This window comes from Brevundimonas sp. KH_058 (assembly GCF_057838505.1).
In genome coordinates, this window is the sequence record NZ_CM174469.1 from 281,024 (window position 1) to 338,694 (window position 57,671).

General features: G+C 65.7%; 37 protein-coding genes, 3 tRNA genes and 3 rRNA genes (2 of these 43 running past the window's edge). 19 read left to right on the forward strand and 24 right to left on the reverse strand.

The features are described 5' to 3' along the window. Window positions 1–2,417, reverse strand: the 5' portion of a protein-coding gene (locus AC3ISA_RS01375; protein WP_489179001.1) for a glycoside hydrolase family 3 protein. 136 nt of this gene lie to the left of the window's left edge; 2,417 of the gene's 2,553 nt are visible here — the first part of the coding sequence; the start codon lies at window positions 2,415–2,417; its stop codon lies off the left edge, out of view. Window positions 2,418–2,718: 301 nt separating this feature from the next. On the opposite strand from AC3ISA_RS01375, the gene AC3ISA_RS01380 reads away from it, so the two are divergent. Genes AC3ISA_RS01380 through AC3ISA_RS01390 form a run of 3 tightly spaced genes read left to right on the forward strand, consistent with a single transcriptional unit; the run spans window position 2,719 to window position 7,222 of the window. After that, window positions 2,719–4,974: a WD40/YVTN/BNR-like repeat-containing protein gene (locus tag AC3ISA_RS01380; protein WP_489179002.1), complete on the forward strand. Its 2,256-nt coding sequence runs from the start codon at window positions 2,719–2,721 to the stop codon at window positions 4,972–4,974. Next, the gene (locus AC3ISA_RS01385) at window positions 4,971–6,590 is read left to right on the forward strand and encodes an alpha-L-fucosidase (RefSeq protein WP_489179003.1); all 1,620 of its coding nucleotides are present in this window, start codon (window positions 4,971–4,973) and stop codon (window positions 6,588–6,590) included. The genes AC3ISA_RS01380 and AC3ISA_RS01385 overlap by 4 nt, the downstream gene beginning before the upstream one ends. Before the next feature lie 32 nt (window positions 6,591–6,622). Next, window positions 6,623–7,222: a hypothetical protein gene (locus tag AC3ISA_RS01390; protein ID WP_489179004.1), complete on the forward strand. Its 600-nt coding sequence runs from the start codon at window positions 6,623–6,625 to the stop codon at window positions 7,220–7,222. Here AC3ISA_RS01390 and AC3ISA_RS01395 read toward each other — a convergent pair whose 3' ends face one another. The 4 genes from AC3ISA_RS01395 to AC3ISA_RS01410 all read right to left on the reverse strand — a co-directional run bounded on the left by AC3ISA_RS01395 (window position 7,223) and on the right by AC3ISA_RS01410 (window position 17,019). After that, window positions 7,223–9,187, reverse strand: coding sequence for a sialate O-acetylesterase (locus AC3ISA_RS01395; protein WP_489179005.1), 1,965 nt, complete (start codon window positions 9,185–9,187; stop codon window positions 7,223–7,225). A gap of 294 nt (window positions 9,188–9,481) precedes the next feature. After that, entirely contained in the window at window positions 9,482–12,418 is a 2,937-nt protein-coding gene (locus AC3ISA_RS01400) for a TIM-barrel domain-containing protein (RefSeq protein ID WP_489179006.1), read from the reverse strand. A gap of 25 nt (window positions 12,419–12,443) precedes the next feature. Further along, window positions 12,444–14,090 carry a DUF5597 domain-containing protein gene (locus tag AC3ISA_RS01405; RefSeq protein ID WP_489179007.1) on the reverse strand — a complete coding sequence of 549 codons (1,647 nt, stop codon included), beginning with the start codon at window positions 14,088–14,090 and terminating at the stop codon, window positions 12,444–12,446. 76 nt (window positions 14,091–14,166) lie between these two features. Next, complete coding sequence (locus AC3ISA_RS01410; protein ID WP_489179008.1) at window positions 14,167–17,019, reverse strand: TonB-dependent receptor; 2,853 nt, start codon at window positions 17,017–17,019, stop codon at window positions 14,167–14,169. A gap of 322 nt (window positions 17,020–17,341) precedes the next feature. On the opposite strand from AC3ISA_RS01410, the gene AC3ISA_RS01415 reads away from it, so the two are divergent. Continuing rightward, window positions 17,342–18,868, forward strand: coding sequence for a tryptophan halogenase family protein (locus AC3ISA_RS01415; RefSeq protein ID WP_489179009.1), 1,527 nt, complete (start codon window positions 17,342–17,344; stop codon window positions 18,866–18,868). Continuing rightward, complete coding sequence (locus AC3ISA_RS01420) at window positions 18,850–20,361, forward strand: tryptophan halogenase family protein (RefSeq protein WP_489179010.1); 1,512 nt, start codon at window positions 18,850–18,852, stop codon at window positions 20,359–20,361. The genes AC3ISA_RS01415 and AC3ISA_RS01420 overlap by 19 nt, the downstream gene beginning before the upstream one ends. Before the next feature lie 21 nt (window positions 20,362–20,382). On the opposite strand, the gene AC3ISA_RS01425 is transcribed toward AC3ISA_RS01420, so the two are convergent. The 3 genes from AC3ISA_RS01425 to AC3ISA_RS01435 form a co-directional block, all read right to left on the reverse strand. Beyond that, the gene (locus AC3ISA_RS01425; RefSeq protein ID WP_489179011.1) at window positions 20,383–22,167 is read right to left on the reverse strand and encodes an IlvD/Edd family dehydratase; all 1,785 of its coding nucleotides are present in this window, start codon (window positions 22,165–22,167) and stop codon (window positions 20,383–20,385) included. A gap of 75 nt (window positions 22,168–22,242) precedes the next feature. Beyond that, the gene (locus tag AC3ISA_RS01430; protein WP_489179012.1) at window positions 22,243–22,992 is read right to left on the reverse strand and encodes an SDR family NAD(P)-dependent oxidoreductase; all 750 of its coding nucleotides are present in this window, start codon (window positions 22,990–22,992) and stop codon (window positions 22,243–22,245) included. 133 nt (window positions 22,993–23,125) lie between these two features. Beyond that, the gene (locus AC3ISA_RS01435) at window positions 23,126–23,899 is read right to left on the reverse strand and encodes an IclR family transcriptional regulator (RefSeq protein WP_489179013.1); all 774 of its coding nucleotides are present in this window, start codon (window positions 23,897–23,899) and stop codon (window positions 23,126–23,128) included. 187 nt (window positions 23,900–24,086) lie between these two features. On the opposite strand from AC3ISA_RS01435, the gene AC3ISA_RS01440 reads away from it, so the two are divergent. From AC3ISA_RS01440 to AC3ISA_RS01450, 3 genes are read left to right on the forward strand one after another with little or no spacing between them, the layout of a single operon-like run. After that, window positions 24,087–25,661, forward strand: coding sequence for a sodium/sugar symporter (locus tag AC3ISA_RS01440; RefSeq protein ID WP_489179014.1), 1,575 nt, complete (start codon window positions 24,087–24,089; stop codon window positions 25,659–25,661). 1 nt (window position 25,662) lies between these two features. Next, window positions 25,663–26,550: a 2-dehydro-3-deoxygalactonokinase gene (locus tag AC3ISA_RS01445; RefSeq protein WP_489179015.1), complete on the forward strand. Its 888-nt coding sequence runs from the start codon at window positions 25,663–25,665 to the stop codon at window positions 26,548–26,550. After that, entirely contained in the window at window positions 26,547–27,188 is a 642-nt protein-coding gene (locus AC3ISA_RS01450; protein WP_489179016.1) for a 2-dehydro-3-deoxy-6-phosphogalactonate aldolase, read from the forward strand. The genes AC3ISA_RS01445 and AC3ISA_RS01450 overlap by 4 nt, the downstream gene beginning before the upstream one ends. On the opposite strand, the gene AC3ISA_RS01455 is transcribed toward AC3ISA_RS01450, so the two are convergent. Further along, window positions 27,100–27,912 carry a sterol desaturase family protein gene (locus AC3ISA_RS01455; RefSeq protein WP_489179017.1) on the reverse strand — a complete coding sequence of 271 codons (813 nt, stop codon included), beginning with the start codon at window positions 27,910–27,912 and terminating at the stop codon, window positions 27,100–27,102. The two genes, AC3ISA_RS01450 and AC3ISA_RS01455, sit on opposite strands and share 89 nt — an antisense overlap. 80 nt (window positions 27,913–27,992) lie before the next feature. On the opposite strand from AC3ISA_RS01455, the gene AC3ISA_RS01460 reads away from it, so the two are divergent. Then, window positions 27,993–28,478 (forward strand): sterol desaturase family protein, encoded by a 486-nt coding sequence (locus tag AC3ISA_RS01460; RefSeq protein WP_489179018.1) that lies wholly within the window; start codon window positions 27,993–27,995, stop codon window positions 28,476–28,478. On the opposite strand, the gene fni is transcribed toward AC3ISA_RS01460, so the two are convergent. Continuing rightward, window positions 28,445–29,488, reverse strand: coding sequence for a type 2 isopentenyl-diphosphate Delta-isomerase (fni, locus tag AC3ISA_RS01465; protein ID WP_489179019.1), 1,044 nt, complete (start codon window positions 29,486–29,488; stop codon window positions 28,445–28,447). The two genes, AC3ISA_RS01460 and fni, sit on opposite strands and share 34 nt — an antisense overlap. 111 nt (window positions 29,489–29,599) lie before the next feature. On the opposite strand from fni, the gene AC3ISA_RS01470 reads away from it, so the two are divergent. Genes AC3ISA_RS01470 through AC3ISA_RS01480 form a run of 3 tightly spaced genes read left to right on the forward strand, consistent with a single transcriptional unit; the run spans window position 29,600 to window position 32,467 of the window. Then, complete coding sequence (locus AC3ISA_RS01470) at window positions 29,600–30,496, forward strand: polyprenyl synthetase family protein (protein ID WP_489179020.1); 897 nt, start codon at window positions 29,600–29,602, stop codon at window positions 30,494–30,496. Continuing rightward, a complete protein-coding gene (locus AC3ISA_RS01475) occupies window positions 30,486–31,403 on the forward strand; it encodes an ABC transporter ATP-binding protein (RefSeq protein WP_489179021.1) in 918 nt (305 codons plus the stop codon). Before AC3ISA_RS01470 ends, AC3ISA_RS01475 begins: the two co-directional genes overlap by 11 nt. Continuing rightward, the gene (locus AC3ISA_RS01480; RefSeq protein WP_489179022.1) at window positions 31,400–32,467 is read left to right on the forward strand and encodes an ABC transporter permease; all 1,068 of its coding nucleotides are present in this window, start codon (window positions 31,400–31,402) and stop codon (window positions 32,465–32,467) included. The genes AC3ISA_RS01475 and AC3ISA_RS01480 overlap by 4 nt, the downstream gene beginning before the upstream one ends. A 4-nt stretch (window positions 32,468–32,471) precedes the next feature. Here the strand turns inward: AC3ISA_RS01480 and AC3ISA_RS01485 are convergent, their stop codons facing one another. From AC3ISA_RS01485 to crtY, 3 genes are read right to left on the reverse strand one after another with little or no spacing between them, the layout of a single operon-like run. Continuing rightward, window positions 32,472–33,404, reverse strand: coding sequence for a phytoene/squalene synthase family protein (locus AC3ISA_RS01485; RefSeq protein ID WP_489179023.1), 933 nt, complete (start codon window positions 33,402–33,404; stop codon window positions 32,472–32,474). Beyond that, complete coding sequence (locus AC3ISA_RS01490) at window positions 33,401–34,882, reverse strand: phytoene desaturase (RefSeq protein WP_372695037.1); 1,482 nt, start codon at window positions 34,880–34,882, stop codon at window positions 33,401–33,403. The genes AC3ISA_RS01485 and AC3ISA_RS01490 overlap by 4 nt, the downstream gene beginning before the upstream one ends. Further along, window positions 34,882–36,048, reverse strand: a complete 1,167-nt coding sequence (crtY, locus tag AC3ISA_RS01495; RefSeq protein WP_489179024.1) for a lycopene beta-cyclase CrtY — start codon at window positions 36,046–36,048, stop codon at window positions 34,882–34,884. The genes AC3ISA_RS01490 and crtY overlap by 1 nt, the downstream gene beginning before the upstream one ends. Window positions 36,049–36,127: 79 nt before the next feature. On the opposite strand from crtY, the gene AC3ISA_RS01500 reads away from it, so the two are divergent. Further along, a complete protein-coding gene (locus AC3ISA_RS01500; RefSeq protein WP_489179025.1) occupies window positions 36,128–36,865 on the forward strand; it encodes a fatty acid desaturase in 738 nt (245 codons plus the stop codon). Window positions 36,866–36,896: 31 nt separating this feature from the next. Here AC3ISA_RS01500 and AC3ISA_RS01505 read toward each other — a convergent pair whose 3' ends face one another. Both AC3ISA_RS01505 and AC3ISA_RS01510 read right to left on the reverse strand, forming a co-directional pair. Then, the gene (locus AC3ISA_RS01505; protein ID WP_489179026.1) at window positions 36,897–38,234 is read right to left on the reverse strand and encodes a sigma-54-dependent transcriptional regulator; all 1,338 of its coding nucleotides are present in this window, start codon (window positions 38,232–38,234) and stop codon (window positions 36,897–36,899) included. Continuing rightward, window positions 38,231–40,066: a sensor histidine kinase gene (locus AC3ISA_RS01510; protein ID WP_489179027.1), complete on the reverse strand. Its 1,836-nt coding sequence runs from the start codon at window positions 40,064–40,066 to the stop codon at window positions 38,231–38,233. Before AC3ISA_RS01510 ends, AC3ISA_RS01505 begins: the two co-directional genes overlap by 4 nt. A 178-nt stretch (window positions 40,067–40,244) precedes the next feature. Between AC3ISA_RS01510 and AC3ISA_RS01515 the strand changes: the two genes are divergently transcribed. The 4 genes from AC3ISA_RS01515 (at window position 40,245) to ku (ending at window position 46,782) form a co-directional block, all read left to right on the forward strand. Then, window positions 40,245–41,606, forward strand: coding sequence for a dicarboxylate/amino acid:cation symporter (locus AC3ISA_RS01515; protein WP_489179028.1), 1,362 nt, complete (start codon window positions 40,245–40,247; stop codon window positions 41,604–41,606). Window positions 41,607–41,738: 132 nt separating this feature from the next. Next, entirely contained in the window at window positions 41,739–43,133 is a 1,395-nt protein-coding gene (locus tag AC3ISA_RS01520) for an OprO/OprP family phosphate-selective porin (RefSeq protein ID WP_489179029.1), read from the forward strand. A gap of 75 nt (window positions 43,134–43,208) precedes the next feature. Beyond that, entirely contained in the window at window positions 43,209–45,140 is a 1,932-nt protein-coding gene (locus tag AC3ISA_RS01525) for a methyl-accepting chemotaxis protein (protein WP_489179030.1), read from the forward strand. Between the two features lie 775 nt (window positions 45,141–45,915). Beyond that, window positions 45,916–46,782 carry a non-homologous end joining protein Ku gene (gene ku / locus AC3ISA_RS01530; RefSeq protein ID WP_489179031.1) on the forward strand — a complete coding sequence of 289 codons (867 nt, stop codon included), beginning with the start codon at window positions 45,916–45,918 and terminating at the stop codon, window positions 46,780–46,782. Here the strand turns inward: ku and ligD are convergent, their stop codons facing one another. Continuing rightward, window positions 46,783–49,356 (reverse strand): DNA ligase D, encoded by a 2,574-nt coding sequence (ligD, locus tag AC3ISA_RS01535; RefSeq protein ID WP_489179032.1) that lies wholly within the window; start codon window positions 49,354–49,356, stop codon window positions 46,783–46,785. A gap of 84 nt (window positions 49,357–49,440) precedes the next feature. Here ligD and AC3ISA_RS01540 point away from each other — a divergent pair, with 84 nt between their 5' ends. Continuing rightward, entirely contained in the window at window positions 49,441–50,097 is a 657-nt protein-coding gene (locus AC3ISA_RS01540) for a hypothetical protein (RefSeq protein ID WP_489179033.1), read from the forward strand. Here AC3ISA_RS01540 and AC3ISA_RS01545 read toward each other — a convergent pair. From AC3ISA_RS01545 to AC3ISA_RS01580, 8 genes are all read right to left on the reverse strand, one after another. Further along, window positions 50,076–50,152: transfer RNA gene (locus tag AC3ISA_RS01545), tRNA-Met, on the reverse strand. The two genes, AC3ISA_RS01540 and AC3ISA_RS01545, sit on opposite strands and share 22 nt — an antisense overlap. 92 nt (window positions 50,153–50,244) lie before the next feature. Beyond that, window positions 50,245–50,359: ribosomal RNA gene (rrf, locus tag AC3ISA_RS01550) — 5S ribosomal RNA — on the reverse strand. Between the two features lie 215 nt (window positions 50,360–50,574). Beyond that, a 23S ribosomal RNA gene (locus tag AC3ISA_RS01555) occupies window positions 50,575–53,360 on the reverse strand. Window positions 53,361–53,560: 200 nt separating this feature from the next. Beyond that, window positions 53,561–53,636: transfer RNA gene (locus tag AC3ISA_RS01560), tRNA-Ala, on the reverse strand. An 84-nt stretch (window positions 53,637–53,720) separates the two neighbouring features. Beyond that, window positions 53,721–53,797, reverse strand: a tRNA-Ile gene (locus AC3ISA_RS01565). A gap of 206 nt (window positions 53,798–54,003) precedes the next feature. Next, a 16S ribosomal RNA gene (locus AC3ISA_RS01570) occupies window positions 54,004–55,464 on the reverse strand. The 16S, 23S and 5S rRNA genes sit together here with 3 tRNA genes alongside, the layout of an rRNA operon. 630 nt (window positions 55,465–56,094) lie before the next feature. Then, window positions 56,095–56,520, reverse strand: coding sequence for a CBS domain-containing protein (locus tag AC3ISA_RS01575; protein WP_489179034.1), 426 nt, complete (start codon window positions 56,518–56,520; stop codon window positions 56,095–56,097). A gap of 106 nt (window positions 56,521–56,626) precedes the next feature. Then, on the reverse strand, window positions 56,627–57,301 hold the full coding sequence (locus AC3ISA_RS01580) for a rhomboid family intramembrane serine protease (protein WP_489179035.1): 675 nt from the start codon (window positions 57,299–57,301) through the stop codon (window positions 56,627–56,629). 118 nt (window positions 57,302–57,419) lie between these two features. Between AC3ISA_RS01580 and hfaA the strand changes: the two genes are divergently transcribed. After that, window positions 57,420–57,671: the 5' portion of a holdfast anchoring protein HfaA gene (gene hfaA / locus AC3ISA_RS01585; protein WP_489179036.1), read on the forward strand. 189 nt of this gene lie beyond the right edge of the window; 252 of the gene's 441 nt are visible here — the first part of the coding sequence; the start codon lies at window positions 57,420–57,422; the stop codon falls past the right edge of the window.

Sequence of the window (57,671 nt, forward strand, 5' to 3'; positions counted from 1 at the left end):
CACGACAGCCGCACCTTCAGCGTCCGCCATTCGCCGACGGGCGCGGCGTTCACGAGGCTGGAGATATCCACCAATCCGGCGCCCAGCGTCAGGAAGACCGGGCCGCGCGCACGCGCATCGACGCGGTAGCGGAAGGCGATGGCCATCTCGCCGTTCGACTGACGGATCAGGTCGACCGGCTGAGCCGCGATCAGAGCCTGTCCGCCGCCCTGCGAGAAGGTCAGGGCGCGCGCCGATTCCTGGCCCGCGCCGTCGGTGGAGCGCACGGACACGCCGCCGCGCGGGCTGGCGCCGCTCTTCTCGGCCCCCAGGCGGAACTCGCCGCCCGCGTCGCGCAGCATCAGCGACCAGGGGGCGATGAACCGGCCGTCGACGAAGTAGCGGTCCAGGCTGCTGCCCGCGCTCACCACGCCGCTGTCCTCGGACAGGGCGCCGACACGGGCGCCGCGCGCATAGGTCAGGCCATAGCCGTAGGCGAACTGCGGGTCATAGCCGGGCTGGCCGACGTTCAGAGGTTCGCCCTTGGCGTCCTTGGGCCAGCTGAACGACAGCTTGCCGGTGAAGTCGTTGCGCGGCTTGCCGGCCGCATCGCCGATCAGAACGTCGGACACGCCTGCGCCTTCCGTGCCCGGCAGCCAGGCGGCGACGAAGGCGTCGGACTGGTTGATCTCGGGGTTGGTCCACATCGGACGGCCCGAAAGGAAGACCGACACGGTCGGAATGCCCGCGGCCTTCAGACGCTTCAGGGTTTCCAGCGGTTCGGTCGGCAGGAAGTCCAGCGTGTCCACGTCGCCCTGGAACTCGGCATAGGGCGTCTCGCCGAAGACGACGATGGCGACATCGGGCTTTTGCGTGAACGACCCGTCGGCGCTGTGGGTCGCCTGACCACCGCCGGCGGCGACGGCTTCTTGAATGCCGCCCCAGATCGACTGGCCGTTGGGGAAGTCGGCGTTCGAGTTGCCTGTGCCCTGCCACGTCAGGGTCCAGCCGCCCGAGGCCTGGCCGATGTCGTCGGCATGACCGGCGACCAGCACCCGCGCGCCGGCGCGGATCGGGAGGACGCCGTCGTTCTTCAACAGGACCAGCGACTTGCGAACCGCCTCGCGGGCCAAGGCGCGGTGCGCGGGCGAGCCCAGCTCATTGAAATGCCCCTCGACCGGACGAGCGTCGACGAACAGGCCGGTCTTGACCTTGGCCCGCAGGATGCGATGCACGGCCTCGTCCAGGCGCGCCATAGGGATCTCGCCCGACTTGGCCTGGGCCAGGGTGCTCTCATACAGCGGCTTCCAGCTGTCGGGCGCCATGAACATGTCGATGCCGGCGTTGAAGGCCAGGGCGCAGCTTTCATTGGAGCAGCCCGGCAGCTGACCGTGGGCGTTCCAGTCGGACACCACGAAGCCGTCGAAGCCCAGTGGGCCGCGTAGCACGTCCGTCAGAATGGTCTCGTTGCCCGAATGTTTGACGCCGTTCCAGCTGGAGAAGCTGGCCATGATCGACAGGATGCCGGCGTCGATGGCCTGGGGATAACCGGACAGGTGGGTGCGGATCAGCTCCTGCTCCGTCCCGGCGAAGTCCCCCTGATCCTTGCCGCCGGTGGTGCCGCCGTCGGCCAGGAAGTGTTTGGCCGAGCCGGCGATATGGCCGGGGGTCAGCGGATGGTCGGCCGACAGCGCGCCTTGCAGGCCCAGGGTCATCGGACCGGCGTAGCTCTGGGCCACTTCCGGGTTTTCGGCATAGCCTTCGAAGGCGCGGCCCCAGCGGTCGTCCTGCGGCACGGCCAGGGTCGGGCCGAAGGTCCAGTCGGCGCCGGTGACGGCGACTTCCAGCGCGGTCGCCTGGCCGATGCGGCGGATCAGGTCGGGGTCGCGCGCGGCGCCCAAGCCAACGTTGTGCGGGAAGATGGTGGCGCCGACGATGTTGTTGTGACCGTGGACGGCGTCGATGCCGTAGATCAACGGAACCTTGGCGCCCGGACGCTGGGCCGCCGCCGCGCGGAAGGCCTGGGCCAGTTCGACCCATTTCTGGGCCGAGGCGCGCTCGTCGCCGCCGGGCGAGGAGTTGCCGCCCGCCAGGATGGAGCCGAGCGGATAGGTCAGAAGGTCTTGGGGCTTGATGGAGGCGATGTCGGCCTGGATCGTCTGACCGACCTTCTCCTCCAGCGTCATCCGGCTCATCAGCTCCGTGACGAAGGCTTCGGTCGCCGCATCGGTCATGGCCGCCGGCGATGCGGCGCGCGGCCACAGGGCAGGATGGGCGCGCGTGGCGTCGGTGACGATGGAGGCCTGGGCGGTGACGGCCTGAACCGGCGCAGGACGGGTCGAGGCCGTGGCCACGGCGCAGGCGCCGGTCGCGAGCGCGACGCCCAGGGCGAGGGCGGAAACAGCGCTGCGGCGCGAGTTCGGGATACGCAGGGTCATGTCGGGTCCGTCAGGCTGTCGGCGAAAACTATGCGGCGAAAAACCCGGCGCGACCATGCAGGTCGCACCGGAAGTTCGCTCAGGGTCTGCAAAAATCCAGGCGTCGCTCGACGCGCCGACAGCGGCGAAATCCGTTTGAACCCGAGGTTCGCTCCCGACACGTCGTTGACCGACGCCCTGATTTTTACAGACGCAACTTGATGCACCTATGACAATCATGTCAACTGCTCACGTTAGCGCTAACATCAAGGGGCGGGAAAACGTCTCCGATACAGGGAGAGACGGCGAGATGACGACAGGCGTGACACGACGCACGGCCGGTATGCTGGCGTTCGCTGTCGGCGGACTGGCGACCGTCTCCAAGGTCAAGGCGCAGGACGCCGCCCCCTATGTCTGGCGCAACGTCGTGGTCGGCGCGGGCGGCTTCATTCCCGGCATCGTCTTCAGCCCCGTCGAGTGCGGCTTGGCCTATGCACGCTCGGACATGGGCGGCGCCTATCGGTTCGATGCGGCCGCCGGCCGCTGGGCGCCGCTGATGGATTCCAGCCCGCGGTCAGGCGATTTCGGCATCGAGAGCATCGCCGCCGATCCCATCGACGCCGATGTCGTCCACGCAGCGGTCGGTGTTCACAAGGCCGATCCCGGCGCCATGCTGCGCTCCTCCGACCGGGGCGAGACGTGGCAACGGACCGAAGTGCCTTTCCGCATGGGCGGCAACGAGGACGGGCGCGGCCTGGGCGAGCGGCTGGCCATCGATCCCAACGACAACCGCATCCTCTATTTCGGATCACGCCACGATGGGCTGCAGCGTTCGACCGACGGCGGCGCGAGCTGGGGCAAGGTCGAGGCCTTTCCTCTGAAGGGGCTGGGCACGCCCACCGACCGCAGCACCCACGGCGGGCTCAGCTTCGTCATCTTCGATCCCCGCAGCGGTTCGCGGGGCCAGGGGTCCCGGACCCTTTTCGTCGGCGTCGCCGATCCGCATGACTACGCCCTTTATCGCTCGGACGATGCGGGGCGGACCTGGCGGCCGGTCGAGGGCGAGCCGCGCGCCGAACTGTCGGCGGCCAAGGCCGAGCTGGACGACCGGGGCGTCCTCTATGTCACCTGCACCCTCGGCATCGGGCCGAACGGAGTGACTGACGGCGCGGTCTGGCGGCTGGATACTAATACCGGCGCCTGGAGCGACATCAGCCCGCCCCGCCCTTCCGGCGGCTTCATGGGGGTGGCGCTGGATCGCAAGCGGCCGGGCGCGATCATGGTCTCGACCCTGAATCGCTGGCAGCCGGGCGACACCATCTGGCGCAGCATCGACGACGGCCGCAACTGGACCAGCCTGAGGGAAAAGGCGCGCCACGACGTCAGCGCGACCCCCTATCTAAACTGGGGCAACGACAAGCCGGACTTCGGCTGGTGGATCGCGGCCCTGGCGCTGGACCCGTTCGACAGCGACCGGCTGGTCTATGCGACCGGCGCCACCGTCTATGAGACGCGCAACCTGTCCGTCGCCGACGACCACAAGCCGACCGACTGGACCCCTTGGGTCGAGGGGATCGAGCAGACGGCCGTGATCACCCTGGTCAGTCCGCCGAAGGGACCGCAGTTGCTGACCGGGTTCGGCGACATCTCAGGCTTCGCTCACGAGGACCTGAACCGCTCGCCGCAGCGCCAGTTCACCACCCCGGTCTTCGCCAACACCAACCAGATCGACTATGCGGGCGCCGCCCCCGACATCGTGGTGCGCAGCGGCACGCCGCACGAGGGCGTCGCCTCGCAAGGTCACGACGGTTCGACCCTGGCCTGGTCCGACGATGCGGGGCTGAGCTGGAAGCCGCTGGGCCGTCCCCGACCGGCCTCGGGCCAGACGCCGGTGGTCGCCGACAATCCGCGTATGGACCTGTATCGCGACGCGCCGATCATGGTGTCGGCGGACGGATCAACCTTCGTTCTGGCGACGCCGCAGGTCGTCTGGTCGCGGGATCGCGGCGCGACGTGGAAGGCCTGCGCCGGTCTGCCGATGCTGCTGCGCCCCGTGGCGGATCGCAAGGATCCGATGCTGTTCTACGCCTTGGATTTCCGAACCGGCGCCTGGCACGTCAGCGTGGACGGGGCCGAGAGCTTCGCCGCCGTGCCGTCGCGCGGCTTGCCCGCGACCAGCGCCGAGGACCGGCCTATCTGGCGCGAGGTCGCCTTCCCGCTGAAAGCGACGCCCGACCACGAGGGCGATCTGTGGTTCGTGTCGCACAGCGGCCTCTACAACAGCCGCGACGGCGGTCAGCGGTTCGAAAAGATCGACGGGGGGCTGAGCATCGAGATGCTGGACTTCGGCAAGCCGCCCGCCGACTCGACCTATCCCGCCCTTTTCGGCATCGGCACGCGGGGAGACGTCCGAGGCGTCTTCCGGTCCGACGACCGGGGCCGATCCTGGGTCAGGGTCAATGACGACCAGCATGAGTATGGGCGCCGCTATCGCGCCATCGCGGGCGATCCCCGCGTCTTCGGCCGCGTCTATGTGGCCACCGACGGACGCGGCGTCGTCTATGGAGAACCGGCATGAACCTTTCGCGACGCGGACTTCTGGGCGCGGGCGCCTCAGCCTCGATGCTGGGGGCGTGCGCAACGACGCCGGGCGCGACGACGGCGGGGCCGTTCAAGCCGACCTGGGACAGCCTGGCGGCGGGCTACAAGACCCCCGACTGGTTCCGGGACGCCAAGTTCGGCATCTGGTCGCACTGGGGGCCGCAATGCGTGCCGGAGTTCGGCGACTGGTACGGCCGCCAGATGTATATCCAGGGCAACCGCTTCTACGACCACCACGTCGCGACCTACGGCCACCCCAGCCGGTTCGGCTTCATGGAGTTCATCGACCAGTTCAAGGGCGACCAGTGGGATCCGGAGGGTCTGCTGGACCTCTATCAGGCGGCGGGCGCCCGCTACATCATGTCGATGGCCAACCACCACGACAATCTGGACCTGTTCGACAGCGCCCATCACGACTGGAACGTGATGCGGGTCGGGCCGAAACGCGACATCGTCGGCACCTGGGAGAAGGCGGTGCGGGCGCGCGGCCTGAGATTCGCCGTGTCGAACCACGCGGCCCACGCCTGGCACTGGTGGCAGACGGCCTATGGCTATGACGCCGAGGGGCCGCTGAAGGGCGTGCGCTATGACGCGGCGCGGCTGACCAGGGCGGACGGCGCCGGAAAGTGGTGGGACGGGCTGGACCCGCAGGAACTCTACACCGGCCCGACCTTCGCCCCGCCGGACGGGATCAACTCCATCGCCGAGATGAACGCCTGGCACGATGCGCGCGACGGCCAGTGGATCGAGACGCCGCCCGCCAACAACCCGGCCTTCGTGCGGTCCTGGGTGGCGCGTCAGCGGGACCTGATCACCAAATATAAGCCAGACATGGTCTATTTCGACAACTACGGCCTGCCCCTGGGGCGGTATGGGCTGGAGGCGACGGCGGAGTTCTACAACGCCTCGCTGGCCTGGCGCGGCGAGCTGCCGGTGGTGAACGGCAAGCGGCTGGACGACCGGCAGCGCAAGGCGATCACGGAGACGGTCGAGCGCGGCTTCTCCGACAGTCTGAAGCCCGAGCCGTGGCAGACCGACACCTGCATCGGCGACTGGCACTACAACCGCGCCCGCTTCACCGGCCACTCCTATGTCCCGGCCCACAGCGTGGTGCAGCGGCTGGTGGATGTGGTGTCGAAGAACGGCAACCTGATGCTGAACATCCCCCAGCGCGGCGACGGATCGATCGACAGCGACGAGCGCCAGATCCTGACGGACATCGCCGCCTGGATGAAGGTCAACGGCGAGGCCATCTTCGACACCCGGCCCTGGCGTATCTATGGCGAGGGGCCGACGGCGGTCGTTGGCGGCATGCACGGCGAGGGCGCGGCGCGACCGTGGACCGGCCAGGACATCCGCTTCACCACCAAGGGCGACGTCCTCTACGCCTTCGCGCTGGATTGGCCCGAGGACGGACGGATGGTGGTGAAGGCGCTGAACCCGCAGGCGGGCCGCGTCGAGGCGGTCGAGCTGCTGGGCGGCGGCGCCCTGCCCTTCCGCCAGACGGCCGATGGCCTGGTCATCGACCTGCCGGCCGAGCGGCCGGTGGCCACGGCGCCCGCCATGCGGCTGAGGGGCGCGGGTCTGGTCTGAATTTCACAAGGCGAAAAGGGAGGGACAACGCCATGAAGACTGCATCCATCGCTCTGAGCATCGGCCTGATGCTTGGGACGCCCGCGCTGGCTCAGACGGCGCCCGCGCCGCAAGCGCCCCGCGCGAGCATGATCGACAAGCTGATCAACTCGCCCTTCGTGCAGAACTGGAACACCTGGGGCCTGACGCCCAATCCGACGCCGCATGACGCCCAGGGCGTGACGGGGGGCAAGGCCCTGACCATCGACGTCAAACAGGCGGGCGATCCCTGGTCAGTCGGGGCCGTCATGCCCAACAGCGGAGCCATCAAGGCGGGCGACGTGCTGCTGCTGGGCGTCTGGGTCCGCGCGAGCAGCCTGCCCGAGGGCCAGACCGAAACCCGGATGCCCGTCATCCTGCTGGAGGCGCAGGGCGAGCCGAAGGTCGCCCTGGCCCAGGCCAGCAACGTCGCCGTCGGAGAAGCGTGGACGATGCTCTACGCGTCGGGCGTCGCCGCCAAGGATGTCGCGGCGGGCCAGAGCAGCATCATCCTGCAGATGGGTCAGGCGCGACATACGCTGGAGCTGGGTCCGGCGCTGCTGTTCGACTTCGGTCCTGACTACGACCGGACGCGTCTGCCCCAGAACCCCTGATCAGCGGATCTCGGCCTCGAACGGAACCGCCGGGAGACCGGCCGGGCCGTAGAGATTGCAGACCGGGCTGTCGGCCCAGCAGAAGCGGACCTTGAGATCGGTCGCCATGACCGAGGCGAGCACGACTTCGTCGGTCGCCAGCGTCACATCGACGAAGCGGCAGGCGTTGTCGGACCCGCACAGCTCGAACCCGACCGGGCGGTTCGAGCCATGGGCCACGAGCTGAGCCGAGGCGGCGTAGCGGATGTGGACGCCATCGGCGGCGCGGGTCACGGCGATCGGCTGGGGCGATACGGGCTGGACCTGGTCGTCCAGACGACGGGCCTCCAGCGCCAGGCGGCGGCCGACCTCCAGCTTGTTGGTCGGGTGGATGTCGTAGCGGTCGCCGATGTCGATGGCGACCGCTAGGCCCGCCAGGGGATCGGCGTTGACCACCGTCCGTTGGCTCTCGCGCAGGGCGGCCCAATAGGAGTTGGTCGGCTGGCTGGCGGCAGGACCGAAGTTCGCCAGTTGCACCACCAGCATCCGCATCTCGGGGTTCTCGAACTGCGCCCGCCAGTCGGCGAACAGGGCCGGCAGCAGGCGGCGATAGCCGACGTAGTCGCCGACGTTCGACTCGCCCTGATACCAGGCCATGCCCTTCAGGCCGTAGGGGCCAAGGGGCGCGATCATGCCGTTGTAGAGGGTGGTGGTGCCGCTGCCGCCGATCCAGGGGGTGCGCGGCGGATTGGGCAGGTCGGCCAGGGGCGCGGCGACGCGGTGACGCCAGCCCGAAGACAGGGCCACGGCCGTGCCGTCCGCCAGCACCAGCCGCTTGTTCGCCGCCGGTCCCCAGGCGCCGCCGCCGCCGTTGGTGTCCAGCACCCCGACCGCGATCAGGTTGCGGCCGGCCTTCAGCGTGCCTGCGGGAATGGCGTAGGTGCGGGGCGTGTCCCAGCCCTGCTGGCCGCCGACGTATTCGCCGTTGACCCAGGTGACATCGGCGTCGTCCACCGGCCCCAGCTCAAGCGTCGCGGCCTGGCGCGCCTGAGTGGCGGTCAGCTCGACCTCTTTTCTCAGCCAGACGATGCCGTCGAAGGTGGCGAGGCCCGGCACGGTGGATTCCCAGAAGCCCTCTGCCGGGATGGGCGCCCAGTCGGCGTCATTGGTGCGCGGCAGATGCCAGCCCTGTTTGGTGCCGGGATCGTTGGCAGTCCACCAGGCTTGCGTGACCTGACGCCAGATGGCGTCGCCCTGGGACGGATCGCGGGCGTAGGCATCCAGGGCGTTCAGCGCCTCCTGATGGCCGCCCAGCTTTTCGACGGCGTCGCGGCTGAGCCAGTCCTCGATGATCGAACCGCCCCAGGAGGCGGCGATCAGGCCGACGGAGACGTCTTCGGTGCGGCGCAGGTCGCGGCCCATGAAATAGCAGGCGGCCGAGAAGTCGCGCACGCTTTGCGGGCTGGTGGTGCGCCACTGGCCGACCGACTGCGGGGTCGATGACGGGGTCGGCAGGCTGGAGCGGCCGACCAGGAACAGCCGAATTTTGGCGTCGTTGGCGTTGGCGATTTCGGTGTCGGCATTCGTCGCCTGACGAACCGCGAATTCCATGTTCGACTGGCCCGAGCACAGCCAGACGTCGCCGACCATGACGTCCGACAAGGTCTGGGTCGTACCGCCGGACTGGGCCGTCAGGACATAGGGGCCGCCGGCGGTCAGGGTTGGAAGAGCGGCGCGCCAGGCGCCGTCGGGGTCGGCGGTCGCCTGGACCTGGGCCTGGCCGAGGCTGACCGAGACGGCCGCACCGGGGGCCGCCCTGCCCCACACAGTGATCGGGCGACCGCGTTGCAGGACGGCGTGGTCCTGGAACATGGCGTCGAACAGGGCGGCGGGAGCCGTCTGTATCTCCGCCGGGCTCTGGGCCAGGGCGGGGGCGGCTGTGGCGAGGACGCCCATGGCGACAGCGGCGAGCAAGAACGAGCGCATCTGCGCCTCCTGATGTTCCGCCTCAGGCGGAGGGTCCGAAACTGCACTGCACCCCAAAAACGAGTGCAAAGTGCAAGAAGGTGCAGTTTCGCCGCAGACTTGGGCTGTCCAACGAAAAAACAGTCCAACGAGTCCAACTTCGCAAGGTCGGGGCTGGCGATGTCAAAGACCGAGCCGCGATTATAAGGCCGCTCGGCGCCCTGTATGGAAGAAGACCCGATCTTTTCGAAAACGCGTTCGACGACAAGGGGTTGAGCATCGACATCGTGTCAGATGTCGATGCTCGCGTGGTCCCTAGCGGCGGACCTCGACCGCCTGTCCGTCGTACTGGATCGTCTTGGCCGGGGCGGCGTCGAAGTTTCCGACATCGGCGCCCGGTCCGCTGACGAAGCGCACATTGATGGTGCGGTTCGCCGGCATGGTCGGATACGAGCCCGTCCGCGCGCCGATGGTCAGGACGCCGGTCGCATCGTTCCACGTCATGGGGATGTTGGAGAACTCGCCACGCTCATAGGCGTAGGTCGTGCCCTGATCCTCATAGAGGGAGAAGCTGCCGTTCGCGCCGGTGTAGATCACCAGGGTCAGCGGGCCGTCCAGCTTCTCGGCCGTGTACTGGATCGCCGGGCCGGTGGGCAGGATGGAGCCGGCGCGGACGAAGACGGGGATCTTGTCGACCGCGGCCTGAACCATGACCGAACGGCCGCCCGAATATTTCTGGCCCGTCAGCATGTCGTACCAGTCGGCCCCTTGCGGGAAATAGACCGGGCGGCTGCGCGCCTTGTACTCCGTCACCGGCGCGACCAGCAGGGCGCGACCGAACAGATATTGGTCGTTGATGTCGCGCGCCTTCAGGTCGGACGGGAAGTCCATGACCAGGCCGCGCATGATGGTGCCGTCGCGCTGATAGACGTCGCCCGCCACGCTGTAGATGTAGGGCATCAGCCGATAACGGGTGCGCATCTGCTCGGCATAGGCGTCGTACATCGGCGTGCCGGGCTGGGCCAGATTGTAGACCTCGCGCAGCGGGAACTCGCCGTGCGAGCGGAAGACCGGCGAGAAGGCGCCGAACTGGAACCAGCGCAGGTTCAGCTCGTCCCACTCAGCCTTGTCCTCGGGCTTCATGCCGGCGGGGTTGGAGTAGCGGGCCTCGACCGAGAAGCCGCCGATGTCGTGGGTCCAGTTGGCCAGGCCGGACAGGCCGGTATTCACCCCCGCCGAAATCTGATCCTTCAGATTGTCCCAACGCGCCACCACGTCGCCCGACCACAGGGTAGAGCCGGTGCGCTGCAGGCCGCCCCAGGCCGAGCGGGTCAGGATGTAGGTCCGCTCGTCGCCCTTCTCGCGCCGGAAGTTGTTGTAGACGTTCTCGGCGTTGATCAGCGGATAGGAGTTGAAGACATAGGCGCCCGGACCGATGGCGGTCGGCCCCATGCGCAGGGTCCGCTCGGGGATGTCCAGGTTGGAGTGCATGTCCGGCTCGACCGAATCCAGCCACCAGCCGTCGAAGCCCATGCCCTTGAAGCTGTCGGACATCTGCCTCCAGTACAGGTCGCGGGCGGCGGGCAGATAGGGGTCGTAGAAGCTGTTGGCGTAGCCGGGTCCGACCCAGTCGCGCGCGCCGACATCGACGTTACGGGTGTACATGCCGCCGATGGCGTCCAGCTGCTTGTAATGGTCGGTCGTCGGATAGAATTTCGGCCAGACCGAGATGATGATGTTGGCGTTCATGTCGTGAACGTCCTTGACCATCTGGGTCGGGTTCGGGAAGCGCGCGGGGTCGAACTGGTGCGAGCCCCAGGCGTTCTCGGGCCAGTAGAACCAGTCCTGAACCACGTTGTCGATCGGCAGGCCCAGCTCGCGATAGCGGCGCACCGTGTCCACCACCTCGGCCTGGGTGTTGTAGCGCTGGCGGCTCTGCCAGAAGCCATAGGCCCAACGGGGCAGCATCACCGACTTGCCGGTCAGGCCGCGATAGTTGGAGATGACGCCGTCAAGATCGTCGCCGCCGATATAGTAGTAGTCGATGGCCGTGCCGACTTCCGACGCCAGACTGAGCGCGCCCTGGTCGGCGGCGGGCAGCGGATCCTGGTGACGCAGCGAGATATAGCCGTCCTCGGGAATCCATTCGATCTTGATCGGCACGCGGGCGTCGGCGGCCATCTGGACCTGGAAGTCGTGGTCGAACGGGTTCCAGTTCTGGCGCCAGTTATCCTCGACCATCTGGCCGTCGATCCAGACCTTCACATAGCCCGACGAATAGAGACGGAACTTGTGCAGGCCGGCCGTCGCGGTCTCCAGCGTGCCTTCCCAGACGACCTTGACGCCGGCCTGACCGGGCTTGCCCATGTCGCCGGTCTGGACCGGCTGGCCCGGCTGCGACTTGAGGCCCTCGGGCCAGCGCGACCATTCGCGGATGAACTCGTAGTTCACCTCGGTCTCCTGGCGCTGAACCTTCAGCTGGTCGTTCTGATAGTAGCTGGCGGTCAGGCCGCCGAACCGGCCCGTGGCGTCGCGCACGATGAACTGGTCGGCGATCATGCCGTAGGGGCGCGGGTCGCCGAAACGGGTGATCGAGTTGTTGTCCCACAGGACGCCGTAGTTGCGGCTGGACACGACCAGCGGAATGCCGACGTCGATATTGTGCTGGGCCAGCAGGACGTCGTGGCCCTTGTAGTTCATCACGCCCTGTTGGTGCTGACCCAGGCCGTAGAAGGCCTCGTCCGCCGGGCTTTCCCAGACCTGGCTCGTGGCCAGGAAGCGGTGGTCGCCCTTCTGGTCCTCGACGGTGACGGGGCTGAGCTCGCGGCTGCCGGGGCGCTCCTTCAGCACCTCCTGGCCGTTCTCATCGAGGAAGCGGACGGCCCCGGTCTCGCGCGAGACCTCGGCCGTGGCTTCGGCGGTCTTCAGCAGCACCACGTCGCCGCGCGTCTCGACCTGGAACGGGGTGGTGGTCGAGGGTTGGGCCGTGACCATCAGGCTGGCGGGCAGTTCGAGATCGGCGTTCTCGGTCGCGGTGACGCGGATGGTCTCGGGGCCATAGACCTCAAGCCGGACGCGGCGGGCGGCCCCCTCGGCCGGGGTGACGACGATGCCGCTGGCGGTGCGTTCGAACGCCGCCTGCTGGATGGCGCCGGCGGAGGCGCTGTCCATCAGGCCAGAGCCGGCGCAGGCGGCCAGGGGCGCGGTCATCAGGGCGGCCAGGAACAGGCGGCGGGCGAGGGTCGGGATCATGGCGGGCGCTCGCGTTTTCAAAGGATCAATAGGTGGCGGTGACGACGCGCAGCAACTGCGGCCGGTCGGTGAAATTCAGGCCGTAGTCCGTCTGGTCGCCGTTCCAAATGCGTTCGAAGACCCATTTGCCGGCGTCGTCGAAACGGCCCTCTTCGTAGCGGACGACCATGCGGCGCTTGCCGTCGGTCGAGGGCTTGGCGGCGAAGTCGATGCGGGCGCGGTGGGCCGTGACGATGAACTCGCCCGGCGCGACCTCGGCGATCAGGGCGCCGCCGTTGGGCTTGTCCGTACCCGGAACGTCGGCGAGCGGGCCGAGCCAGGTCCAGTCCGGCTGACCGAACTGCCAGCGGCGATAGCCGACGGTGGCGGTCCAGTCGCCCAGATCCAGCGTCTGGGAGGCGCGATCGTCGGGTTCGGAAACGCCCCAGACCTTGCCGGCGAAGGCGGCGCGCGCCCACACCCGCTGCCACGGCGCGATCAGGCGATAGGCGTCGCGGAACGGCGTCAGGGCCTTCTCGTCGACGACTGGCGCGCCCAGCGGATAGTTGGCATAGCCGGTGTAGTCGATGCCGAACGGCGAGAAGCCTATGCCGCCCCGGCCCAACACCGAGAACAGATAGCGGGCGTAGGGCGCGTCATTGCCCGTCTCGGCCACGAACAGGGCGTTGTCGGGCCGCGCATAGCGATCCAGATGGCCTTCGTAAGTGCGGGAATCGCGATTGTAGATGTCGGGGCTCAGCATAGCGATGGACGGCGCAGCCGCCTTCCAGACATCGAACACGGGCCAGACCGGGCCGCCCGAGGCATAGTTGGTGGGCGCGGTGCGCTCATGCGGATCGGGCAGCGCGGCGTTGACGTACATCGGCAGCGGATATTCGCGCAGGCCCGCCTCGGCGACCGTGTTGACGTAGGTTCCGATGGACCAGGCATGGAAGAACTCTTCCGCCTCTTCGCCGAAGACGGCGGACCAGGTTCCGGCCGCCCTGCCCGTCCGGTCCAGCAGGGCCTGGGGCACGGGGCCGTCGAAGGCGGCCTGGGCGGCGGGAGAATAGTCGCGCACCGAACCGTAGGTGCCGACCTCGTTCTCGGGCTGGGCCATGATGACGGTGCGCTGGCGCTCGTCGATCTGGCGGATATGGCGCATCAGGGCGGCGAAGGCGCGGGCGTCGGCGGCCAGCGTTTCATGTCCATAGGGCGACATGGCGTAGGATTCCGTCCCGTCCTTCTGGATCAGGTGCGGGAACCGCGTCGGGTTCAGCTTGACCCAGGCCGGCGCATATTTGGGCGAGGTGTTCTTCCAGGTGCCGAACCACAGGATGACCAGGCGCACGTCATTGCGACGCGCCTCCTGCACCAGATGATCGACGAAGGAAAAGTCGAACCGGCCCTCGACGGGCTCGATCTGCTCCCAGGCGATGGGAACCTGAACCGTATTGGCGCCCACGTAGCGGATCGCCGGCCAGGCCTCGACCAGGGGCGCGGGATAGTTGGTCGAGTTATTGACCTGGGCGCCGAGAATGGTGAAGGGCGCACCGTCGACCATCAGGGCGTGACGACCGTTCTGCTCGACCAGTTGCGGGATCGGCGACTGAGCAAGAACCGGCGAGGCCGCTGCGGCAACAAAGGCCGCCACGGACAGGGTTGCGGTCAATCTGCGTGCGAAAAGGCCCATCGCCGCCTCCCAACGTCGACAAGAAAAACAATCGGGGCGCCGACGACTGCCGACGCCCCGCAAGATCAGACCGGGATCAGAAGGCGGCGCGAAGCACCACCGCGACCCGGCGATCGGTATCCACCCAGTTGTACGGCGGCTTGCGGGTCTCGTTGCCCACCTTCAACACGGTCCGTTCGTTCAGAATGTTGGTCGATTGGATGCCGATCTTAACGCGCGAAGTCAGGTTGTAGAAGATCGAGCCGTCCAGCTGGCCATAGTCGCTGGCCCATACCGGGGCGTTGATGTTCGCCGCCGAGGTGGTCATCAGATACTCCTCGCGCCAGTTGTAGGCGAGGCGCGCCGAAATGCCGTATTTCTCATACAGAAGCGCGGCATTGTAGCTGGTCCGCGACAAACCTTCGAGCGGCAGAACGGCGCTGGCTCCGGCATTCTGGTCGCCGCTGAGGATGTCCTGGCTGGTATTCCGTCCACCGCTGCTGTCGACGTAGGTGAAGTTGGCCTGGACGCCCAGTCCGCTGAGCGGCCCTGGCAGGAAGTCGTAGAACTGCTGATAGGCCAGTTCGAAGCCGTCGATCTTGCCCTTGTCGCCATTGGTGTAACGCGTGATCAAGAAGTCGTTGGTCACACCGCCATTGGTGAAGGTCTCGGTCGAGTTGCCCGAGAAGATGTAGTCCTTCAGATCCTTGTGGAAGGCGGCGAAGGTGATGCTTCCGGTCGGGGCGAAGTACCACTCCAGGCTGAAATCGTAGTTGGTCGATTTCAACGGCTCCAGGTTCGGGTTGCCGCCCGTGCCCGTATAGGGCGTCGTCGGGTTCAGGGTGACGCCGTCGGGCTGGAAGTTGATCGACAGATTGGTGAACGGCTGCAGCTGATACATCTCGGGCCGCAGGATGGCGCGCGACACGGCGAAGCGCGCCTGAAGCGTATCCGTCAGGAAGGCCCGCAGGTTCAGGCTGGGCAGGACGTTCGTGTATTCCTTGCTGATGTCGGATCCACCCAGCGGACCACCGTTCACGAATTGACGCGCTCGGTTGAAGGCGGTGCAGTCGGCGGCCGGATTGTTGGCCGGAGGGCAGGAGGTGGTGATCGACGGCAGGGTGATGATCCGGTTGGAATCCGTCTGGGTCTTGACGACGCGCAGACCGATGTTGCCATCCAGACCGCGACCGAAGAAGGCCGTGTCGTTGCCGAAGCGGGTATAGACGTAGGCCGCCTCGGTTTTCTCCTGCAGGTCCGTGACGCCGCCGTTACCGCTGCCCAGACGATACGTGCTGAAGTCATTGGATAGCGGCGTCCAACCCCAGCCCGAACTCTGGGTATTCTTCAGGACATCATAGGCATAGGCCGTACCCTGGTTGAGCAGGCCGGCGGTCGGGAACCAGGCGACGCCCGGAACGACCGTGTCGCCACGGAAGAAGTTGTCGAAGCGATACAGGGTCGAGGAGTCCACGAGGCGCGGGTCCTGCACGCCGCCGGGGAAGCCGGTGTCGTCCAGATAGACCACGGCGCCGCCGCCGTTGCCCCAATACTGGTTGGACAGCAGGCCCCAGTTATAACCGGTCTGGCGATTGGTGTAGTTCTTGTCTGTGGCACGGACGCCGAACTCGACCGAACGGAAGAAGTTGTTGTTCTGGAAGTCGTAGCGGGCGTCCAGGCGACCGGCCAGCTCATTGGCCTCGTTATCCTCGATGTGGTCCATTGCAGCGGCCCACCAATATTGCGACTTGTCTTCCATCGACCCGCCGGTGGAGGTGATGGTGGGCAGGTCTCCATCGATGGTGATCCGCATGTCAGGACGATCCTGCAACTGCGTGAAGGCGGTCATCGAATAGATTTTGGCCGTCGACTTCACATATTGCAGATCGCCGCTGAACGACCAGGCGCCGCCAGGCGTATATTTGAAATTCAGCGCGACATCGCCGGTCTTCTTGGTGTCGTCGCCGATACGGGTGTCAGTGTTGTAGTTGGCGTCGACGATGCTGCCCGACTTGAAGACGTTGTCGGCGTCATAGGAATAGGTCGAGTTGGGCGAGGCGATCGTCTCGGTGCCCATGGCGTATTCGACGTTGTAGGTGTCAGCCTGCGAACCCAGGGCCTGCAGGGTGAACAGCCATTGGTCATTGGGGCGCCATTGGGCGGCCAGCGCCACGGCGGTGCGCTTCTGCTCCCAGTCGATCGTGCGCCAGCCCATGTTCTTTGGAACATAGACGGTCTCGCCCGCCGTACCCGTGCCGTCCGCGCTGGCGTTGCCGGCGTTCAGGACGATAGGATCATAGCGGTCTGTGGAGATGCTGTCGGTGCGGTTGCCGACGTTGGAGACGCTGACGTTGGCCAGGAGGCCGAACTCGCCGAAGCGAGTGTCCCAACGGTCCGAGCCAATGACGCTGCCGGACCAGAAGCCTTTTTCCGACAGGTCGCCGTAGTTGTAGTCGGCGTTGACGGCGAACAGGCGGTCGGCGTTGTCGAACGGTACGCGGGTGCGCAGGTTGATCGTGCCGGCGATGCCGCCCTCGACCATGTTGGCGGCGACGTTCTTGTAAACATCCACGCCGGACAGCAGGTCGGCCGAGACATCCTCAAAGCTGAGGCCGCGACCGCTGGCGGCGGAGAAGATGTCGCGACCGTTGGTTTCGGAACGCACGCCCGACAGGCCGCGCACGAAGACACCGCCGCCTTCGGCAGCCAGACGGGCGGGGTCGCGGGCGGAGTTGGTGCGTTGCAGGGTGATGCCCGGGATACGTTGCAGCGCCTCGGACACCGAACGGTCCGGCAGGGCGCCGATATCCACGGCGGTCACCGAATCGACGATGACCTCGGAATTCTTCTTGATGGCCTGGGCCGAACGAAGCTGGGCGCGGATGCCGGTGACGACCACTTCATCGACCGTAGTCGCGTCATCCGATTGAGTCGGATTCTGTTGGGCCAACGCACCAGTCGGCAGCGTCGCCGCGACTGTAAGCAACGATGCTCCGCACAACAGAGCGACGCGACGCACGTGATTTTGACGAGACATGTGTCTCAGAACCTTCCTGCTGGTCGCGCCCGTCGCTTATTGGCGACTGGGGACGACATCCCTCCCGAAGTGAGGTCGTGCACCATTCGGTGTCATGACCACCTTTCAAGGATGCACAAGTTTTCATGCGTTGAAAAGTGTTTTCTGATAGCGCTACCACCGTAGCGCCTGGCCCGCTTTCGGCTAGGGTGCGATGAAGCATGATCGGCGAAAAGCCGGCGTCGGGAGGACAGGAATGAACGCACGGATAGGACAGGTGCGCCACGTCGCCATCGTCGGCGGCGGCACGGCGGGATGGATGGCTGCGGCCGCGCTGGGCCGGGCGTTCATGCGCCCGTCGGGTCTGGCGCTGAAGATCACCCTGATCGAATCCGAGGCCATCGGCACGGTGGGCGTCGGCGAGGCCACCATACCGCCCATCCGTCAGTTCGTGCAGATGGTCGGCCTGTCCGAAGAGGACTTCATCCGCTCCACGGCCGCGACCGCCAAACTGGGCATCGCCTTCAAGGACTGGACTGCGCCGGGTTCGGAATATTTTCACGGCTTCGGCGACTATGGCCCCACCGTCGCCGGACAGGCTTGGCGCCAATATCTGTTTCGCCTGAAGGCCGCAGGCAGAATCGACGGCCTGGACGCCTGGTCCATGCCCACCGCCATGGCCCGCGCCGGCAAGTTCGCCCCGCCGGTCGAGGACAGCCGTTCGGTGCTGTCCCACTATTCATACGCCTATCAGTTCGATGCCGGCTTGTTCGCGAGGCGGCTGAGAACGCTGTCGGAGACGCTGGGCGTCCTACGGCGCGAGGGACGGATCACGGGTGTGGATCGCGACGGCGAGACCGGCCTGGTGCGGGCTGTGACGCTGGAAGACGGGGGCGAGGTCGAGGCGGACCTGTTCATCGACTGCTCCGGCTTCAGGGGACTGCTGATCGAACAGGCGATGCAGGCCGGATACGAGGAGTGGACGCAATGGCTGCCGTGCGACCGCGCCGTCGCCGTGCCGTGCAGTTCGACCCTGGCGCCCGAGCCCATCACCACCGCCCGCGCCCGCGAGGCCGGCTGGCAATGGCGCATTCCGCTGCAGCACCGGGTCGGCAACGGCTATGTCTATTCCAGCGACCATGTGGACGACCAGACGGCGCTTGACGACCTGCTGGGTCAGATCGAATCGGAACCGCTGGCCGAGCCCAATCGCCTGCGATTCGTCACCGGGCGCCGGCGCGAAGCCTGGAAGGGCAATGTGGTGTCGCTGGGCCTGGCGTCGGGCTTCGTCGAGCCGCTGGAATCGACCAGCATCAACCTGATCCAGACCGGCATCGGCAGGCTGCTGGAGATGTTCCCCGACCGCAGCTTCGATCCGGCCCTGATCCGTGAATACAATCGGCGCTCGGCCCAGGAGTTCGAGCGCATCCGCGACTTCATCATCCTGCACTATCACCTGGCGGGTCGCGCGGGAGCGATGTGGGACCGATGCCGCGAGACGGCGCCGCCCGATACGCTGATGGAGAAGATCGAACTGTTCCGCGCGCGGGGCGAGATCGGGCTGCTGGAAGACGAATCCTTCCGCGAGGACAGCTGGACCGCCGTCTTCACCGGCCTGGGGACGTGGCCGAAACAGGCGTCGCCTCTGGCCTGTATCGACGACATCGACGGCATTGATCGCCAAGCGCGACAGTTCGCCCAGCTGATCGAACGCGCCGCCGCCGCTCTGCCCGCCCATTCCAACTATTTCACCGGTTACGCCCGATGCCCCCTGCCCCGCTGAAGCGCATCCTGATCGTCGGAGGCGGCACGGCCGGCTGGATGGCGGCGGCCGCCCTGTCGCACGTGACGCGGGGCACGGTGAAGGTCGAGTTGGTCGAGTCCGAGGCCATCGGCACGGTCGGCGTCGGCGAGGCGACCATCCCGCCGATCCTGTTGTTCAACCAGTTGCTGGGCATCGACGAGGACGCGTTCGTCCGCGCCACCCAGGCGACCTACAAGCTGGGCATCCAGTTCCATGACTGGTTCCGAAAGGGCGAGAGCTATTTCCACCCGTTCGGCGTCTATGGGACGCGGATCGATGCGGCGTCGTTCCACCAATACTGGTTGCGACTGAACAAGGCGGGGCTGGACGACGACCTGGGCGCCTATTCGGTCACGACCGTGGCGTCGCAGATGGGCCGTTTCACCCGCCCCGACAGCGATCCGCGCGGCGTGGCGTCCCAGATGACCTACGCCTTTCATTTCGACGCCGGCCTTTACGCCAAGTTCCTGCGTCAGCGCGCCGAGGCGCAAGGCGTGGTGCGCCATGAGGGCAAGATCGCCGACGTGGTGCTGCGCGACGGCGACGGCTTCATCCAGTCGGTGCGGCTGGATGACGGGCGCGAGCTGGAGGCGGACTTCTTCATCGACTGCTCGGGCTTCCGGGGCCTGCTGATCGAGGGGGCGCTGAAGACGGGCTATGAGGACTGGACTCACTGGCTGCCGGCCGACCGGGCGGTGGCCATGCCCTGCGCGCGCGTGGGCGACCCTACGCCCTATACCCAATCGACGGCGCTGGAGGCCGGATGGCGCTGGCGCATCCCGCTTCAGCACCGCACCGGCAACGGCTATGTCTATTGCAGCCCCTTCATCTCGGACGACGAGGCCCAGGCCAAGCTGCGCGCGTCTCTGGACGGCGAGGCCATGGCGGATCCGAATTTCCTGCGGTTCACCACCGGACGGCGTAAGAAGACCTGGAACAAGAACTGCCTGGCCCTGGGCCTGGCGTCAGGCTTCCTGGAGCCGCTGGAATCGACCAGCATCCATCTGGTGCAGTCCGGCATCTCAAAACTGCTGCTGCATTTCCCGGACACGGGCTTCGCCCAGGCCGACATCGACAACTACAACCGCCAAATGCAGGTCGAGGTCGAGCGGATCAGGGACTTCATCATCCTGCACTATCACGCCACGGCGCGGGACGATTCGCCCCTGTGGCGGCACGTGCGGTCCATGGACGTGCCCGAGACCCTGAAACAGAAGATGGATCAGTTCCGCAGCCGGGGCCGCGTCTTCCGTTATGACGACGAACTGTTCCAGGAGACGAACTGGATCGCCGTCCTCCTGGGCCAGGGGGTGGTCCCGGAACGCCACGATCCGATCACGGAAACCATCCCGCTGGATCACATCCGACAGCGGCTTCAACAGATGAAGGCGATGATCCGGCAGGGCGTGGAGCGGATGCCGACCCACGACGCCTTCATCGCGGCCCATGGGAAGGCGCCGCCGCTTCTATAGAGCGGCGACGCTCTCAGCGGGTCAGTGGTTGTCGCGCGGCAGGCCGAATTGGTCGATGATGCGGTGGTATTTGATGGCCGGTTCCAGCACGGCGCCGGTTTCCAGCTGACCGACAACCGCGCGCTGCATCTCCTGCCACGGCGTCTGCGAAGCGGGGTATTTGTAGCCGCCCGCCGCCTCGAACGCCTGGCGGCGCTCGGCCAGTTCCCCGTCCGGGATCAGGATGTCGGCGCGGCCGGTGTTCAGGTCGATGCGCACCCGGTCGCCGGTCTTCAGCAGGGCGATGTTGCCGCCCGCCGCCGCTTCCGGCGAGGCGTTCAGGATCGAGGGCGAGCCGGAGGTGCCCGACTGACGCCCGTCGCCGATGCAGGCCAGGGCGGTGACGCCCTTCTTGATCAGGTAGGACGGCGGCCGCATGTTCACGACCTCGGCCGCGCCCGGATAGCCGATGGGGCCGGCGCCGCGCATGAACAGCAGGGTCTGTTCGGTGATGCCCAGGCTCTCGTCGTCGATGCGGTGGTGATAATCCTCGGGTCCGTCGAACACGACGGCCGGGCCTTCGAAGGCGTTCAGGTCGTCGGGGTTGGACAGATAGCGTTCGCGGAACTCTGGCGAGATCACGCTCAGCTTCATGATGGCCGAGTTGAACAGGTTGCCGGTGAAGACGACGAAGCCGGCGTCGGTCTTCATCGGGGCGTCGAAGGTCTTGATGACGTCGGGCAGGACGATCTCGGCGCCCTTGCAGTTCTCGCCGATGGACTTGCCGGTGACGGTCAGGGCGTCCTCGTTGATCAGCCCCTGTTTCATCAGTTCGGCCATCACGGCGGGCACGCCGCCGGCATGGAAGTAATCTTCGCCCAGATAGTCTCCGGCGGGCTGAAGATTGACCAGCAGCGGCACGTGCAGGCCTTGCGTCTGCCAATCCTGCAGCGGCACATCGACGTGGGCGTGGCGGGCAAGCGCCGTCAGGTGGATCGGGGCGTTGGTCGAACCGCCGATGGCCGAGTTGACGACGATGGCGTTGTGGAAGGCTTCCCTTGTCAGGATGTCGGACGGCTTAAGGTCCTCGCGCACCATCTCCACGATGCGCAGGCCGGTCTGATAGGCGAACTGGGCGCGCTCGCGATAGGGGGCGGGAATGGCGGCCGAGCCGGGCAGCGACATGCCCAGCGCCTCGGCCAGCGAGTTCATCGTCGTCGCCGTACCCATCGTGTTGCAATAGCCGACCGACGGCGCCGACGAGGCCACCAGTTCGATGAAGCCGTCATAGTCGATCTCTCCGGCCGCCATCATCTGGCGCGCCTTCCAGATGATCGTGCCCGAGCCTGTGCGCTCGCCCTTGTGCCAGCCGTTCAGCATGGGGCCGACCGACAGGGCGATGGCGGGGATGTCCACGGTGGCGGCGGCCATCAGACAGGCGGGCGTGGTCTTGTCGCAGCCGATGGTCAGGACGACGCCGTCCAGCGGATAGCCGTAAAGGCTTTCGACCAGACCCAGATAGGCCAGGTTGCGGTCCAGGCCCGCCGTCGGGCGCTTGCCGGTTTCCTGGATGGGGTGGACCGGGAACTCCATGGCGATGCCGCCTGCCTCGCGGATGCCTTCGCGCACGCGTTCGGCCAGGACCAGGTGGTGGCGGTTGCACGGCGACAGGTCCGAGCCGGTCTGGGCGATGCCGATAATCGGCTTGTCCGACTGCAGCTCTTTGCGCGTTAGGCCGTAGTTCAGATAGCGCTCCAGATAGAGGGCCGTCATGTCCGGGTTTTCCGGGTTGTCGAACCAGGCGCGGCTGCGAAGTGTCTTGGTCATTGATCAGGTTCTCGGGCCGCGAGGACAATGCGGCATATAATATTACAAATCGTGCAGGCGCAGTTCAACCCGTGATCAGGTCCAGCCGCCGTCGACGACGTAATGCTGGTTGGTGATGGCCCCGGCTTCGTCCGAGCACATGAAGATGACGACGCGAGCTATGTCGTCGGGCACGAGCCGACGCTTCAGGCACTGGTTCTCGTTGATGTATTTGTCGGTCTCGGGCGTGACCCACAGCGCCAGCTGGCGCTCGGTCATGATCCAGCCGGGCGCGACCGCGTTCACGCGGATGCCGAAGGGGCCGAAGTCGCGGGCCAACGAACGGGTCAGGCCGATCACCGCCGATTTGGACGCCGTATAGGCGGGCATTCCACCCTGGCCGATGATCCAAGAGGTCGAACCCAGGTTGACGATCGCCCCCTTGCCCCTTGCCTGCATATCCGGCAGCACGGCTTGGGCGGCGAAGAACTGGTGCTTCAGGTTCACGGCCATGCGGCCGTCCCAATACGCTTCGGTCACCTCCAGCGTGGCGTGACGCTCGTCGTGGGCGGCGTTGTTGACCAGGATGTCGATGGGACCGAAGGCGCCGCGCACCGTGGCGAGCGCCGCCTTCAGCGCCGGAATGTCGGTCAGGTCGCAGGCGACGAACAGGGCGCCCTGCCCCAGCTCGGCTTGCAGCTTGGGACCGCGCACCGTGTCGATGTCCAGAAAGCCGACGCGGGCGCCCTGGGCGTGAAAGGCGCGGACGATGCCTTCGCCGATGCCCCCGGCGCCGCCGGTGACGATGACGGTCTTGTCTTTCAGGTCGGAGTAGATGGCGGCCATGATCGTTCGCGCGCCTCCCAGACGCCTCACCGTTGATCGGTGATTTGCAATCTTTCACAAATGAAAGTCGTTACCGTCCACAAAAATGGCGGTGGTCGGGGCCTCTGTCAACGAGGGAGTGAATCTCGCCCGGTCAGGCCTGGGAGACGGCGCCCATCTGTGTCGAGATGATCGTGGTCGCGCGCACCAGTTGGGCGGCGGCCTCGTCCTTGGTGCACAGCATGGGAGCCTGTTCGATAAAGGGGGTGATCAGGGTGGCGATCACGCCGTCCGACCCCATGATGGGCGCCACCAGATCGGTGACCCCCTTCACGAAATCGCTGGCCCGCTCGACGTAGGGGCCCTGGGTCATCGCCTTGGACCGACTGGCGAAGTCCTCCACCGCCTTGACGCCAAACAGGCCGATCAGGGTCTCTTGCAGATGCGCCCGCGCCCGCTCGTTGGCCCGCGAATAGAACATCAGGCCAGAGGTGGCGTGCAAGATGCTGCGCCGGTAACCGATGCGCACCGAATAGCCGAGGTCGCCCGGGCTCTCTATCCTGGCGATGACCACGATCTGATCGCCCGACGGCACCACAAGGTGGCAGGACTGCATGGTGCCAGACGCCAGATCCCGCATGGCCGGCATGGCGACATCCACCAACGACTTGATCGGCGCCTGGGTCATGCCGAGGGTGAACAGGCGGTTGGTCAGGCGATAGCCGTCCGACGACTGTTCGATATAGCCTCGGAACTCCAGCACCTGGATCATGCGGAACAGTTCGCTGACCGACCGGCCCAGGGTGACCGACATCTGCGACGGCGTCATCGCCTCGCCCTGGGACGACAGCAGTTCGAGCACGTCCAGGCCCTTTTCGAGGGCGGGGGCGCGATATTTGCGGTCGTCGGTCGGATCTTGGTCGGTCATGAGAATCCTGTGGCGAGGTCCATAGGCTAACGGCGGCGCTCGCCTCGGTGAAGCCTGCGGCGCAAGCGAGATTACATTATCGCGGGTGAAATCGCTACGCACATATAAAAAGCCGTTGCGACAGACTGACGCCTAACCTAGGCTTCTGCGCGAGCCCGAACCAAAGGGCCATGTGGGGGAATGCACCATGTCGCTTGCGGGCATCGATCTGGCGATCCTGGCGATCTACGCCATCTTCATCTTCGGCCTGGCCCAGTGGGTCTCGCGCACCAAGAAGGGCGAGCAGAAGACCTCCACCGACTATTTCATGGCGTCCAAGAGCCTGCCCTGGTGGGCCATCGGCGCCTCGCTGATCGCGGCCAACATCTCGGCCGAACAGATCATCGGCATGAGCGGATCGGGCTATGTGATCGGCCTGGGCATCGCCTCCTATGAATGGATGGCGGCGCTGACCCTGTTGATCGTGGGCAAGTTCTTCCTGCCGATCTTCCTGCGCAACGAGATCGTGACCATGCCGCAGTTCCTGCAGCAGCGGTACGGACCGACGATCCGCAACGTGATGGCCGTCTTCTGGCTGCTGCTCTACGTTTTCGTCAACGTGACCTCGATCCTGTGGCTGGGCGCCATCGCCGTCCACACCGTGACCGGATTCAACCAGGATTACGCCATCGTCGCCATCGGCGTCTTCGCCCTGGCCTATCAACTGTGGGGCGGTCTGAAGGCCGTGGCCCTGACCGACATTGTGCAGGTGGCCCTGCTGGTCTGCGGTGGTTTGATCATCGGCTTCATCGCCCTGTCGACTATCGGCGGCGCGGGCGGCGCCGTCGCCGGCTTCCAGACCCTGCTGACCGAGTTCCCGGACAAGTTCGACATGATCCTGTCCAAGGACAATCCCCACTATCAGGAACTGCCGGGCATCGCCGTGCTGCTGGGCGGGCTGTGGGTCATGAACATCAGCTACTGGGGCTTCAACCAGTACATCATCCAGCGGGCGCTAGCCGCCAAGTCGCTGCCGGAAGCGCAGAAGGGCATCGCCTTCGCCGCCTATCTGAAGCTGCTGATGCCGGTGATCGTGGTGCTGCCGGGCATGGCCGCCCTGATCCTGGCTCCCAACCTGTCGGCGCCGGACCAGGCCTATCCAACGATGATGAACCTGCTGCCGGTGGGCCTGAAGGGTCTGGTGTTCGCGGCCCTGATCGCCGCCATCATCGCTTCGCTGGCGTCCAAGGTGAACTCGATCTCGACCATCTTCACCCTGGACCTGTACGCCAAGATCAGGAAGGATACGCCCGAGCATCAGTTGGTCACGGTCGGCCGTATCGCCGCCGTCGCCGCCGTGGTCATCGGCATCCTGACCGCCCGCCCGCTGCTGGGCGGGTTCGACCAGGCGTTCCAGTTCATCCAGGAGTTCACCGGCTTCTTCACCCCCGGCATCGTGGTCATCTTCATGCTGGGGCTGTTCTGGAAGCGTGCATCGGAAGCAGGCGCCCTGACCGCCGCCATCGGTTCAGTCGTGCTGTCGGCCATCTTCTGGTGGCTGCAGGAGACGGGTCAGTTCATCTTCCCGTTCATGAACCGGGTCGCGGTGGTGTTCGTCGTCTCGCTGATCGCGGCGGTGATCGTGTCCCTGCTGGTCCCGGCCAAGCCCGACGCGATGAAGATCAAGCTGGACAAGATCAGCTACAAGACCTCGTGGGGCTTCAACCTGGCCGGGGTCGGCGTGATCGCCTTCCTGATCCTGGTCTATTCGATCTGGTGGTGAGGTGAGCGGTGCGCGCCTCATCGGAGTCGACTGGGGCACCAGCAATCTGCGCGTCATGCGGATCGCCGAGGGCGGCGCGGTGCTGGACAGCCGTTCCGACCCTCGTGGTGCGGGCGGCCTGACGCCGGATCGGTTTCGCGGCGTACTGGACGAGGTCGCCGGCGACTGGCTGAACGACGGCCTGCTGGTCCTCGTCAGCGGCATGGCCGGGGCGCGGGGCCGGTGGCGCGAGATGGCCTATCTGCCCTGCCCGGCCGGCGTCGCGGACCTGGCGACGGCCGTGGCCAGCCCTGACGACGCGCCCCACGTCTCCATCGTGCCCGGCGTCGCCGTGTTCGAGGACGGCCGCCTTCAGGACGTGGTGCGTGGCGAGGAGACCCAGGTCTTCGGCCTGGACGCACCGGACGACGCGGTGGTCGTCGGCCCCGGCACCCACAGCAAATGGATCCGCACCGCAGGCGGCCGGATCACGGGCTTTCGCACCTTCATGACCGGCGAACTGTTCGCTGCCATCCGCAAGGGCACCATCCTGGGCGCCGACATGGGCGATCCCGGCGTGGACGACCACGCCTTCGCGGCCGGTGTGGAGCGGGCCTTACGCGATCCCGCCGTCACCGCCGCCCTGTTCTCGGTGCGGGTCGAGGGCCTGGCCGGACGCCTTTCGCCCGCGTCGGCGGCCGACTATCTGTCGGGCCTGCTGATCGGGGCCGAGGTTGCGGCGCAGGTCGATGCGAACCATCGCCCCGTCATCCTGATCGGCGCCGAGGCCCTGAGCCGCCGCTATGCCGCCGCCCTGAAGCTGGGCGGTTTCCACGACGTCCGCATCGCGGACGGCGCCGCCGCCACGGCCAAGGGTCTGTGGCGCATTCACGAGGCCGTATCCCGATGATCCCAGTTTCCATCGAAAGCCTGGACGCCCTGCCGCTGATCGCCATCCTGCGGGGCCTCACGCCCGACGAAGCGGTGGACGTGGGCGAAGCCATCATCGCCGCAGGCTTTCTCTGCCTGGAAGTACCGCTGAACTCGCCCGAGCCGCTGGAGAGCATTCGCCGCCTGCGTCAGGCGCTGGACGGCCGCGCCCTGGTGGGCGCCGGCACGGTGCTGAACATCACGGCAGCCCGCGAGGTCGCAGAGGCCGGTGGCCAGCTGATCATCTCGCCCAACACCAACACCGACGTGATCCGCGAGACCAAGACCCTGGGCCTGCTGTCCCTGCCCGGCTTCTTCACACCGTCCGAAGCCTTCGCCGCCCTGGACGCCGGCGCCGATGCGTTGAAGCTGTTCCCCGCCGAGATCGCCGGTCCGAAGGGACTGAAGGCCGTTCGCGCCGTCCTGCCCGCCGCCACGCGCGTCTATCCGGTCGGCGGCGTCGATCCCGACAGCATGGCCACATGGCTGGGCGCCGGCGCATCGGGCTTCGGCATCGGCTCGGCCGTGTTCAAACCGGGTCAGACCGCCGATCAGGTCGGTCGGCAGGCGGTTCAGTTCGTAACGGCGTGGAACGCGGCGCAGACGGCGCAGGCCTAGTCGCGTCCTTGCGCTGGCTCGACACCTCGGTCGAGGCCCAGCGGTCCCACATCTGGAAATAGAGACCGTAGTTGCCGTTGAACCGCTTGTGATGGGCGTCATGGTGGGTGGCGGTGATCAACCAGCTCAGCGGCGCGCGCCTCAGCCAGGACGCGGGCCAGACCTCGCGGCCGGCGTGGTTCAACACGGCCGTGGCGGTCATCAGGGTCAGCAGCGCCAGGGCCATGCCCCAATGGATCGGCACGAACAGCGCCAGGGCCGGCAGGAACCAGGCGGTGGCGACGGCCTCGGCCGGGTCGAAAGCGAAGGAGGCGAAGGCGCTGGGGTCGCGCGACCGATGATGTTCGGCATGGGCCCACGGGAAGATGCGCGGGTGATGCAGCCCCCGGTGGACCCAATAATAAAAGGCGTCGTGCGCCAGCATATAGACGACGAAGCTGACCGGCAGCCACCACAGCGGCAAGGCGTGAACATCGCCATAGATCGCCGTCCCGCCCCGCTTCCAAAGCTCCAGCACCAGGGCGGCCGGCAAGGCGTAGATCGGGCAGGAGATCAGCGAGGCGATAACTTCGGCGCGGATGCGTTTCGCGGACGGCGCCTTGTGGTTCAGCTGACGCCCCCGCCCCGACCCCGCCCACAGCAGCCAGTGGGTCAGAACGCCGACCAGCAGGTAGCGCACGCCGATGATCAGGCTGAGCGCGAAGGTGGTGACGAGCAGGTCCATCAGCATGGGCGCACAGACGGCCAAACAGACCGTGGGGTCAAGTCGTGGCGGGCGCGGTTCAAACCGCCTATGATGCGCCCATGTCTCTGCCGGTGATGATCCTGCTGTTCGTTGTGACCGTCTTCGGGATGGAGGCGTTCGCCTGGGCCATGCATCGCTACGTCATGCACGGCCTGCTGTGGACCTGGCATCGCAGCCACCACGAGCCGCACGACAATGTCCTGGAAAAGAACGACCTGTTCGCCGTGGTGTTCGCCGCCCCGGCGATCGTGCTGATCGCGCTGGGCCTGCATGTCTGGGCCTGGGCCTTGCCGATCGGCCTGGGGGTCACCGCCTATGGGATGGTCTATTTCTTCTTCCACGACGGACTGGTGCATCGGCGATTCCCGACAGGGATCGACGGGCGCTCAGGCTTCTGGACGCGGCGCATCCAGGCCCACCGGCTGCATCACGCGGTGCGGACGAAAGAAGGCTGCGTCTCGTTCGGCTTTCTGTGGGTGCGGTCGGCGCGGGCGCTGAAGGCCGAACTGTCTCAGAAGCGCGGCTCTTCCAGCAACGGCGCCTGAGCCAGGGCGGCGAGGTCCGCCGATCCGGTGCAAAAACAGGCCAGCCGCAGTTGGGCCGCCATCAGATCCAGATGGTCGACCACCGCCTCGGTCGAGGTCAGCGCCGCCTCCAGCACCCCGGCCGCCTGACCGACCAGGCAAGCGCCCAGCCGAATGGCGCGCGCCGCATCCAGCCCGTCGCGGATCCCGCCCGACCCGATCAGATCCAGCTCTGGCACGGTCTGGGCGCAGTCCCTCAGGCTGCGGGCCGTCGGTACGCCCCAACCGGCGAAGGGCGCGGCCAGGGCCTCGGCCCGGCCGCCCGTCGCCCGCGCGCCCTCGATCAGGCCCCAGTTGGTCCCGCCCGCCCCCGCCACGTCGAGCGCCGCGACGCCCATGTCCGCCAGGCGACGCGCCACCGCGCCCGACAGGCCGGCCCCGGTCTCCTTGACGATTACCCGGCCGGGAAAGGCGGCGGCGATCTGTTCCACGCCGCGCGCGACGCCGCGCCAGTCGCGATCGCCCTCGGGCTGGACCCCTTCCTGCAACGGGTTCAGGTGAAGGATCAGCGCGTCGGCGCCGATCATCTCCATGGCGCGTCGCGCCTCGTCCACGCCATAGCCCAGGGCGAACTGCACGGCGCCCAGATTGGCCAGGATCATCGCATCGGGCGCCCGGCGGCGCAGGTCCAGCCCCAGGCCGGCGCCGCCGTCCGTCTCCAACGCCACCCGTTGCGACCCGACGGCCAGGACGACGCCCATGGCCTGGGCCGCCTCGGCGAGCCGCGCATTGACCGCCTCGGCCCGCGAAGGACCGCCGGTCATCGAACTGATCAGGAAGGGCAGCGCCACGTCCCGCCCCAGGAACCGGGCCGAAAGGTCAATGGCGTCGTGATCCAGATCCGGCAGGGCGTCGTGGACGAACCGCACCGCCTCCAGCCCCGACGTCGTCTGGCTGACGCCGCGCCCGGCCCGGACATGGTCGATGTGCTCGTCCTTGCGCCGGATCAGGGCGTCGGCGGCGGTGGGCATCGGAAACGGCTCCTGGCGGGTTGCATCCGACGCGGTCGTGATGCCTGATGAGATCATAGAGGTTCGGATCGCCGTCGCAACGCGACGGTCAGGCGACACCAGGAGACCTGTATGGCGATCGTCGGCGCAAGGCCCCAGCCGCCTCTGGCATGCGATCCTTGCGCGCCCGACGAACTGCGCCTGCGGGTCCAGTCGCGCCTGACCGAACTGGCGCCGTCGCCCGACAGTCTGCTGTCCCTGGCGGCGCGTGAGGCCTTGCTGGGACAGGGAAAACGGGTTCGGCCGGTGCTGGCCATGCTGGCCGCAGCCCATGTGGGCGGGCGTCCCGACGATGCGCTGGATTACGGCTGTGCCCTGGAGATGGTCCATGCAGCGTCGCTGGTGCTGGATGATATGCCCTGTATGGACGATGCGGTCCTGCGGCGGGGTCAGCCGACGCTGCATCGTCGCCACGGCGAGGATGCAGCCGTGCTGGCGGCGGTGGCCCTGCTGAACCAGTCCACCCGCCTGATCCTTCAAAGCCGACTGCCGGCCGAAACGCGGGTGGCCACCCTGGACCTTTTGACGCAGGCCGTCGGTTTCGACGGTCTGGCCGAGGGGCAGATGCGCGACCTGCGCGACGACGCGCGAGAGCGGGACGCCGTGGCCCTGCGTCAGATCAACGACCTGAAGACCGGCGCCCTGTTCGTGGCGACGGTGCGCGGCGGCGGCCTGCTGGGCGGCGGCGACGCCGACGACCTGGCCCGGCTGTCGGCCTTCGGCGAGGCGGTGGGTTTCGCTTTTCAGCTTTATGACGATCTGCTCGACGCCTGTTCGACGACGGGCGCGGTCGGCAAGGACGTGGGCCAGGATCAGGACACGACCACCTTCGTCGATCTGTGGGGCGAAGGGCGCGTCCGCGCGGCGGTGCGCCAGTCCCTGTCCAGGGCGGCCGAGGCGGTCGGCCACGACAGCCCTCTGTCCCTCTATGTCCTCGACCTCTTCCAGCAGGCCGATCTTGGGATCTAGCGTCGCGCCGGCGCTGGTCCTGGACGGAATAGAGGCCGGCTATGACGGCCGGCCGGTGCTGCGCGATTTCAGCCTGACCGTGAATGCGGGCGAGGTTTATGCCTTGCTGGGCGCGAACGGCGCGGGCAAGTCCACGGTGGCGCGCGTCGCCTGCGGCCTGTTGCCCGTGCGCCGGGGGCGTGTGGGGGTGGGCGACGGAACCCAGGCGCGCGCACGCATCGGTCTGGCCCCCCAGGACAGCGCCCTGTTTCCCGCTCTGTCGCCGCGCGAGAATGTCGAGGTGACGGCGCGGCTGTGCGGAGTCGCGCGCGACGACCGTCGCGCGGCTGTGGATCGTGCTCTCGATCTGACCGGCTGCGGCCCCCGCGCGGATCAGCCGGTGCGCACCCTGTCCGGCGGATGGCGACGACGCGCGAACCTGAGCGCCGCCCTGGTCGGACAGCCCCGATTACTGATCGCGGACGAGCCAACGGAGGGGGTGGACGCCGGCACGCGCGGCGTCCTGTCCGCCGCCCTGCGTGAGACGGTGAAAACGGGCGCCGGCTGCCTGTTGATCAGCCACGACGCGGTCTTCGTGTCCGATACGGCCGACCGGATCGGCGTGCTGGCCCAGGGTCGGCTGTTGGCGGAAGGCGCGCCGAACGTGCTGTTGCACCAGGCGTTCGGCGCGGCGCGGCTGCTCAGCGTCCGCTTGACGCGGCCGGCCTCGGACGCCGCCGCCCAATGGTTCGCCCAGGCGGGACTTGCACGGGCCGACGACGGGCTGGAGTGGCGTCGCCTCTTCGACGATGCGCTCGCCGTCGCCCAGACCTTGGCGCCCGTGGTCGATGGTGAGGCCGGAGAAATCGCGGTTCGCCGGCCGGGGCTGGACGATCTGGTCGCGCATCTGTCGGGGGCCTCGTCATGATAGCCGTGGCGGGCGCCTGGGCCAGGGGCTTCTGGCGTGACCGGGCCGGGGTGGTGCTGACGCTTCTGCTGCCGCCCCTGGTCTATCTGCTGTTCGCGGCCATCTTCGGCGCGGGCGCGCGGGGCGAGATCGACACCTCGGTAGTCATGCACGATGCGGCCCGCACACCGGCGACTGTGGCGATGCACGACGCCCTGGCGCGCGACATGGGCGCCCGTCTACGCACGGTCGAGGACGCGGGCGAGCTGGAGCGCGCGGTGATCGACGGACGCGCCGATGCGGGCATCCTGATCCGCCCCTCGGCCGGACACCCGCCCCATGTCGTGGTCGTGTCCGCCGCCGGTCGCGACGTGGCGGCGGCGGCGCTTCAGGCGCGGCTGGAACCGATGGCGGCGGCCCTGTCCGGCCGGGTCGCACCGCCCACCGCGCGCGTGGCGACGGTGCAGGTCGGGCCGACCGGCGATGTCCAGGCCGCCTATTACGCCGGTGCAGTCAGCGTCATGTTCGTCTTCTTCGCCGCCATGCACGGGGCCATGGGCGGACTGGACGAGCGGCGTTCGGGCCTGCAAGCGCGGCTGGCCCTGGCGAGAGGCGGCCTGGCGCCGATCCTGGCCGGGCGTGCGGCGTGGCTGACGGTCGTGGGGGTGATGCAGTCAGCCGCCGTCTTCGTCGCGGCCTGGACGAAACTGCCCGACCTCGCGCCATGGCAGGCGGCGGCGGCCGCAGTGACGGCCCTGCTGGTCGGCTTCTCGGCGGCGGGCCTGGCTTTGGCGCTGACGGCGGCCTGTCGATCCCGCGAACAGGCCCAGCCGTTGACCACCTTCGTCGTTCTGCTGCTGGCGGCGCTGGGCGGGTCGATGGCGCCGCGCTTCCTGATGCCCGAGGCCTTCCGCGCCCTGGGCTGGATCACGCCGCACGCCTGGGCCATCGAGGCCTATCAGGCCGTGATCTGGCGAGCCGAATTCACGCCGGGCGTCGTCACCGGCTGGGCGGTTCTGGCCGCCCTCGGCGCGGCGGGCCTGGGAATCGCGCTTGTTCTGGAACGGCGGCGCGCGGCGCGCTGAACCCTCAGACGTGGGTCCACAGGGCCGGGCGCGGCGGCGGTTCACGCCAGCTGTCCAGCGTCTTGCACCACAGGGCGATCAGGCCCCCGCGACCCAGCAGCATCAGCTTACCCGTCTTGTCGACAGAGGCCCGTCCATCCCAGGCCGCCGGCCCGGCGCGCGAGACATGGCGACCGATCGACCGATAGACGCCGCGCGCCGTGGCGATGGCCCAGGCCGAACGTGGATTGAGATCCCGCAGACCCCAACGCGCTGAGGCGTAGAAGGGCTCGGCCGCCGCCACCAGACGCTGCGCTGTCTTCGCCACGGCGGCGCGGTGCTGGGGCTGATCGACCTGATCGCGAGGCACGCCGGCCTCGTCCAGCCAGGCGCCGGGCAGATAGACCCGCCCGCCCCGCGCATCCTCGACCACGTCGCGCGCGATGTTGGTCAGCTGGAACGCCAACCCCAGGTCCTGGGCGCGGCGCAGGGTGGGCGCGTCCTCGACCCCCATGATCCGGGCCATCATCACTCCGACCACGCCCGCCACGTGATAGGCATAGTCCAAGGTGTCCTCCAGCGTGTCGTAACGCCGTGCAACCACGTCCATCTCGAACCCGCGCAACAGGTCCATGGCCTCTTCGGCCGGGATGGAATGCCGATCCGCAACGCGCTGGAAGGCGGTGAAGACCGGGTCCGTCTGCGGCTCTCCGGCCAGGGCGGCCGTGGTGCGGGCACGCAGTTCAACCAGCTTTTTTCCCGCCAGCACCGGGTCGATGCCGACCGCGCCGTGGCCCAGCACCTGACCGTCGATCTCGTCGTCGCAATGCCGGCACCAGGAATACAGCATCCAGGCGTCGTCGCGGATCGCCGCCGGAAACAGGCGGGCGGCGGCGGCGAAGCTCTTGGAGCCCTGCTCCATCGACTGTCGGCTGTGGTCCAGGACGGCGTCGGTCATGCCGGCTGCCTCGCGTCTTCGATCATCAGGGCGGCCGTGGCCTTGGCCGAACCGACCACGCCGGGCACGCCCGCGCCGGGATGGGTGCCGGCGCCCACGAAATACAGGTTCGGGATCTGGTCGTCGCGATTGTGCACCCGGAACCAGGCGCTCTGGGTCAAAATCGGCTCAAGCGAGAAGGCCGAACCCTGGTGCGCGTTCAGCTGGTCGCGGAAATCGACGGGCGTGAAGATGCGGCAGGTGTCCAGGTCCGCCGTCAGGCCGGGGATGTAGCGTTCTTCCAGATAGGCCAGAATCCGGTCGCGATAACGCGGCCCCTCGACGTCCCAATCAATGTCGGCCGAGGCGAGGTGCGGCACGGGCGCCAAGACATAGAAGGCGTCGCAACCCTCAGGCGCCAGCGACGGATCGGTCCGCGTCGGCGCGTGCAGATACAGCGAGAAGTCGTCGGGCAGGTCCGGCCCCTTGAAGATTTCGGCGATCAGCTCGCGATAGCGTGGGCCGAACAGCACCGTGTGGTGGCGCACCTCCGGGTGAACCCGCTTCAGGCCGAAATAGATGACGAACAGCGACATGGAGTGGCGCCGCGACGCCAGCTTGGCGCCCTCCTTCTGGCCACGCGGTTCCTGGCACAGCAGGCGCTGATAGGTGTGAACCACGTCGGCGTTCGAGGCGACCATGTCGAAGGCCAGTTCCTCACCGCCTACCACAACCCCGGTCGCACGACCGCCAGCCATGGTGATCCGTTCGACCGGACTGTTCAGCCTGACTTCGCCGCCCAGGTCCTGAAGCAGGCGCACCATGGCCTGGATCAAGGCGCCGGTGCCGCCCCGCGGGAACCACACGCCCCAGCGCCGCTCCAGTGCATGGATCAGCGCATAGATCGACGAGGTCGCGAACGGATTGCCGCCGACCAGCAGGGAGTGGAAGCTGAACGCCTGGCGCAGGTGCTCGTCCTGAATGAAACTGGCGACCTTGTCATAGACCGACCGCCAAGCCTGAAGCCGCATCAGCTCGGGCGCCGCCTTGATCATGCTGGCGAAGTCCAGGAACGGCACGGCCCCCAGCTTCAGATAGCCTTCCTTCAGCAGGTCCTCGGAATAGGCCAGGAACTTGCGATAGCCCTCCTTGTCGGCCGGATTGCGCGCCACGATCTGGCGGTCCAGCTCGTCCTGATCGTTGACGTAGTCGAATACGTCGCCGTCTTCCCAGCACAGCCGATAGAAGGGCGCGACCGGCAGCAGTTCGACATAGTCCGACAGCTTGCGCCCGCTGGCCTCGAACAGCTCCTCCAGCGCCGACGGATCGGTGATGACGGTCGGACCGGCGTCGAAGGTGTAGCCCTTGTCCTTGAACACATAGGCCCGGCCGCCCGCCAGATCGCGCGCCTCGAAAACCGTGGTCTGGATGCCCGCCGACTGCAGCCGTATGGCCAGCGACAGCCCCCCGAAACCCGATCCGATCACTGCAGCCCGCATCACGCACGTCCTTTTTCGACCAGACAGGTCAGTGCGGCGCCGATCGGCACCGGGGGTTTTCCGCTGAGAATCCTCGCCTTGTCGGCGAGGGTGGATCCGGCGGCGTAGAAGCGTTCGATCAACGGCTGGGGCAGACGATAGAAACGCTCCAGCACCCTGTATCGTTCTTCGGGGCGCGCCGCGCGAAACAACATGCGATTCAGCAACCGATAAAAGCCTCGTCCGGCCCATACGTCGCCCGCATGGCGGCGGATGTCGGCGGCTAGGCTCGCGCCCTGAAAATCGCCCGCCAGACGATCGGCCAGACGCACGGCGTCGGGCAGGGAATAGCCGGTGGTGGGGTGAAACATGCCGGCGCGAAGGCCGCTCAACGCCGTCGGCCCCATCCGCGTCAGATGGGCGGCGATGTCGCCGTCCAGCGCCACGGGCAGGACGCCGTCCTCCTCCCTCAGCACCTCGTCGATGACCCACCCCTGCTGGGCCGCATAGTCCAGCACGCCCTTGCGGAACACGTCGCGATCCAGCTCGGCGCCGTCGGTATAGCGGGTGTCTTCGATCAACAGGGTCCGGTCATCGAACGGCAGGGTGTAGACGAAGCGATAGCCTCCCGCCTGATCGACGCGGGCGTCCATGACGATGGGCGCCGTCAGGCCGTGCGGCGCCGCCAGCCGAACCTCCAGCCCGACGAATTTCTGGAACCCTAGCGCCAGGTCCGGCGTGGCGACCGGCCCTCGCCCATCGATGACCGCCTTGGCCTTCAGCCGTCGTCCGTCGGCCAGGACCGCCTCGGTCTGGGACACCGACACAACCGGCGCCCCCAGCATGATGCGGCCGGGCAAGGCCGCGCCGACCACCGCCGCGAAACGTTCGGCCGTCACGCTGCGGTAGCCGGTGGACAGGCTACGCTCGAACTGGGGAAAATGGACCGCATAGCCGGGCCAGCGATGCACCACCAAGGAGTCGATCCAGGCCTGCTGCGCCGCCGTCAGGTCACTGTCGAAAAAGGACCAGGTGTGGACGCCGCCCAGCCTATCGGCCGCCTCGACGATGCGGACGTCAAGGTCGGGCCGAACCTGCGACAGGCGCAGCGCCAACAGACCGTTGGCGAGGCCGCCGCCGATCAGGAGGAGGTCCGGGCCAGAAGTGTCAAAGGCGTCGGCCTGCATTCCCGACAGGTGACACGCGGCGACGCAGGCGGCAAGCGAACAGGGTGCTTACGGGCGAACAGTGCGCTAGTGTCGCGCCATGTCCGCCGTCTCTCCTGCGTCCCGGATCGCCCCGAACCAGGCCCTGATCGGTCTGACGCTCGCCGGGATGATCGCGTCGGCCTGGCTGGTTCTGCACATCTACGGCGTCTATTTTCACCGTTGGACGGCGTGGAGCCTGCTGATCGCCCCGCTGATCGTCGCGATCCAGACCTGGCTGTCCGTCGGCCTGTTCATCGTCGCGCACGACGCCATGCATGGCTCGCTGGCGCCGGGCCGGCCCCGGCTGAACGTCGCGCTCGGCAGCCTGGCTCTGGGCCTCTACGCCGGTTTCCGGTTCACGCCGCTGAAGACCGCCCACCACGCCCATCACGCCGCGCCCGGCACCGCAGACGATCCCGATTTTCACGCCGCCGCGCCCCGCGCCTTCCTGGCGTGGTTCCACGGCTTCTTCCGCACCTATTTCGGCTGGCGCGAAATGGCTGTCCTGACCGTGCTGGTCTGCATCGCCGTCTTTGTCCTCGGCGCCCACGTCCCGAACCTGCTGGTCTTCTGGGCCGCCCCCGCCCTGCTCTCGGCGCTCCAGCTCTTCACCTTCGGCACCTGGCTTCCGCACCGCCACACCGACGACGCCTTCCCCGACCATCACAACGCCCGCAGCAGCCCGTTCGGCCCCCTCCTGTCCCTGCTGACCTGCTTCCACTTCGGCCGCCATCACGAGCATCACCTCACACCGTGGGAACCCTGGTGGCGGCTGTCGCGCCGGTCGCCTTCGTAGAGAAGTAAAACCCGAGCGGGAGACGCATCGCTCAGTTCGCGAGCCGGCGGTAATCGTCCAGATGCATGCCGTGACGCTTCACCTTGGCGTAGAAGGTCTTCCGGGGAAGATCGAGCCGCGCCATGACGGCCCTGACATCGCCCTTGGCGGCTTTCAAAGCCTCGTCCAGGACGCGCGCCTCGAACGCCTCGACCCGCTCGCTCAGACTTCCGCTGGTCGCGACCGACGCGGCGTCCTGGCCGTCCAGCCCGATGACGAAACGTTCGGCGGCCTGGGCCAGCTCGCGGACGTTGCCGGGCCATTCTCGCATCATCAGATGGGCGTCCATCGCATCGTCGACCTGTGGCGCGACCTTCTTCTGTCGCCCCGCCGCCTGGGAAACCAGGTGGCGGAACAGCAGCGGAATATCCTCGCGCCTGTCGCGCAGGCTGGGAATGTTCAGGGTCACGACGCTGAGCCGGTAGTAGAGGTCGGATCGGAACGCGCCGCGCGTCGCGGCGCCGTCCAGATCGATCCGCGTCGTCGTCAGGAACCTGAGGCGGAACACCTGATCGTCCTCGCCGGAGATTTGCCCGGTCTCCATCAGCTTCAACAGCTTGATCTGCAGCGCCGGCGACAGGGCCTCGACCTCTTCCAGCAACAGGGTGCCGCCGTCGGCCTCGCGCACGCGCCCCCCGATCCTGCGGCCATAGCCGGAGGTCGGCGATCGCCCGAACAGTTCGGCGTCCAGCACGACCTCAGGCAGAGCCGCGCAGTTCACGACGACGAAGGGACGGGCGCGTCGGGCGCTCAACCGATGCAGTCCCCGCGCGACGGTCTCCTTGCCGACGCCGTTCTCGCCCTGGATCAGAACATCCACCCCTGCGCGGGCGACCTGGGCGACCGTCTCGCGCAGGCGCACGATGCTGGGCGTCTGGCCGATCAGACCGCTGCGCCCCTCCTCCGCGTCGGCCAGCTCCACCAGGTCGGTCAGACGGCGGTTCTCCACCACCAGCATCCTCTGACGCGCCGCGCGCTGAACGGCGGGCAGCAGCCGGTCGGCGCCGAAGGGCTTGGGCAGGAAATCGAACACCCCGCGATGCAGGGCTGCGACCGCCATGTCGATGTCCCCATGCCCCGTCATCAGAATGAACGGCAGCTCGGAATCAATGGCCGCAACCCTTTTGTGAAACTCCAGTCCGTCCAACCCCGGCATTCGGATGTCGGACAGGACGACGTGCGGCGACGCCGTCTCCAGCCGTGTCAGGGCCTCGTCGGCGGAACTCACGCCCGTGGCGGCGTATCCCGCGAGCACCAGCGTCTCGACCTGGGCCTCGCGCAGATCGTCGTCGTCATCGACGACCAGAACCACAACGCCTTCGGGGGTCATGCGGGGTTCCTCTTGAGCCGAACCTCGAAGCGCGCGCCCCGCCGTCCGGGCGACGCCACCACCAGACTGCCGCCGAACGCCTCGACGATGTCGCGCGAGATCACCAAGCCCAGCCCCAGACCGTTCGGCTTGGTGGTCGAAAACGGCGTGAACAGGGTGCGCAGCGTCGCCTTGGACAGGCCCGGCCCATTGTCCGTCACGGCGATGACGACCAGATCGTCGGTCGTCGAGACATCCAGGCCGATCCGCGCGTCGGCCTGATCTCCCAAGGCCTCGAAGGCGTTCTGCAGCAGATTGACCAGCACCTGCTCCAATCGAATGCGATCTCCCTGGGCCGACACCTGGGCCTGGCCCGTCCGTTCGACCGCCACGCCTTCGTCCCGCATACGACTGCTGACCAGCAGAAGCGCGCCCTCGACGGCTTCGTCGACGACGATGGTGGTCGTGCGCGGCGGCGTCTTGCGCGCGAACCCTCTCAGGTCCTCGACGATTGAGCCGATCCGTTCCGTCAGCCCCTGAATACGCGTCAGCTTGGCTTGCGCCTCGTCCGGCTGCTCGCGCGACAACAGGGTCAGGGCGTTGTCGGCATTGGCCCGGATCGCCGCCACCGGCTGATTGATCTCATGCGCCACCCCGGCGACGATCTGGCCCAGATGGGCCAGCCGGTTGGCCTGGACAAGATCGGCCTGCAGCGTTCTGAGGCGGGCCTCGGTGCGTTTGCGGTCTTCGATCTGGTTTCTCAACTGCACATTGGCCGACGTCAGCGCGGTCGTGCGTTCCTCGACGCGATGCTCCAGCTCCCGGCGCACCTCGGCCTCCTGGCGCTGCCCGTCCAGCCGGCGCAGATGGGCCCGCCAAATCCACGCCAAGACGACCATCGCAAGCGCGCCGGCCAGACCCGCCGTCCAGCGCACAGGCCCCGCCGCACGGTCGGCGTCGGCGATGGAGATCAGAAGCAGCATCGTCCAGTCCTCCATCGGCAAGGCGCGCCTCAGCGGGACGAAGACCTGTCCCCCCATCTGGATTCGACCGTCGGCCGCCGCCACGATCGGGGGATCGAGCGGGATCAGCGGGGCGTCGCCGAACTGACGGCTGTCGTGCAGCGCCTTCGCCCTGCCCGGCTCCAGCGGCGCCAGGGTCCGAAAACGCCGCGCGGGATCCGACGCCAGCAGGATCACCCCGTCGCGGTTCGCGACCAGGGCCTGTTCGGCCTGCCGACGCCAGGCCGCCTCGACCCGATCGAACTCGACCTTGACCACGATCACCCCTGCGCTGTGGCGGTCGGGGCCGACCCGGCGCGACAGATAGAGGCCGGGGCGACCGCTTCTGGAGCCCAAGGCGAAATACTCGTCCGACCCCGCCTGCATCGCGGCCCTGAAATAGGGGCGATAGGCATAGTCGGCGCCCACGAAGCTGACCGGCGTGCGGTAGTTGTTGGCGGCGATGGCCTTGCCCTGGCGGTCCAGCAGATAGATGGCGGCGGCGCCGGTCTGGACGGCCAGCATGTCCAGTCGAGCGTTGACCCTGTCCAGCGTGGCCTGATCGGGACTTTTCAGCGCCTGCAAGATGAGGTCTTCGCTGGCGAGCACGACGGGCGTCGCGCGATGGCGATCAAGCTCGCTGGCCAGCAGGGCCTGATCCAGCATCAGGGTCGCCTCGGCCTGACGGACGATGTCCTGCGCTGCATTCCGTCGCGCCGCATCGCCGGCGACGATGATGGCGATCAGGATCAGCAGGCCGGCGACGACGAAGACGCCGATGCCCGCGACGCCGACGAGGTCACGTCCCGGAGCGGCTTTCGACCCAGCCTGATTTTGTGTTGATTTCGACACAACTCAACCTGAGCCGGTTTCGTTTTCAGCACAAGCCGAACCTTCGCCCATACCACAAGCCCTTGTCCTGAAATGTTTTTCTCTCTGGCGCCGCCAGGCAAAATTGCGTTTTGGCCTCCCTGCGCAGAACCGCATTCTGATCGCTGAACGTCCCCGAGAGGACGATTGGGAGGTCACCATGATCATTTCACCGACGATCGCCGACGACGGCTCCGCCAAGCGCAAGCCCTTCTATCGGCATCTCTACTTTCAGGTGCTGCTGGCGATCCTCGCCGGCGGCCTGATCGGACATTTCTGGCCGACCTTCGGCGAGAGTCTGAAGCCGCTGGGCGACGCCTTCATCAAGCTTGTGAAGATGATCATCGCCCCGGTGATCTTCCTGACCATCGTCACCGGCATCGCCGGGATGCGCGACATCGGCCGGGTCGGCCGGGTCGCCGCCAAGGCCTTCGCCTACTTCCTGACCTTCTCTACGCTGGCCCTGATCCTCGGCATGATCGTGGCCAACCTGGTCCAGCCGGGCCAAGGCCTGAACATCGATCCGGCCAGCCTGGATGCGAGCGCGGTCGCCAAATATTCGGACCAGGCGCACGAGACGACCATCGTCGGCTTCCTGACCAGCATCATCCCCGACACCTTCGTCAGCGCCTTCTCCGAGGGCAACATCCTTCAGGTGCTGTTCGTCTCGGTCCTGTTCGGCCTGGCCCTGGCCATGATCGGCGACACGGGCAAGCCCGTGCTAACCTTCCTGGAATCGATCAGCACGGCCTTCTTCAAACTGGTCGCCATCCTGATGAAGGCCGCGCCCATCGGCGCCTTCGGCGCCTTCGCCTTCACCATCGGCAAATACGGCATCGGCTCCATCGCCAACCTGGCCGCCCTGGTCGCCACCTTCTATGCGACCGCCGCCATCTTCGTGGTCGGCATTCTGGGCCTGGTCGGCTGGGCCAACGGCTTCAACATTCTCAAGCTGGTCCGCTATCTGAAGGAAGAGCTGCTGCTGGTCCTGGGCACCTCGTCGTCCGAGGCGGCCCTGCCCAGCCTGTTGCAGAAGATGGAGCGGGCCGGCGCGTCCAAGTCCGTCGTCGGCCTGGTCGTTCCGACGGGCTATTCGTTCAATCTGGACGGCACCAACATCTATATGACGATGGCGGCCCTGTTCATCGCCCAGGCCCTGAACATCGACCTCAGCCTTCAGGACCAGATCGTGCTGCTGCTGGTCGCCATGCTCAGCTCCAAGGGCGCGGCGGGCATCACCGGCGCCGGCTTCATCACCCTGGCCGCCACCCTGTCGGTCGTGCCTGCCGTGCCGGTCGCGGGCATGGCGCTGATCCTCGGCATCGACCGCTTCATGAGTGAGTGCCGCGCCCTGACCAACTTCATCGGCAATGCGGTGGCCACCATCGTCGTCGCCCGCTGGGAAGGCGAGCTGGATCGCGACGCGCTGAAGGCGGCGCTGGACGGTCCGTCGCGCCCCGTCGCGGCCCTGCCGGACCCGGCCGCCGGTCCCGGCGACAAGGAAGTGGTCGCCGCCGACTGATAGCTCTCCAAACAGGCGCCGTTGCTGTCAGCACGGCGCCTGTCCTGCATCTGGATGGCCCGCCAGGCATACGCAGTTTTCCGTAGCCAAGCTTGGGCTGTCCTTAACGATCACCGTTTAGAGACATCGTTCATGACCTTGCTTCGCTCCCTCGCAGCGGGTGTCGGCCTCGCCGCACTCGCCACTTCGGCCCTCGCCCAATCGGCGCCGTCCGCAGAAGAAATCGCCATCCTGCGCGCCCAGGTGCAGGCCCTGTCCGCCCGGCTCGAACAGCTTGAGGCCCAGTCGCGCAATGCCGCTCAGGCTTCGCCCGTCGTCGCCGGAACCCCGGCCGCGATCGCCGCGCCCGCGCCGCGCCCGGTCCAGACCGCCGCCGCGACGACCGCCCCGGCGCCGGTCGATTGGGCCACGGGTCTGCCTGAATGGCGCAGCCCCGACGGCGCCTTCACCTTCAAGCCGCGCATTCGCGTCACGGCCGACCTGTCCACGACCTTCGGCTCGGAGTTCGCCAATCGTGACCTGACCACGACCGAACTGCGGGGCCTGCGCCTCGGCGGTCAGGGCAGGATCGCCGGCGGGTTCAGCTACTGGATCGAAGGCGACATCGCCGACAACTCGGTCAGCGTCGCCAACGCCTTCATCGCCTATAGCCGCAAGCTGGGTGGCCGCGACCTGGAGATTTCGGCCGGTCAACGGCTGAATGATCGCGGCGTCGAAGGCGGCACCGCCGAAGATCAGACGCCCTTCCTGGAACGCAGCCTCATGGCCTCCACCTTGGGCCCCGAACGCGGCGCCTATGGCGTCGGGGTGGCCGGCAAGCTGACGGGAAGCGTCTGGCACGCCTCGCTGTCGGTGACCGGCGACGCTATCAGCGACGGCACGACCAACGATACGGTCGCCCTGATGGGCCGCACCCACTGGTCGCCGCTCAAGACCGAGGCCGGCTTCCTGCATCTCGGCGGCTGGGGCTTTGTGGAAGATCTGACGCCCGTCACGACCCTGCCGTCGCGCAATCTGGTCGTCTCGTCTCGCGCCAACGACAATCTGCGTCTGTCGTCCGGAACCTACGCCAATCCCAAGGCCAGCAGCGGTTTCGGTCTTGAGTTTGGCGGCGTGCATCGGTCGTTCTGGGCCATGGCCGAGGGCGGCAAGCGCGTCGTCGAGACCGCAGCACGCGACTTCGACCAGGACGCCTACAGCCTTTCCGCCGGCTTCTTCATCACTGGCGAAACGCCGCCTCTGTCCGCCCGCACCGGCACCTGGACGCGTCCCAAGGTTCTGAACCCGCTCGGCGCCGACGGTTACGGTGCTCTTGAAGTCGTCGGCCGCTACGACACCGCCGATTTCAGCGACAGCCTGACCGGCGGCGAGGGCGACACCTGGCTACTGGGCGTCAACTGGTATCCGACGAACAACACCCGCGTTTCCGCCCACTGGACCGCGTGGTCGATCGACAACCGCACCGGCGCCTTCACCGGCGACGACAGCGGCAACACCGCCAACGTCCGCGTCCAGACTGCTTTCTGAGCCTTCTTTCGGTCCGGGGCGGACATCGCCCCGGACTGTCTTCTTCTGCCTTCCGCTCCCCCGGAGACGACCGAGATGAACCCCAAGAACATTCCGATGCAGCAAAAGCTGGCGATCGCGTTCGCCCTTCTGCTGGCGGTCGCCGCCGCCATGATCGGCGCGGTCTTCTTCCAGCTGTCCGCGATGAAGACGGCGGCGCAGCTCAACGCCGAAAGCAAGGTCATCATCGACCACACCCATGTGGCCGAGAAGGGCGTGATCCGCCTGAACTCACAGATGCGGGGCGTGCTTCTGACCGCCAATCCCGACTATCTGGACGTCTACAAGACGGGCTGGGAACAGTTCGAACAGTCGGTCACCGCTCTGAACGCCGCCGATCTGTCCACGGAAGAGCGTGCCCTGGTCAAGAAGGCCCAGGACGACGCCGCCGCCTGGCGCACCGAGTTCGGCACACCGCTGACCCAGGCGGCGCTTGATCCCGCCCGCATCGACGCCGCCCGCCGGCTGGTGATCGATTCAGGCGACAAGGTGCGCGTCACCCACATCACCAAGTCGATCACTCAGGTTCGCGACCTGGAAATGGAGCGCATGAACCTGCGTGACGCCCAGCAGGCGTCGGCCATCACCGCCTCCTTCATCGCCTTGGCCGTTGGCGGCCTGATCCTGGTCGCCGCGGCCGTCTTCCTGGGCGTGCAACTCTCGATCCTGATGGTCGCGCCGGTGCGGCGCATGACCGGCGCCATGTCGATCATGGCCGGCGGCAAGCTGGACGTCGCCATCCCCGACACCGACCGCAAGGACGAAGTCGGCGCCATGGCCCAGGCCATGCAGGTCTTCCGCGACAACGGCCTGCGGGCCAAGGCGCTGGAGGTCGAAACGGAATCGATGCGCGATCAGTCGGAAGTCGAACGTCGCCGCCGTGAAGTCCTGGCTCAGCAGGAAGCCGCCGAGAACGCCGTCGTCATCGAAAGTCTGGGCAAGGGTCTGTCGGCCCTGGCCGAAGGCGACTTGATCTATCGCATCGACGCGCCCTTCCCGGACCGCAGCGAAATCCTGAAGGCCGACTTCAACCGCTCCATCTCCCGTCTGGAAGAAACCGTCACGGGCGTCCTGGGTTCGGTGCACGGCATCGATTCCGGCGCCGGCGAGATCAGCCAGGCGTCGGAAGATCTATCGCGTCGCACCGAACAGCAGGCCGCCGCGCTGGAAGAAACCGCCGCCGCGCTCGACCAGATCACCGTCACGGTGAAGAAGACCGCCGAGGCCGCAAACCAGGCCGCCAACGTCACCAGCGGCGCCCGCAAGAGCGCCGAGGCCTCGGGCGAAGTCGTCATGAACGCCGTCGACGCCATGCAGAAGATCGAGGGCGGTTCGCGCCAGATCAGCCAGATCGTCGGCGTCATCGACGAGATCGCCTTCCAGACCAATCTGTTGGCCCTGAACGCCGGCGTCGAGGCGGCGCGGGCCGGTGAATCCGGTCGCGGCTTCGCCGTCGTGGCCTCCGAAGTGCGCGCCCTGGCCCAGCGTTCGGCCGAGGCGGCCAAGGAGATCAAGACCCTGATTTCCAAGTCCGGATCGGAAGTCGAGAACGGCGTGCGCCTGGTCAGCCAGGCCGGTTCGGCCCTGCAGGCCATCGCCTCGCAGGTCGACGACATCAGCGCCCTGGTCGTCGAGATCGCTGCGTCCGCCAAGGAACAGGCGACCGGCCTTCAGGAAATCAACGTCGCCGTGAACCAGATGGATCAGGTGACCCAGCAGAACGCCGCCATGGTCGAACAGGCCACGGCCGCCAGCACCGCCCTGCGTCAGGAAACCGCCGAACTGTCGTCCGAGGTCGCCTTCTTCCAGGTCTCGGCCGGACGCGGCGCCGCGCGCAAGGCGCCGGCTCCAACCCCCGCCCGCCCCGCCTCGCGCCCCGCGCCCCGTGCCGAGCAGCGCGTGATCAAGGTCGCCGGCGGCCGAGACATCGCGGTCGGGTCGAACAGCGACGGCTGGGAGGAGTTCTGACGTCGGCGACAGCGAAAGTGTGACCACTCAACAAGAATGAACGGACAGTGATCGACGAACGGGTTGATGCAATCTAACGTCTTCCGTCCTCCTCCTCCATTTTAGATTCTGTTGGGAGGCACACTGTTTTACGGGCACCCTTATTTTTGGTCCTAGAGAACATCGCGAACATGCGGGTCTCAAAGTGAGGGTCGGGCTGGCGCGATGCGCTTCTCGGGCAACTGGCCTAGGTTCGTGAGGTACGTAACCAGTCGTCCGGTTTCAGCATCGCCAAGGTTCTCAAGGGTTTGAGTTCGCACTCACTTGCGACATCCGATTTGCCTCACGCAAAAGGGCGAAGTTTGCCCTGACCGAGGTTGGATCGTCGATGCCGGCGGCGGCGGTGTCGAATCGTTATCCGCCCTTGTGGAACGATCGCGCGCGCCGGAAATCCTCGCAGCGCCGACGATTCGACGCTGAGGTTGGCGCGCCCTACGGCTTATGAATCAGTCGATCCCGGAGCCAAACTCAACGCCACGTTGCCGCCTTCGCTTATCGCATTGCGTGCTACGAGCAGTGCGGTAGACCTGATTTGATTGAGCGGAGGGCGTTTTCATACCCACAGCCTCAGTCAGTTACCGTCCTTCGGCTATCAAGAGATAGCTGTCCATTGTTGACGTAGCGCCAGCGTGTGAATGCCCGCTTCAAGCGCTCCCATGGGGCCGCGAGGATCACCGTCGCCTTACCGGCGAACGCAAACGGCCTTGACGCATTTCTTCGGCAAGGGAGAAACATCATGGCCGCTCGCCCGATCTGGCAAGGACATCTGAAGCTGTCGCTGGTCACCTGTCCGGTGGCCCTCTACACCGCGACGACCAGCACGAACGACGTGCGGTTTCATCTGATCAATCCCGACACCAACAACCGCATCCGCATGGTGCCGACCGATCCCGACACCGGCCCGGTCGAGCGGAGCGACCTGGTGCGCGGCTATGAGGTGTCCAAGGACGAATACGTCCTGTTCGACGACGCCGATTTCGACAAGGTGAAGCTGGAAAGCACCAAGACCATCTCCATCGACAAATTCGTCGATGATGCCGAGATCGACCGGCTGTACTGGGACGATCCCTTCTTCGTAGTCCCGGAAAAAGGCGCGGGCGTAGAGGCTTTCGCCGTCATCCGAGACGCCATGGCTAAACAGGGCAAGGTCGCCCTGGGCCAACTGGTCCTGCGCGGCAAGGAACGTCAGCTGGCGCTGGAGGTACGCGGCAAGGGCCTGATCGCCTACACCCTGCGCGCCCATGACGAGGTCCGCGATTCCGACGACTATTTCGACGATATCCCGACCGTGAAGGCCGACCCCGACATGGTCGAGATCGCCGCTCGCATCATCGGCCAGAAAGAGGCGGACTTCGACCCCTCCGACTTCAAGGACGGCTACGACGACGCCCTGCGCGCCATGATCAAGACCAAGTCCAAGGGCGGCAAGGGCGTGGTCGATGTCGCCGAACCGGACGACACCAACGTCATCGACCTGATGGCCGCGTTGCGAAACAGCCTGAAGGGTTCGGCGACGGGCGCGAAGAAACCGGCCGCCAAGAAGGCGCCGGCGAAGAAGGCTGCATCGAAGAAGCCGGCGGCGAAGAAGAAGGCCGCCGCCTGACTATTTCGAACTGACCCCCATCGCTTTCAACGCCGGTTTTAAACTGACCGCCGATGCGCGGAAATCGGCCCAGGGATCGGGCTTCTTGAGCAGCGCCTCATAGGTCCACAGACTGAACGCCGCCGGGTCCAGCCCCGCCCTCACCTGCCCCCAGGACAGCGGATACGCTATCCCCGCCCCCGGCCGCGCGCGCGGCGACCAGGGCGCGACCGCCGTCGCCATCCGCCCGTTCCTCAGATAGTCGATGAAGATCTTCCCGCCCCGCGCCTTCTTGGCCAGGGTCGTGGTGAACCGGTCCGGCGCCTCGGCGCGGATGGCCTCGGCCACCGCCTTGGCGAAGGCTTTGTTCTGGTCCCAGGTGACGCGCGAGCGGGCGTCGGTCTTGATCGGCGCGACGACGTGCAGACCCTTGCCCCCGGTCGTCTTGACGAAGGCCGCCAGGCCCAGCCCCTCGATCTTCGCCTTCACGACCTTGGCCGCAGCGATCACGTCGGCGAAATCCAGTCCCTCGTCGGGATCCAGGTCGAAGGTGATCTGGTCCGGAACCTCCGGCATGCCGGGCGCACAGCTCCACGGGTGCAGCTCCAGCCCGCCCGACTGGGCGATGGCGACCAGGCCGCCCACATCGACGGCGGCGACATAGGGCGTGCGCGCCTTGACGTCGATCAGCTTCAGCCGCGGGTTCGACCCCGCCATGGCGTGGCGCTGGAAGAAGGTCTCGCCGCCGATCCCCTCGGGCGCGCGAATGATCGAGGTCGGCCGGTCCGCCACATGGGGCAGGATCCGCTCGGCCGCCGCCTCGTAATAGCGCGCCAGGTCCGCCTTGGTGATCGCCGGGCGGTCGCCCACGGCGGGCCACAGCACCTTGTCGGGACTGGAGATCGTCACGCCCGCCACGACCACCTTGCCGGGCTTTTCGGCCGCCCGCACCGTCGTGGTCGCCTTCGTGTCAGCCTCGCCCATTTCCGTCGGCGGTTGCGGCGCCTGCGTCACCTCAGCGGCCGTCTTGTCCTCGCGCAACCCCTTGAAGGCCGCCTGCCTCAGCGAGCCCGCCTCGGTATATCCGCCATGCTCAACCTCGGCGACCAGCACCGGCTTGACCCAGTGGATGTCCTTGGCCGCCTTGGGCGTGCCCGCTCCCGAAAAGGGCGACTTGTCCGCCGCTACGCCCCTTAGCGCCGGGACCAGAGTCTTGGTCACCGCCTCGCCATAGCCGGTCCCGACCCGGCCCAGATAGCGCAGCCCCGTCTTGTCCTTCACCCCGACCAGCAGAGACCGAAACCGCGTCCCGCCCTCCGACGACCAGCCGCCGATCACCACCTCGTCGCGCCCCCGGCATTTGGACTTCAGCCAGGTCGACGAGCGCCCGGCATGGTAGGGGGCGTCCAGCTTCTTGGAGATCACCCCTTCCAGATCCATCCGACAGGCGCTCTCCAGCACTGCCTGGCCGGTCGAGGCGAAATGCTCGACGTAGCGCAGCCGCCCGGCACCCGCCTTTCCGATCCGGTCCACATAGGCCTGCAGCCGCGCCTTGCGATGCGACAGCGCCAGCTTGCGCAAATCCTCCGCCCCTTCGAACAACAGGTCGAAGGCGAAATAGACAAGATTTCCCGTCGTCTCGTCCGATATCGCGGCCTGCAACGCCCCGAAGTCCGGCATGTGATCATCATCCAGAGCGCACAGCTCCCCGTCGATCACCGCATCGGGCCAGGTCGCGGCGTCCGCGGCCAGGTCTGGGAACCGGTCGCTCCAGTCCAGACCCTTGCGCGTCCGCAAGACCGCCCGACCGCCGCCCACGCCGATCTGGATGCGGTATCCGTCGAACTTGATCTCGTGCGCCCACCCGGTGCCGCCCGGCGGATGGTCGGTCACCTTGCACAGCTGGATAGGAACGAAGGCCGGCGGTTTCTTCGCCTTCTCGGCGGCCTTGGACGGCTTGGGCTTGGTCGGCCCTTTGCGCCCAGTCGGCTTGGACGCCGTCCATGCCTTGGTCCCATCCGCGATCTCGGCCAGCGACCGTCCCGTTGTCACCGAGGCGTCGATCTCGGCCAGCGCATCTCCCTCGCCCGCCACCGCGAAGTCGTCCTTCTCCTTCAGCAACAGCCAGTTGTTGCGCTTTGACGGCTTGCCCCGGTCGCTCTTCAACCGGATCAGCGCCCATTTGCCCTTTAGCCGCTCGCCGTGAAGGATCATCTTGATCTGGCCCTTGGCCCAGGCCGCCTCCAGGTCCGGCTCCTGCGGCTCCCAGGTCCCGACGTCCCACATCTGAACCGTGCCGGCGCCATAGTTGCCGTCGGGAATTGTGCCCTCAAACGACCCGTAATCCAGCGGATGGTCTTCGACCTCGACCGCCAGCCGCTTGACCGCCGTGTCGCGCGACGGCGCCTTGGTCACGGCCCAGGATTTCAGCACCCCGTCCGCCTCGATGCGGAAATCGTAATGCAGCCGCGTCGCCGCATGACGCTGGATCAGATAGCGAAAGCCGCTCTTGGCACGGCCGCCCTTGGCGCCCTTCGGCTCGGGCGTTTCGCCGAACCGCCGCTTGGCCTGATAGGTCTTCAGTTCACCGCGCATACGGGCGTAATCCGCCTCGCGCCAAAGCGTTGCGGCTCGAATGAATTGCCGCCACTTACTAAGCGGAAAACTGACTTGCGGGCTTTGTGGCGGCCCGATGATCCGAAGCGGCCCGACCAACGCTTCATGCGCTCATGGCGGCGAGAACGCGGAAAACTGGCGTGCACGAACGGCCGTGGGATCAACAGCGCCGAGATCGAGGCGCGGGTTCTGGCTGCGATCAAGACGCGTCTTCTTGCGCCGGAACGCGTGGCGCTGGCCGTTGAGGAGGCGAGGCTCGCAGCGCAGCATGACGCGCGTACGATTACCCAGGCTCGATCAAAACTGGAGAGTGAGCTTGCGGAAGTGAAGCGCCGCGCCGAGCGCTTGGTAGACCAGATCGCCGACGGCGTCCTGAGCGGAGCCGCAATTAAGGATCGTCTGGACGCGCTGGAAGAGCGAAGGAGCCAGATTGAAGGAGAGCTGGCTCAAGCGCAGGTGGCGCCAGTCGTCGCCCTACACCCGCGCGTGGCGGAGCATTACCGGTCGGTCGTAGGCTCACTGGAGCGCGCCCTGAATCGCAGCGACAGCGAGACTGCGGCTGAGGCTCGGGATTTGCTGCGCAAGTTGATTGAAACCGTCGTGGTCATGCCGCGTCAAGAGCGCGGCAAGTTTGCCTTGACCGTACAAGGCAAAATCGCCGCCCTGGTGAACCAGGACGGCGATAATACTATGAAGTTTGGGTGCGGGAGTAGGATTTGAACCTACGACCTTCAGGTTATGAGCCTGACGAGCTACCGGGCTGCTCCATCCCGCGGCAAACGGTAGTGTCGTGAAGGAAGAACGGTTCGAGAAGCGCGCTCAAATAGGCCGAAGGCCGTTAGCGCGTAAATCATGTGTGCTTGGTAGACCCGGCGACGACCTACTCTCCCGCGCCTTGAGACGAAGTACCATTGGCTCTGGAGGGCTTAACGACCGAGTTCGGAATGGGATCGGGTGGGGAACCTCCGACATAGTCACCAGGTCAACCAAACACACATGAACGTCTTGCTGGGCCTATCGCGCTTGCGCGCGACATGAGGCCGACCGCTCTCAAATAGGCCGAAGGCCGATAGAGCGAGCAAGAAGACATCCAAGCTCAAGTCGCGCTAGCGCGCTATCTTGAACAAGGATGAGAAGAAGACATTGTCTGAGATTGCTTCGGTCAAGGAGCAATCATCGAATGAGTTTTGCTGAGAAACGATCAAACCGATCGGATTATTAGTACCAGTAAGCTTCATGGGTCGCCCCACTTCCACACCTGGCCTATCAACGTGGTAGTCTTCCACGATCCTCAGCGAAGCCTTGTTTTGAGGTTAGTTTCCCGCTTAGATGCTTTCAGCGGTTATCTATTCCATACTTAGCTACCCTGCTGCACAGCTGGCGCCATGACAGGTACACCAGAGGTATGTCCATCCCGGTCCTCTCGTACTAGGGACAGATCCTCTCAAGCTTCGAACACCCACGGCAGATAGGGACCAAACTGTCTCACGACGTTCTGAACCCAGCTCACGTACCACTTTAAATGGCGAACAGCCATACCCTTGGGACCTGCTCCAGCCCCAGGATGTGATGAGCCGACATCGAGGTGCCAAACTTTGCCGTCGATATGGACTCTTGGGCAAAATCAGCCTGTTATCCCTAGAGTACCTTTTATCCGTTGAGCGATGGCCCTTCCACTCGGGACCACCGGATCACTATGGCCGACTTTCGTCTCTGCTCGACTTGTCAGTCTCGCAGTCAGGCGGGCTTATGCCATTGCACTCGACGACCGATTTCCGACCGGTCTGAGCCCACCATCGCGCGCCTCCGTTACACTTTAGGAGGCGACCGCCCCAGTCAAACTACCCACCACGCCATGTCCCGGGACCGGATAACGGCCCTCGGTTAGACGTCAACGACAGTAAGGGTGGTATTTCAAGGACGACTCCACCAGAGCTGGCGCCCCGGTTTCATAGTCTCCCACCTATCCTACACATACGGTCGCTAACGCCAAGGCGAAGCTATAGTAAAGGTTCATAGGGTCTTTCCGTCTGACCGCGGGAACCCCGCATCTTCACGGGGAATTCAATTTCACTGAGCCTATGCTGGAGACAGTGGGGAAGTCGTTACGCCATTCGTGCAGGTCGGAACTTACCCGACAAGGAATTTCGCTACCTTAGGACCGTTATAGTTACGGCCGCCGTTTACCTGGGCTTCAGTTCGTCGCTTTCACAACTCCCTTTAACCTTCAGGCACCGGGCAGGCGTCAGACCCTATACGTCGCATTGCTGCTTCGCAGAGCCCTGTGTTTTTGCTAAACAGTCGCTACCCCCTGGCTTGTGCCACTCAGTCCTGCTTGCGCAGGGTGAGTCACGCTTATTCCGAAGTTACGCGTGCAATTTGCCGAGTTCCTTCAGCATAGTTCTCTCAAACGCCTTGGTATGCTCTACCTGACCACCTGTGTCGGTTTCGGGTACGGTCTCTGCTGGAGTTATTTCCTGGGACAACGCCCCCGCACACACAATCCAATAAGTGGGTACGAGTTAAGCCATCCGTCACTTCCAGCTGGTGCAGGAATATTTACCTGCTTCCCATCGACTACGCTTTTCAGCCTCGCCTTAGGGGCCGACTAACCCTGCGCAGATTAGCTTTACGCAGGAACCCTTGGTCTTTCGGCGGGAGTGTCTCTCACACTCCTATCGTTACTCATGTCAGCATTCTCACTTCCGATACCTCCAGCCAGGCTCACGCCTGACCTTCACCGGCCTACGGAACGCTCCGCTACCGCTTGCAGTAAACTGCAAACCCATATCTTCGGCGCACGGCTTGAGCCCCGTTACATTTTCCGCGCAGGATCGCTTGATCAGTGAGCTGTTACGCTTTCTTTAAAGGATGGCTGCTTCTAAGCCAACCTCCTGATTGTCAAAGCAATCCCACATCGTTTCCCACTTAGCCGTGACTTGGGGGCCTTAGATGATGGTTAGGGTTGTTTCCCTTTTCACGACGGACGTTAGCACCCGCCGTGTGTCTGCCCGATAGTTCTCTTGGGTATTCGGAGTTTGGTTAGTATTGGTACCGCTCGCGCAGCCCGCAACCATCCAGTGCTCTACCCCCCAAGGAATTCGTCGGACGCTCTACCTAAATAGATTTCGCGGAGAACCAGCTATGTCCAGGTTTGATTGGCCTTTCACCCCTATCCACAAGTCATCCCAGAATTTTTCAACATTCACGGGTTCGGTCCTCCAGTTGGTGTTACCCAACCTTCAACCTGCTCATGGATAGATCACCTGGTTTCGGGTCGTCATACGTCGAACTTAGCGCCCTATTCAGACTCGCTTTCGCTGCGCCTACACCTAACGGCTTAAGCTTGCTCGACACATGAAGTCGCTGACCCATTATACAAAAGGTACGCCGTCACCCCGCTTGGGGGCTCCGACTGCTTGTAGGCTTCCGATTTCAGGATCTGTTTCACTCCCCTTGTCGGGGTGCTTTTCACCTTTCCCTCACGGTACTTGTTCACTATCGGTCGTAGAGGAGTACTTAGGCTTGGAGGGTGGTCCCCCCATGTTCAGACAGGATTTCACGTGTCCCGCCCTACTCGAGTCTCTTGCTATTTGATGACTACGGGGCTTTCACCCACTATGGCCGACCTTTCCAGATCGTTCGTCTTTATTTCACAAGAGCACTGGCCTGGTCCCGGTTCGCTCGCCACTACTACGGGAGTCTCGGTTGATGTCCTTTCCTCCGGGTACTGAGATGTTTCAGTTCCCCGGGTTCGCTTAATGAACCTATGTATTCAGTTCATTATACCTTTCAACAATCCGCCAATCGCCGTCCTGGCCGAAACCAGAACGAAGTTGGAAGACTGTAAAGGTGGGTTTCCCCATTCGGAAATAACCGGATCAAAGGGTGCTAGCGCCTCCCCGGTTCTTATCGCAGCTTGCCACGTCCTTCATCGCCTCTCTACGCCAAGGCATCCGTCAGAAGCCCTTCAACGTTTGATCGTTTCTCAGCAAAACTCATGCCTGGTTTATTCCGCCCGACTGGAAAGTTGCCGGGGGACCAAGCCTGATATTTGTCAGACAATGTCTTCTTCTCGAACTAGACCTACAAGCTCAGGGGAGCCGGTCACGTTCTTCCTTTACGATTTCAATGCACGCCAACCCTGAGGTCGACGGCAAACTTGAATGCGATCACAAGATCCTGGTGGAGCCAGACGGAGTCGAACCGACGACATCCTGCTTGCAAAGCAGGCGCTCTACCAACTGAGCTATGGCCCCATTCCAACAGGAATAGTGCGAAGCCCAGGAGAGCTGTCGGCGATGCCGTCTTGAGGCTGAGAACCCCCAGCGAACCAGAAGTCCTGGTAGGCCCGGGCAGACTCGAACTGCCGACCTTACGCTTATCAGGCGTACGCTCTAACCACCTGAGCTACGGGCCTATGGCAGCGACAGCCGGGCATAAGACCCAGGCTCGCGATCGCGTCACCAATACAACGACCCGAATGGCCGATGCGTCGATGACGAAAGTGGAAAGAGAAACGGAGACGGCGGCGTTCCGCCGTTTGTGCTCGGCGCTGTGAAGCGCTTCGCTATTGGAGCCTCAATAGACAGCCTCGTGAGAGACGGCCTGGAGAAGCATCCTTAGAAAGGAGGTGATCCAGCCGCAGGTTCCCCTACGGCTACCTTGTTACGACTTCACCCCAGTCGCTGACCCTACCGTGGTCGCCTGCCCCCTTGCGGTCAGCGCAGCGCCTTCGGGTAGAACCAACTCCCATGGTGTGACGGGCGGTGTGTACAAGGCCCGGGAACGTATTCACCGCGGCATGCTGATCCGCGATTACTAGCGATTCCAACTTCATGCCCTCGAGTTGCAGAGGACAATCCGAACTGAGACGACTTTTAAGGATTAACCCTCTGTAGTCGCCATTGTAGCACGTGTGTAGCCCACCCTGTAAGGGCCATGAGGACTTGACGTCATCCCCACCTTCCTCCGGCTTAGCACCGGCAGTCCCATTAGAGTTCCCAACTAAATGATGGCAACTAATGGCGAGGGTTGCGCTCGTTGCGGGACTTAACCCAACATCTCACGACACGAGCTGACGACAGCCATGCAGCACCTGTGTCCTAGTCTCCGAAGAGAAAGCCAGATCTCTCTGGCGGTCCAGGCATGTCAAAAGGTGGTAAGGTTCTGCGCGTTGCTTCGAATTAAACCACATGCTCCACCGCTTGTGCGGGCCCCCGTCAATTCCTTTGAGTTTTAATCTTGCGACCGTACTCCCCAGGCGGATTGCTTAATGCGTTAGCTGCGTCACCGAAATGCATGCATCCCGACAACTAGCAATCATCGTTTACGGCGTGGACTACCAGGGTATCTAATCCTGTTTGCTCCCCACGCTTTCGAGCCTCAGCGTCAGTAATGAGCCAGTATGTCGCCTTCGCCACTGGTGTTCTTCCGAATATCTACGAATTTCACCTCTACACTCGGAGTTCCACATACCTCTCTCATACTCAAGACACCCAGTATCAAAGGCAATTCCGAGGTTGAGCCCCGGGATTTCACCCCTGACTTAAATGTCCGCCTACGCTCCCTTTACGCCCAGTAATTCCGAGCAACGCTAGCCCCCTTCGTATTACCGCGGCTGCTGGCACGAAGTTAGCCGGGGCTTCTTCTCCGGGTACCGTCATTATCGTCCCCGGTGAAAGAATTTTACAATCCTAAGACCTTCATCATTCACGCGGCATGGCTGCGTCAGGCTTTCGCCCATTGCGCAAGATTCCCCACTGCTGCCTCCCGTAGGAGTTTGGGCCGTGTCTCAGTCCCAATGTGGCTGATCATCCTCTCAGACCAGCTACTGATCGTCGCCTTGGTGAGCCTTTACCTCACCAACTAGCTAATCAGACGCGGGCCGCTCTAATGGCGATAAATCTTTCCCCCGAAGGGCACATTCGGTATTAGCACAAGTTTCCCTGAGTTATTCCGAACCAAAAGGCACGTTCCCACGTGTTACTCACCCGTCCGCCACTAACTCCGAAGAGTTCGTTCGACTTGCATGTGTTAGGCCTGCCGCCAGCGTTCGCTCTGAGCCAGGATCAAACTCTCAGGTTGAGTTGACTTCTGACCTAAGCTTAAGAACATCCCGAAGGACGTCTTGGCATTAGTTCTACGTATTTTATTGACGAGTTCCCATTCATCGATCCGAAGACCGACGCATGGTATCTTTTCAAAAAGACCGCAGATAGTCAGTGTCGTATGATGACCTTCTAGGGTCATCGCAAGAACACCGCCGCCTGCGTTTCTCTTTCCATATCAACAATGTCAAAGACCTGAACCGCATCAGCGGCCCGACTTGTTTAGCGCCGTTGTCGTCGGCGGAGGCGGGGATTTAGAGACCGCCGAACCTCGTGTCAACCGCTCTTTTCAGAGATCTTTCGGAGAGAAGAGCGAACCCTTCAGACCGCAAGAAACCACCGGAGGAAAGCGAGGCTTACCTCTTAAAACGCGTCGGCGATTCGATTGGAGCGCGGAACCTAGTGAAACCAACCGATGAAAGCAAGAAGTTTTTCGCTTCTCTCTTCCGTGGGACCTTGGAGATTTGCACCCCCGCGGCCCCGTCGGCCGGCCCGTTTCCGAGCGAGGCGGCTCTATACGTAGACCCCGATTTGTCAGCAAGCGGATTCTGACGCCAAGGGGAAAGTTTCTCAAAAACTCATGATCGATGATCATCAACCAGCAGCCTCAGCCCGAAATGTAAGTGCGCAAACTCGCCGCCTCCTGGGCGTGCTCGGCGATCTGGCATTTCACCACGTCGCCGATGGAGATGACGCCGACCAAACGTTTGGCCTGCATCACCGGCAGATGCCGGATGCGCCGATCGGTCATGCGGGTCATCAGGGCCGACATCTCCTCGCCCGGTTCGGCGAAGATCACCTTGGCCGTCATATAGTCAGCGACCGGGCGATCCAGCGCCCCGGCGCCATCGGCGGCCAGGGCCTTGACCACGTCCCGCTCGGAAAACACCCCGACGACATGGTCGCCGTCACAGACGACCAGCGCCCCAACCCGTTTCTGCTCCAGCTCACCGCACGCCTGCGTCACCGTCAGGTCGGGCGCGATGGAGAAGACGGCGTTTCCCTTGGTCTTGAGGATCTCGGCGACGAACATCGCGGCTCCTTCTCTCTATAAGAGACGACCGCAGGGCCGGAATGGCGACAGGGCCGCTCGGGAACCGATGATCGCTCAGCCGGCGTCAGGAAGCAAACGCCCCTGATCAACCGTCGACAACGACACCCTTGCCGAACAGACGCGCCAGCGGCCCGATCGCCAGCAGCCCGACCACGAAGCCGACGGCATGCGCTTCCCAGGCGATGCGCGCGCCCTCGGCGCCTGGCGCATAGCCGATCAGGCCGGTCACCGCATTGACGGCCATCCAGGCGATGGCCGCGCCGATCACGTGGCGGTCGGTCAGGGCCAGCACCCTCCCCTGCCCACCCATCAATCGCGTCGCCGCCCCGATCAGACCGAACACCGCGCCCGACGCCCCGACCATCGGCTCTGTGGAACCCCAATGGATCAGCCCATAGCCCAGCGCCGCCAGCACCCCGCACGCCACATAGAAGAGCAGGAAGACCGTCGGCCCCATCTTGCCGCCGAACAGCCGCGCGACCGGCGAGCCGAAAGCGACCGCCGCGACCGCATTCATGACGGCGTGGGTCCAGCCGCCGTGCAGCAGCATGGCCGTCAGCAGTCCGCCCCAGCGTCCCTGCTCCAGATCGGCAGGCGCAAAGGCCATGCTCATCCCCATGTCGGGCAACTGTCGCTGGAAGTAGAACAGCACCGGCATCGACAGCGCGATCAGCAGCACGACCAGCGGGACGTTGAACGCCTTCTCTCTGGGCGGCTTGCCGTTGGGCGGACCGTCGAATCGACCATGTGCGTCTGACATGGCGCACAAATGCGCAAGGCCTCCTGCGACATCAAGCGCTTCTTAACATCCTTAATGCAGGTTGGGGTGCGGATCGCACTTGGGGTCCGCCGTTCGTTTGCGCGCGAGGAACACTGTAATGCCCGCCAAGAGGCTGTTTCTATCCACCGCCGTCGTGGCCGTCGTGGCCGCAGCGAGCCTGCCAGCCGCCGCGCAATCGACGGGTTCGGGCGGCGCATCGCGCTTCCAGCAAGGTTACGGCGGCGCGCGACAGGCCGCCAACACCGCCACCACCGGCTATACCCGCGACGCCAACGGCAATCGCCTGATCGTCAACGGCATCATCCAGTCGGGCGCCTCCTCCTATTCCAGCCAGTCGGGCGGCGTCGCC

Bases quoted from the DNA above. Each gene is read 5' to 3' on its own strand.
- AC3ISA_RS01385 (WP_489179003.1), top strand. From the start codon at position 4,971: ATGAACCTTTCGCGACGCGGACTTCTGGGCGCGGGCGCCTCAGCCTCG.
- AC3ISA_RS01390 (WP_489179004.1), top strand. From the start codon at position 6,623: ATGAAGACTGCATCCATCGCTCTGAGCATCGGCCTGATGCTTGGGACG.
- AC3ISA_RS01395 (WP_489179005.1), bottom strand. From the start codon at position 9,187: ATGCGCTCGTTCTTGCTCGCCGCTGTCGCCATGGGCGTCCTCGCCACA.
- AC3ISA_RS01400 (WP_489179006.1), bottom strand. From the start codon at position 12,418: ATGATCCCGACCCTCGCCCGCCGCCTGTTCCTGGCCGCCCTGATGACC.
- AC3ISA_RS01405 (WP_489179007.1), bottom strand. From the start codon at position 14,090: ATGGGCCTTTTCGCACGCAGATTGACCGCAACCCTGTCCGTGGCGGCC.
- AC3ISA_RS01415 (WP_489179009.1), top strand. From the start codon at position 17,342: ATGAACGCACGGATAGGACAGGTGCGCCACGTCGCCATCGTCGGCGGC.
- AC3ISA_RS01420 (WP_489179010.1), top strand. From the start codon at position 18,850: ATGCCCCCTGCCCCGCTGAAGCGCATCCTGATCGTCGGAGGCGGCACG.
- AC3ISA_RS01425 (WP_489179011.1), bottom strand. From the start codon at position 22,167: ATGACCAAGACACTTCGCAGCCGCGCCTGGTTCGACAACCCGGAAAAC.
- AC3ISA_RS01430 (WP_489179012.1), bottom strand. From the start codon at position 22,992: ATGGCCGCCATCTACTCCGACCTGAAAGACAAGACCGTCATCGTCACC.
- AC3ISA_RS01435 (WP_489179013.1), bottom strand. From the start codon at position 23,899: ATGACCGACCAAGATCCGACCGACGACCGCAAATATCGCGCCCCCGCC.
- AC3ISA_RS01440 (WP_489179014.1), top strand. From the start codon at position 24,087: ATGTCGCTTGCGGGCATCGATCTGGCGATCCTGGCGATCTACGCCATC.
- AC3ISA_RS01450 (WP_489179016.1), top strand. From the start codon at position 26,547: ATGATCCCAGTTTCCATCGAAAGCCTGGACGCCCTGCCGCTGATCGCC.
- AC3ISA_RS01455 (WP_489179017.1), bottom strand. From the start codon at position 27,912: ATGGACCTGCTCGTCACCACCTTCGCGCTCAGCCTGATCATCGGCGTG.
- AC3ISA_RS01460 (WP_489179018.1), top strand. From the start codon at position 27,993: ATGTCTCTGCCGGTGATGATCCTGCTGTTCGTTGTGACCGTCTTCGGG.
- fni (WP_489179019.1), bottom strand. From the start codon at position 29,488: ATGCCCACCGCCGCCGACGCCCTGATCCGGCGCAAGGACGAGCACATC.
- AC3ISA_RS01470 (WP_489179020.1), top strand. From the start codon at position 29,600: ATGGCGATCGTCGGCGCAAGGCCCCAGCCGCCTCTGGCATGCGATCCT.
- AC3ISA_RS01480 (WP_489179022.1), top strand. From the start codon at position 31,400: ATGATAGCCGTGGCGGGCGCCTGGGCCAGGGGCTTCTGGCGTGACCGG.
- AC3ISA_RS01485 (WP_489179023.1), bottom strand. From the start codon at position 33,404: ATGACCGACGCCGTCCTGGACCACAGCCGACAGTCGATGGAGCAGGGC.
- AC3ISA_RS01490 (WP_372695037.1), bottom strand. From the start codon at position 34,882: ATGCGGGCTGCAGTGATCGGATCGGGTTTCGGGGGGCTGTCGCTGGCC.
- crtY (WP_489179024.1), bottom strand. From the start codon at position 36,048: ATGCAGGCCGACGCCTTTGACACTTCTGGCCCGGACCTCCTCCTGATC.
- AC3ISA_RS01500 (WP_489179025.1), top strand. From the start codon at position 36,128: ATGTCCGCCGTCTCTCCTGCGTCCCGGATCGCCCCGAACCAGGCCCTG.
- AC3ISA_RS01505 (WP_489179026.1), bottom strand. From the start codon at position 38,234: ATGACCCCCGAAGGCGTTGTGGTTCTGGTCGTCGATGACGACGACGAT.
- AC3ISA_RS01515 (WP_489179028.1), top strand. From the start codon at position 40,245: ATGATCATTTCACCGACGATCGCCGACGACGGCTCCGCCAAGCGCAAG.
- AC3ISA_RS01520 (WP_489179029.1), top strand. From the start codon at position 41,739: ATGACCTTGCTTCGCTCCCTCGCAGCGGGTGTCGGCCTCGCCGCACTC.
- AC3ISA_RS01525 (WP_489179030.1), top strand. From the start codon at position 43,209: ATGAACCCCAAGAACATTCCGATGCAGCAAAAGCTGGCGATCGCGTTC.
- ku (WP_489179031.1), top strand. From the start codon at position 45,916: ATGGCCGCTCGCCCGATCTGGCAAGGACATCTGAAGCTGTCGCTGGTC.
- ligD (WP_489179032.1), bottom strand. From the start codon at position 49,356: ATGCGCGGTGAACTGAAGACCTATCAGGCCAAGCGGCGGTTCGGCGAA.
- AC3ISA_RS01575 (WP_489179034.1), bottom strand. From the start codon at position 56,520: ATGTTCGTCGCCGAGATCCTCAAGACCAAGGGAAACGCCGTCTTCTCC.
- AC3ISA_RS01580 (WP_489179035.1), bottom strand. From the start codon at position 57,301: ATGTCAGACGCACATGGTCGATTCGACGGTCCGCCCAACGGCAAGCCG.